The organism is Sphingobium sp. GW821-FHT02B05 (assembly GCF_059421905.1).
On record NZ_JBWKVW010000004.1, the window covers coordinates 111884 to 166452 of the forward strand.

At 64.7% G+C, this 54569-nt stretch carries 60 protein-coding genes and 1 tRNA gene (2 of these 61 running past the window's edge); 28 read left to right on the forward strand and 33 right to left on the reverse strand.

Features of this window, described 5'->3' with window-relative positions; all coding sequences use genetic code 11:
- The 5 genes from sufC to AC07UX_RS14715 all read right to left on the reverse strand — a co-directional run.
- Positions 1–375: the beginning of a Fe-S cluster assembly ATPase SufC gene (gene sufC / locus AC07UX_RS14695; protein ID WP_495192739.1), read on the reverse strand. The gene continues 387 nt to the left of window position 1, outside the view; only the first 375 of its 762 coding nucleotides appear in the window; its start codon is at positions 373–375; its stop codon lies beyond the left edge, outside the window.
- A gap of 3 nt (positions 376–378) precedes the next feature.
- Entirely contained in the window at positions 379–834 is a 456-nt protein-coding gene (locus tag AC07UX_RS14700) for a hypothetical protein (RefSeq protein ID WP_495192740.1), read from the reverse strand.
- Between the two features lie 55 nt (positions 835–889).
- Entirely contained in the window at positions 890–2374 is a 1485-nt protein-coding gene (sufB, locus tag AC07UX_RS14705) for a Fe-S cluster assembly protein SufB (protein WP_495192741.1), read from the reverse strand.
- A complete protein-coding gene (locus AC07UX_RS14710) occupies positions 2371–2781 on the reverse strand; it encodes an RrF2 family transcriptional regulator (protein ID WP_093079437.1) in 411 nt (136 codons plus the stop codon). Before AC07UX_RS14710 ends, sufB begins: the two co-directional genes overlap by 4 nt.
- A gap of 120 nt (positions 2782–2901) precedes the next feature.
- Positions 2902–3843, reverse strand: coding sequence for a helix-turn-helix domain-containing protein (locus AC07UX_RS14715; protein ID WP_495192742.1), 942 nt, complete (start codon positions 3841–3843; stop codon positions 2902–2904).
- A 350-nt stretch (positions 3844–4193) separates the two neighbouring features.
- On the opposite strand from AC07UX_RS14715, the gene AC07UX_RS14720 reads away from it, so the two are divergent.
- Together AC07UX_RS14720 and ggt are read left to right on the forward strand one after the other, a co-directional pair.
- Positions 4194–5246 carry a quinone-dependent dihydroorotate dehydrogenase gene (locus tag AC07UX_RS14720; RefSeq protein WP_495192743.1) on the forward strand — a complete coding sequence of 351 codons (1053 nt, stop codon included), beginning with the start codon at positions 4194–4196 and terminating at the stop codon, positions 5244–5246.
- A 49-nt stretch (positions 5247–5295) separates the two neighbouring features.
- Positions 5296–6999, forward strand: a complete 1704-nt coding sequence (gene ggt, locus AC07UX_RS14725; RefSeq protein ID WP_495192744.1) for a gamma-glutamyltransferase — start codon at positions 5296–5298, stop codon at positions 6997–6999.
- 87 nt (positions 7000–7086) lie between these two features.
- On the opposite strand, the gene AC07UX_RS14730 is transcribed toward ggt, so the two are convergent.
- The 3 genes from AC07UX_RS14730 to AC07UX_RS14740 form a co-directional block, all read right to left on the reverse strand.
- Positions 7087–7584 carry a hypothetical protein gene (locus tag AC07UX_RS14730; protein ID WP_495192745.1) on the reverse strand — a complete coding sequence of 166 codons (498 nt, stop codon included), beginning with the start codon at positions 7582–7584 and terminating at the stop codon, positions 7087–7089.
- A 61-nt stretch (positions 7585–7645) separates the two neighbouring features.
- Positions 7646–8074: a SufE family protein gene (locus AC07UX_RS14735; RefSeq protein WP_495192746.1), complete on the reverse strand. Its 429-nt coding sequence runs from the start codon at positions 8072–8074 to the stop codon at positions 7646–7648.
- Positions 8075–8208: 134 nt separating this feature from the next.
- Positions 8209–8733, reverse strand: coding sequence for a hypothetical protein (locus tag AC07UX_RS14740; protein ID WP_495192747.1), 525 nt, complete (start codon positions 8731–8733; stop codon positions 8209–8211).
- A gap of 125 nt (positions 8734–8858) precedes the next feature.
- Here AC07UX_RS14740 and AC07UX_RS14745 point away from each other — a divergent pair, with 125 nt between their 5' ends.
- Together AC07UX_RS14745 and AC07UX_RS14750 are read left to right on the forward strand one after the other, a co-directional pair.
- Complete coding sequence (locus AC07UX_RS14745) at positions 8859–9749, forward strand: aldose 1-epimerase family protein (RefSeq protein ID WP_495192748.1); 891 nt, start codon at positions 8859–8861, stop codon at positions 9747–9749.
- A gap of 144 nt (positions 9750–9893) precedes the next feature.
- On the forward strand, positions 9894–11471 hold the full coding sequence (locus AC07UX_RS14750) for a peptide chain release factor 3 (RefSeq protein WP_495192749.1): 1578 nt from the start codon (positions 9894–9896) through the stop codon (positions 11469–11471).
- A gap of 93 nt (positions 11472–11564) precedes the next feature.
- Here the strand turns inward: AC07UX_RS14750 and AC07UX_RS14755 are convergent, their stop codons facing one another.
- Both AC07UX_RS14755 and AC07UX_RS14760 read right to left on the reverse strand, forming a co-directional pair.
- Entirely contained in the window at positions 11565–12818 is a 1254-nt protein-coding gene (locus tag AC07UX_RS14755; RefSeq protein WP_495192750.1) for a spinster family MFS transporter, read from the reverse strand.
- A 97-nt stretch (positions 12819–12915) separates the two neighbouring features.
- Positions 12916–15276 (reverse strand): TonB-dependent receptor, encoded by a 2361-nt coding sequence (locus AC07UX_RS14760; RefSeq protein WP_495192751.1) that lies wholly within the window; start codon positions 15274–15276, stop codon positions 12916–12918.
- Positions 15277–15434: 158 nt separating this feature from the next.
- Here AC07UX_RS14760 and AC07UX_RS14765 point away from each other — a divergent pair, with 158 nt between their 5' ends.
- Both AC07UX_RS14765 and AC07UX_RS14770 read left to right on the forward strand, forming a co-directional pair.
- Positions 15435–16049 (forward strand): TetR/AcrR family transcriptional regulator, encoded by a 615-nt coding sequence (locus AC07UX_RS14765; protein ID WP_495192752.1) that lies wholly within the window; start codon positions 15435–15437, stop codon positions 16047–16049.
- 106 nt (positions 16050–16155) lie between these two features.
- Positions 16156–16557, forward strand: a complete 402-nt coding sequence (locus AC07UX_RS14770) for a PilZ domain-containing protein (protein WP_495192753.1) — start codon at positions 16156–16158, stop codon at positions 16555–16557.
- Position 16558: 1 nt separating this feature from the next.
- Here the strand turns inward: AC07UX_RS14770 and metW are convergent, their stop codons facing one another.
- Positions 16559–17152 (reverse strand): methionine biosynthesis protein MetW, encoded by a 594-nt coding sequence (gene metW, locus AC07UX_RS14775; RefSeq protein ID WP_495192754.1) that lies wholly within the window; start codon positions 17150–17152, stop codon positions 16559–16561.
- Positions 17149–18285, reverse strand: coding sequence for a homoserine O-acetyltransferase MetX (gene metX / locus AC07UX_RS14780; protein ID WP_495192755.1), 1137 nt, complete (start codon positions 18283–18285; stop codon positions 17149–17151). Before metX ends, metW begins: the two co-directional genes overlap by 4 nt.
- A 67-nt stretch (positions 18286–18352) precedes the next feature.
- Between metX and AC07UX_RS14785 the strand changes: the two genes are divergently transcribed.
- The 3 genes from AC07UX_RS14785 (at position 18353) to AC07UX_RS14795 (ending at position 21672) form a co-directional block, all read left to right on the forward strand.
- Positions 18353–19312 carry a 2-hydroxyacid dehydrogenase gene (locus AC07UX_RS14785; RefSeq protein WP_495192756.1) on the forward strand — a complete coding sequence of 320 codons (960 nt, stop codon included), beginning with the start codon at positions 18353–18355 and terminating at the stop codon, positions 19310–19312.
- A 352-nt stretch (positions 19313–19664) separates the two neighbouring features.
- Positions 19665–20762: a histidinol-phosphate transaminase gene (gene hisC / locus AC07UX_RS14790; protein WP_495192757.1), complete on the forward strand. Its 1098-nt coding sequence runs from the start codon at positions 19665–19667 to the stop codon at positions 20760–20762.
- 4 nt (positions 20763–20766) lie between these two features.
- Positions 20767–21672 (forward strand): prephenate/arogenate dehydrogenase family protein, encoded by a 906-nt coding sequence (locus AC07UX_RS14795; RefSeq protein WP_495192758.1) that lies wholly within the window; start codon positions 20767–20769, stop codon positions 21670–21672.
- A gap of 27 nt (positions 21673–21699) precedes the next feature.
- Here the strand turns inward: AC07UX_RS14795 and AC07UX_RS14800 are convergent, their stop codons facing one another.
- The 4 genes from AC07UX_RS14800 to ftsE are packed head-to-tail and all read right to left on the reverse strand — an operon-like array spanning position 21700 to position 24553.
- Entirely contained in the window at positions 21700–22383 is a 684-nt protein-coding gene (locus AC07UX_RS14800; RefSeq protein WP_495192759.1) for a lysophospholipid acyltransferase family protein, read from the reverse strand.
- Positions 22384–22395: 12 nt separating this feature from the next.
- Positions 22396–22929, reverse strand: coding sequence for a YdcF family protein (locus tag AC07UX_RS14805; protein WP_150425873.1), 534 nt, complete (start codon positions 22927–22929; stop codon positions 22396–22398).
- The gene (locus tag AC07UX_RS14810; RefSeq protein WP_495192760.1) at positions 22926–23831 is read right to left on the reverse strand and encodes a cell division protein FtsX; all 906 of its coding nucleotides are present in this window, start codon (positions 23829–23831) and stop codon (positions 22926–22928) included. Before AC07UX_RS14810 ends, AC07UX_RS14805 begins: the two co-directional genes overlap by 4 nt.
- Complete coding sequence (ftsE, locus tag AC07UX_RS14815) at positions 23831–24553, reverse strand: cell division ATP-binding protein FtsE (RefSeq protein ID WP_495192761.1); 723 nt, start codon at positions 24551–24553, stop codon at positions 23831–23833. The genes AC07UX_RS14810 and ftsE overlap by 1 nt, the downstream gene beginning before the upstream one ends.
- 170 nt (positions 24554–24723) lie before the next feature.
- Here ftsE and AC07UX_RS14820 point away from each other — a divergent pair, with 170 nt between their 5' ends.
- The gene (locus tag AC07UX_RS14820) at positions 24724–25566 is read left to right on the forward strand and encodes a zinc-ribbon domain-containing protein (RefSeq protein ID WP_495192762.1); all 843 of its coding nucleotides are present in this window, start codon (positions 24724–24726) and stop codon (positions 25564–25566) included.
- A 9-nt stretch (positions 25567–25575) separates the two neighbouring features.
- Here the strand turns inward: AC07UX_RS14820 and AC07UX_RS14825 are convergent, their stop codons facing one another.
- From AC07UX_RS14825 to AC07UX_RS14835, 3 genes are read right to left on the reverse strand one after another with little or no spacing between them, the layout of a single operon-like run.
- Positions 25576–26481 (reverse strand): pirin family protein, encoded by a 906-nt coding sequence (locus AC07UX_RS14825; RefSeq protein WP_495192763.1) that lies wholly within the window; start codon positions 26479–26481, stop codon positions 25576–25578.
- Complete coding sequence (locus AC07UX_RS14830) at positions 26478–27185, reverse strand: glutathione S-transferase (protein WP_495192764.1); 708 nt, start codon at positions 27183–27185, stop codon at positions 26478–26480. The genes AC07UX_RS14825 and AC07UX_RS14830 overlap by 4 nt, the downstream gene beginning before the upstream one ends.
- A 57-nt stretch (positions 27186–27242) precedes the next feature.
- Complete coding sequence (locus AC07UX_RS14835; RefSeq protein WP_495192765.1) at positions 27243–27530, reverse strand: BolA family protein; 288 nt, start codon at positions 27528–27530, stop codon at positions 27243–27245.
- A 45-nt stretch (positions 27531–27575) separates the two neighbouring features.
- Between AC07UX_RS14835 and AC07UX_RS14840 the strand changes: the two genes are divergently transcribed.
- The 8 genes from AC07UX_RS14840 (at position 27576) to AC07UX_RS14875 (ending at position 34360) form a co-directional block, all read left to right on the forward strand.
- Complete coding sequence (locus AC07UX_RS14840) at positions 27576–28196, forward strand: DnaJ domain-containing protein (protein ID WP_495192766.1); 621 nt, start codon at positions 27576–27578, stop codon at positions 28194–28196.
- A 200-nt stretch (positions 28197–28396) separates the two neighbouring features.
- Positions 28397–29689 (forward strand): Hsp70 family protein, encoded by a 1293-nt coding sequence (locus tag AC07UX_RS14845; RefSeq protein WP_495192767.1) that lies wholly within the window; start codon positions 28397–28399, stop codon positions 29687–29689.
- An 88-nt stretch (positions 29690–29777) separates the two neighbouring features.
- Entirely contained in the window at positions 29778–30785 is a 1008-nt protein-coding gene (gene cobS, locus AC07UX_RS14850) for a cobaltochelatase subunit CobS (protein WP_495192768.1), read from the forward strand.
- 4 nt (positions 30786–30789) lie between these two features.
- Positions 30790–31215: a hypothetical protein gene (locus AC07UX_RS14855; RefSeq protein WP_495192769.1), complete on the forward strand. Its 426-nt coding sequence runs from the start codon at positions 30790–30792 to the stop codon at positions 31213–31215.
- Between the two features lie 119 nt (positions 31216–31334).
- Entirely contained in the window at positions 31335–31568 is a 234-nt protein-coding gene (locus AC07UX_RS14860) for a hypothetical protein (protein ID WP_495192770.1), read from the forward strand.
- The gene (locus AC07UX_RS14865; protein WP_495192771.1) at positions 31568–31984 is read left to right on the forward strand and encodes an OsmC family protein; all 417 of its coding nucleotides are present in this window, start codon (positions 31568–31570) and stop codon (positions 31982–31984) included. Before AC07UX_RS14860 ends, AC07UX_RS14865 begins: the two co-directional genes overlap by 1 nt.
- 2 nt (positions 31985–31986) lie before the next feature.
- Positions 31987–33813, forward strand: coding sequence for a cobaltochelatase subunit CobT (gene cobT, locus AC07UX_RS14870; protein WP_495192772.1), 1827 nt, complete (start codon positions 31987–31989; stop codon positions 33811–33813).
- A 76-nt stretch (positions 33814–33889) separates the two neighbouring features.
- Positions 33890–34360 (forward strand): GreA/GreB family elongation factor, encoded by a 471-nt coding sequence (locus AC07UX_RS14875; RefSeq protein WP_495192773.1) that lies wholly within the window; start codon positions 33890–33892, stop codon positions 34358–34360.
- A gap of 72 nt (positions 34361–34432) precedes the next feature.
- Here AC07UX_RS14875 and AC07UX_RS14880 read toward each other — a convergent pair whose 3' ends face one another.
- The 3 genes from AC07UX_RS14880 to AC07UX_RS14890 all read right to left on the reverse strand — a co-directional run bounded on the left by AC07UX_RS14880 (position 34433) and on the right by AC07UX_RS14890 (position 35943).
- Positions 34433–34924 carry a Dps family protein gene (locus AC07UX_RS14880; protein ID WP_495192774.1) on the reverse strand — a complete coding sequence of 164 codons (492 nt, stop codon included), beginning with the start codon at positions 34922–34924 and terminating at the stop codon, positions 34433–34435.
- A 112-nt stretch (positions 34925–35036) separates the two neighbouring features.
- A complete protein-coding gene (locus AC07UX_RS14885; RefSeq protein ID WP_495192775.1) occupies positions 35037–35603 on the reverse strand; it encodes a TMEM165/GDT1 family protein in 567 nt (188 codons plus the stop codon).
- Positions 35604–35616: 13 nt separating this feature from the next.
- Positions 35617–35943, reverse strand: a complete 327-nt coding sequence (locus AC07UX_RS14890; RefSeq protein WP_495192776.1) for a hypothetical protein — start codon at positions 35941–35943, stop codon at positions 35617–35619.
- A 201-nt stretch (positions 35944–36144) separates the two neighbouring features.
- On the opposite strand from AC07UX_RS14890, the gene rpmG reads away from it, so the two are divergent.
- Positions 36145–36312, forward strand: coding sequence for a 50S ribosomal protein L33 (rpmG, locus tag AC07UX_RS14895; protein ID WP_120251096.1), 168 nt, complete (start codon positions 36145–36147; stop codon positions 36310–36312).
- 206 nt (positions 36313–36518) lie between these two features.
- Here the strand turns inward: rpmG and AC07UX_RS14900 are convergent, their stop codons facing one another.
- Together AC07UX_RS14900 and AC07UX_RS14905 are read right to left on the reverse strand one after the other, a co-directional pair.
- A complete protein-coding gene (locus AC07UX_RS14900; RefSeq protein WP_495192777.1) occupies positions 36519–38399 on the reverse strand; it encodes a PhoX family protein in 1881 nt (626 codons plus the stop codon).
- Between the two features lie 144 nt (positions 38400–38543).
- On the reverse strand, positions 38544–38906 hold the full coding sequence (locus tag AC07UX_RS14905) for a response regulator (RefSeq protein WP_495192778.1): 363 nt from the start codon (positions 38904–38906) through the stop codon (positions 38544–38546).
- 67 nt (positions 38907–38973) lie between these two features.
- Between AC07UX_RS14905 and AC07UX_RS14910 the strand changes: the two genes are divergently transcribed.
- From AC07UX_RS14910 to AC07UX_RS14930, 5 genes are read left to right on the forward strand one after another with little or no spacing between them, the layout of a single operon-like run.
- Positions 38974–39261 (forward strand): DUF3572 domain-containing protein, encoded by a 288-nt coding sequence (locus tag AC07UX_RS14910; RefSeq protein ID WP_495192779.1) that lies wholly within the window; start codon positions 38974–38976, stop codon positions 39259–39261.
- Complete coding sequence (locus tag AC07UX_RS14915; protein WP_495192780.1) at positions 39258–39914, forward strand: HAD family hydrolase; 657 nt, start codon at positions 39258–39260, stop codon at positions 39912–39914. Before AC07UX_RS14910 ends, AC07UX_RS14915 begins: the two co-directional genes overlap by 4 nt.
- Positions 39911–40375 (forward strand): RidA family protein, encoded by a 465-nt coding sequence (locus AC07UX_RS14920; protein WP_495192781.1) that lies wholly within the window; start codon positions 39911–39913, stop codon positions 40373–40375. The genes AC07UX_RS14915 and AC07UX_RS14920 overlap by 4 nt, the downstream gene beginning before the upstream one ends.
- Before the next feature lie 4 nt (positions 40376–40379).
- A complete protein-coding gene (locus tag AC07UX_RS14925) occupies positions 40380–41117 on the forward strand; it encodes a glycerophosphodiester phosphodiesterase family protein (RefSeq protein ID WP_495192782.1) in 738 nt (245 codons plus the stop codon).
- Positions 41110–42243: a GNAT family N-acetyltransferase gene (locus AC07UX_RS14930; RefSeq protein ID WP_495192783.1), complete on the forward strand. Its 1134-nt coding sequence runs from the start codon at positions 41110–41112 to the stop codon at positions 42241–42243. Before AC07UX_RS14925 ends, AC07UX_RS14930 begins: the two co-directional genes overlap by 8 nt.
- Here AC07UX_RS14930 and AC07UX_RS14935 read toward each other — a convergent pair whose 3' ends face one another.
- Positions 42244–42540 (reverse strand): hypothetical protein, encoded by a 297-nt coding sequence (locus AC07UX_RS14935; RefSeq protein WP_495192784.1) that lies wholly within the window; start codon positions 42538–42540, stop codon positions 42244–42246.
- A 225-nt stretch (positions 42541–42765) separates the two neighbouring features.
- On the opposite strand from AC07UX_RS14935, the gene AC07UX_RS14940 reads away from it, so the two are divergent.
- The gene (locus AC07UX_RS14940; protein WP_495192785.1) at positions 42766–44037 is read left to right on the forward strand and encodes a multidrug effflux MFS transporter; all 1272 of its coding nucleotides are present in this window, start codon (positions 42766–42768) and stop codon (positions 44035–44037) included.
- Positions 44038–44169: 132 nt separating this feature from the next.
- Here AC07UX_RS14940 and AC07UX_RS14945 read toward each other — a convergent pair whose 3' ends face one another.
- Positions 44170–45732, reverse strand: coding sequence for an amino acid permease (locus tag AC07UX_RS14945; RefSeq protein WP_495192786.1), 1563 nt, complete (start codon positions 45730–45732; stop codon positions 44170–44172).
- Positions 45733–45902: 170 nt separating this feature from the next.
- On the opposite strand from AC07UX_RS14945, the gene pgeF reads away from it, so the two are divergent.
- Positions 45903–46667 (forward strand): peptidoglycan editing factor PgeF, encoded by a 765-nt coding sequence (gene pgeF / locus AC07UX_RS14950; protein ID WP_495192787.1) that lies wholly within the window; start codon positions 45903–45905, stop codon positions 46665–46667.
- Positions 46668–46704: 37 nt separating this feature from the next.
- Here the strand turns inward: pgeF and AC07UX_RS14955 are convergent, their stop codons facing one another.
- Genes AC07UX_RS14955 through AC07UX_RS14980 form a run of 6 tightly spaced genes read right to left on the reverse strand, consistent with a single transcriptional unit; the run spans position 46705 to position 52799 of the window.
- On the reverse strand, positions 46705–47583 hold the full coding sequence (locus AC07UX_RS14955; RefSeq protein WP_495192788.1) for an RDD family protein: 879 nt from the start codon (positions 47581–47583) through the stop codon (positions 46705–46707).
- Positions 47567–48601, reverse strand: a complete 1035-nt coding sequence (locus AC07UX_RS14960; protein WP_495192789.1) for a stage II sporulation protein M — start codon at positions 48599–48601, stop codon at positions 47567–47569. Before AC07UX_RS14960 ends, AC07UX_RS14955 begins: the two co-directional genes overlap by 17 nt.
- Positions 48598–49902, reverse strand: coding sequence for a DUF58 domain-containing protein (locus tag AC07UX_RS14965; protein WP_495192790.1), 1305 nt, complete (start codon positions 49900–49902; stop codon positions 48598–48600). Before AC07UX_RS14965 ends, AC07UX_RS14960 begins: the two co-directional genes overlap by 4 nt.
- Positions 49903–49912: 10 nt before the next feature.
- Positions 49913–50869: an AAA family ATPase gene (locus AC07UX_RS14970; RefSeq protein WP_495192791.1), complete on the reverse strand. Its 957-nt coding sequence runs from the start codon at positions 50867–50869 to the stop codon at positions 49913–49915.
- Entirely contained in the window at positions 50869–52107 is a 1239-nt protein-coding gene (locus AC07UX_RS14975; RefSeq protein ID WP_495192792.1) for a hypothetical protein, read from the reverse strand. Before AC07UX_RS14975 ends, AC07UX_RS14970 begins: the two co-directional genes overlap by 1 nt.
- Positions 52104–52799, reverse strand: a complete 696-nt coding sequence (locus AC07UX_RS14980; RefSeq protein WP_495192793.1) for a DUF4129 domain-containing protein — start codon at positions 52797–52799, stop codon at positions 52104–52106. Before AC07UX_RS14980 ends, AC07UX_RS14975 begins: the two co-directional genes overlap by 4 nt.
- Positions 52800–52921: 122 nt before the next feature.
- On the opposite strand from AC07UX_RS14980, the gene AC07UX_RS14985 reads away from it, so the two are divergent.
- A complete protein-coding gene (locus AC07UX_RS14985) occupies positions 52922–53710 on the forward strand; it encodes a DUF7847 domain-containing protein (RefSeq protein ID WP_495192794.1) in 789 nt (262 codons plus the stop codon).
- A 148-nt stretch (positions 53711–53858) separates the two neighbouring features.
- Here AC07UX_RS14985 and AC07UX_RS14990 read toward each other — a convergent pair.
- A tRNA-Leu gene (locus tag AC07UX_RS14990) sits at positions 53859–53945 on the reverse strand.
- A gap of 189 nt (positions 53946–54134) precedes the next feature.
- Here AC07UX_RS14990 and AC07UX_RS14995 point away from each other — a divergent pair.
- Positions 54135–54569: the 5' portion of an alpha/beta fold hydrolase gene (locus tag AC07UX_RS14995; RefSeq protein WP_495192795.1), read on the forward strand. The gene runs 321 nt beyond the window's last position; 435 of the gene's 756 nt are visible here — the first part of the coding sequence; it begins with the start codon at positions 54135–54137; the stop codon falls past the right edge of the window.

Below are 54569 nucleotides of genomic sequence, written 5' to 3' on the forward strand. Positions count from 1 at the left end.
CTTGGCCAGCTTGATGAACTCCCCGCCGTTCAACTCCTTTTCGCTGCGCGCGCGGCGCTGCGAATTGAGGCTTTCGCGCAGGAATTGCAGGTTGGAGACGCCGGGGATCTCGACCGGATATTGGAAGCCCAGGAACAGTCCGGCAGCGGCGCGCTCATGCGGCTCCAGTTCGAACAGATCCTGCCCCTCGAACGTTGCCGTGCCACCGGTCACTTCATAGTTCGGACGGCCGCCCAGCGTATAGGCCAGCGTGGACTTGCCCGCGCCGTTCGGCCCCATGATCGCGTGGATTTCCCCCGCATTGATCTGGAGCGACAGGCCCTTCAGGATCGCCTTGCCGTCGATTTCGTTGGTCAGATTGTCGATCGTCAGCATCTCTTATCCCTCATGCGCGCGCTGAAGCGTCCGCGCGGTCCAGAACGCCATGTCGCGCACCTCGCCCGGCGCGGGGAACAGCGTGTCGATATGGCGCTTGATCGGCATATAGGGCCACCAGTCGGCGTCCGGTTCCGGCGCACCCTTTTCCAGCAGCGCGACGACGAATTCGCTGACCGGCCCCATGCGGGCAAGGTTGGGCGCCTTCGCCTTGTGGAACGCCTTGTCCTTGCGCAGCTTCTCGGTGAAGGCGACGTCGCCCGCTTCCAGTGCGGCGCGGCTCTCCGCCTCATAGGCGTCGAGGTCGCCGAAATCCTTGGCGGCACGAGCCTGCAACTCGCCCTCTTCCAGCTCATAATCCTCGGTCAGGATGCGGATCGCGGCAGTCCATGACTGGCCATTGCCCACATCCTCCGCGAAATCCGCGAGGGCATCCTGGATATCGTCTTCGTCGCTCAACTTACTTCGTCCTTCAAATTCTCGAATTCTTCATACAGGGCAACGGTCGCAAGGATCAGCCGACCGAACCCTCCAGCGAAATCCCCAGCAGCTTCTGCGCCTCGACGGCAAATTCCATCGGCAGCTGTTGCAGCACTTCCTTGGCGAAACCGTTCACGATCAGCGAGACCGCGCTCTCCTGATCCAGTCCGCGCTGCATGGCATAGAACATCTGATCGTCGGAAATCTTCGACGTCGTCGCCTCATGCTCGATCTGCGCGCTGGGATTGCGCACTTCGATATAGGGCACGGTATGCGCGCCGCACTGGTCGCCCAGCAGCAGGCTGTCGCATTGGGTGAAGTTGCGTACGCCCTCCGCACCCGGCGCCACGCGCACCAGCCCACGATAGGTATTGTTGGACCGCCCGGCGCTGATCCCCTTGGACACGATGGTCGATCGCGTGCCCTTGCCATTGTGGATCATCTTGGTGCCGGTATCGGCCTGTTGCAGATTGTTGGTCAGCGCGACGGAGTAGAATTCGCCGACGCTATTCTCGCCGTTCAGCACGCAGGACGGATATTTCCAGGTGATGGCGCTGCCGGTTTCCACCTGCGTCCAGCTGACCTTACTGTTTCGACCCTGGCATAGCGCCCGCTTGGTCACGAAATTATAGATGCCGCCCTTGCCGTTCTCGTCGCCCGGATACCAGTTCTGGACGGTGCTGTACTTGATCTCCGCATCGTCGAGCGCGACCAGTTCCACCACGGCGGCGTGCAGCTGATTCTCGTCGCGCATCGGCGCGGTGCAACCTTCCAGATAGGACACATAGCTGCCCTCGTCCGCCACGATCAGCGTGCGTTCGAACTGGCCGGTATTCTCCGCATTGATGCGGAAATAGGTGCTCAGCTCCATCGGGCAGCGCACGCCCTTGGGAATGTAAACGAAGGTGCCGTCGGAAAAGACCGCGCAATTGAGCGTGGCAAAATAATTGTCGTGCATCGGCACGATCTTGCCCAGCCACTTTTTGACGAGGTCGGGGAATTCGCGCACCGCTTCGCTGATCGAGCGGAAGATGACGCCCGCTTCCTCCAGCTCCTTGCGGAAGGTGGTGGCGACCGAGACGCTGTCGAATACGGCATCGACCGCAATCTTGCGGCTGCCCTTCACGCCAGCCAGCATCTCCTGCTCGGCGATGGGGATGCCCAGCTTCTGATAGGTCGCCAGGATTTCGGGATCGACCTGATCCAGCGAATCCAGTTCGATCTTCTTCTTCGGTTCCGCGTAATAATAGGAGTCCTGATAGTCGATCGGCGGGACATTGAGCTTCGCCCAGTCCGGCGCATCCATCGTCTGCCACATGGCGAAGGCCTTCAGCCGCCAGTCGAGCAGCCATTGCGGCTCGTTCTTCTTGGCCGAAATGAAGCGGACCGTATCCTCGTTCAGCCCCTTGGGCGCGAAGTCCTGCTCGATGGCGGACGACCAGCCATGTTCGTAGGTCGACGCGCGATCGGCGGCGTCCTGCGCTGCCTGGTTGCGAACGGTGGTTGCTTGTTCAGTCATGCCATTTCTCGTGTCAGACTGGCGATCGTCACCCCCGCGAGCGCTTCGCGGATGGCATTGTTCGCCACGTTCATATGCGGGCGGATGCGGCAATCCTGTTCCAGATTGCAGTCATGCGCCCCTTGTTCGCTGCACGCGGTCATGGCGATCGGCCCTTCGACCGCTTCCACCACATCAGCCAGCGTGATGGTGGCCGGCGGGCGCGACAGCCTTACGCCACCGCCGGTCCCCCGGCTCGATTCGAGCAGGCCGGCGGCCGACAGGCGGCTGACCAGCTTCTGCGCGGTAGGCAGCGGAATGCCGGTTTCGGCGCTCAACGTGGTCGCGTTCATCTTCGCGGCGCCACAATGGCGCGCCGCGGCGGACATCAGCACGACCGCATAGTCAGCGAAGCTCGACAATTTCATGTCGCGTCACGCGCCCTTCGTTAAGTTGCGAACCATTCTCAAATCGGACCGATTCCATCCGATTGGGCGCATGTGGTCGCACAGGGGCGTTTAATCAAGGAAATTTTGCTTGGGGCGCGCCTAGCTCAATCGGTTCAGCACGGCCACATCACCGCCCAGCGATCGGCGCATCAGCGTGAGTTGCGCGACCGCCGACGGCTCGGTCTGCAACTGATGCGGCGTCAGGCCGACGAAATGCTTGATCTCCCGGATGAAGTGCGACTGGTCGTAAAAACCGCCCTCCTCGCACAATTGCTGCCAACTTGTCCCGTCCAGCGCAATTCGCGCCGAACAGCGCAGCGCCCGATATTTGCGCGCCAGCATCTTGGGCGGGGCGCCATAATATTTGTTGGCCAACCGCGCGAGCTGACGCGGCGACAGGTCGGTAGCCTCCACCAATGTCTCGATCTTCGGCGAGCCTTCATCCACCAGCCAGGCATCGATCGCCGCCAGCAATTCCCAGGTCGCTGCCCTCAGCGGCCCGACCAGCTTCCCCAATTCCGCCCAGCACAGCGCCGCCATCGCATCGGCATCGTCGCCCAGCGCGCGCAATCTGTCCAGCAGGCGGCGATGCACCTCTCCCCGTTCGGCCGCCAGATCGCACAGGCGATCGGCCAACAGGCTGGCGTCGCCGCCATGCAGCGCCACCCATCCCGCCGGCAACAACGAAATGCCGACCAGCCGCAGCGGCCGGTCCAGTACGAAGCGCGTCGCCCCCATCGTCGGCCCCAGCAGGCAGACGTCGGGCGTAGCCATCACCGTCCCGTCCTGAAAATGATAATCGCCGCCCCCCTCCAGCATCAGCCGCAATTGCGGCGCATCGGCGCGGGTGGCATCGGCATAATGGTTGGCGGACACGGTGAAGAAGTAGAGCGAGCCGAAATAAGGCCGCAAATGCGGCGGCGGCGCGAAATAGCGCAACCGCACCGGCCCCTGTGCCGCATCGACCGCATAGGATAGCGGCCCCCGCTCATCCGGCAGCGCGACGGCATGCGCCGCATTTTCGCTATGACGCGACCCCATTTCTTCACCCCTGGCGATCACTATGCGCCAACATTGCGGCGGCGCAAGCATCAGAAACGGAAAAGCGTAAAGTTTTTCGACATCTAGCAGCTGAACACAAAAAAATGACCCGGCGATTTTCATCGCCGGGTCAGTAAAAGGTCTCATAGGCCATAGGCCAGAGAGCCTTCGGGTCGCAAGATGGCTGTACGCCCGAATCGCGGCAACTTTATTGGATGAAACGGACATTTTTCCGCTGCAAACGGTCTCATTCATGACGTTTCTTGTCATGAAATAACCAAGGCCACGCTCTGTTGCCATATGGCAACAGGCACTCGACGGATTGGCTGTCCGCTGGCATAGGCCTGTCCATGTCCTATCGCCTGATCCGCCCGCTGCTTTTCGCCCTGGATGCCGAGCGCGCCCATCACCTGTCGATCGCCGCGCTGCGCTTCATGCCAACGCCCGCGCCGCTCGTGCCCGACCCGATGCTGGAATCGGTGGTCGCCGGAATCCGCTTCCCCAATCCGGTCGGCCTGGCGGCGGGCTATGACAAGGACGGGCGGATCGCGCACAAGATGCACGGGCTGGGCTTCGGCTTTGCCGAGCTGGGCACGCTGACCCCGCTGGCGCAGCCCGGCAATCCCCAGCCGCGCCTGTTCCGCCTGGTGGAGGACCGCGCCGTCATCAACCGGTTCGGCTTCAACAATGGTGGCCAGGGCGCGGCGGCGGACCGCATTGCCCGCTACCGCCGGCCGATCGGACAAGGGCCGGTCATCGGGATCAATATCGGCGCCAACAAGGACGCGACGGCCGCCGGGCGCGGCATCGCAGACTATGTCACCGGCGTGCGCGTCATGGCCCCGCTGGCCGATTATCTCACCGTCAACATCTCCTCCCCCAACACGCCGGGCCTGCGCGCATTGCAGGGCCGGGCCGCGCTGGACGACCTGCTATCGGCCGTAATGGCCGCGCGGGGGAGCGATACCACTCCAATCTTCCTGAAGGTCGCCCCCGATCTGGAAGCCGCCGATGTGGACGACATCGCCGCCGCCTGCCTGGACCATCGCATCGACGCCCTGATCGTATCCAACACCACCATCACCCGCCCCGGCCTGCGATCGGCCCATGCCGGCGAAGCGGGCGGCCTGTCGGGTGCGCCGCTCACCGATCTGTCGCTCGAACGGCTGCGGGACTTCCGTCGACTGCTGGGCACCCGCCTGCCGCTGATCGGCGTCGGCGGCATCGCCAATGCGCAGCAGGCCTATGTCCGCATCCGCGCCGGCGCCGCGCTGGTCCAGCTTTACAGCGCTCTGGTCTATGAAGGGCCTTATCTGGCCAAGCGGATCAATACAGGCCTCAAAGCCCTGATGACGCGGGACGGCGTCAGGAATGTCGCGGAGATCGTCGGCATCGACGCCTGAGTTTTCCGAGAGGGTTGCAGCGCACAACGTAACGATTAGGGTGGCGGACATGACATCTCGCCTTCCTGGCCTGCTGGCCCCCTTCGCCCTTCTCGCCCTTGCTCCCGCATCCGCCGCTTTCGCCCGCGAGCCGGTATCGACCAACGCCACCGTCTCTGCCGCCGATCCGCGCGCGGCGCAGGCGGGGCAGGACATATTGCGCAAGGGCGGCAGCGCCACCGATGCCGCGATCGCGATGATGCTGACCCTCAATGTCGTGGAACCGCATAATAGCGGCATCGGCGGCGGCGGCTTCCTGATGCACCATGACGGCAGGACCGGCCTGCTGGAATCGATCGACGGCCGCGAAACCGCACCCGCCGCCGCGCGGCCCGATCGGTTCATGGGACCGGACGGCAAGCCCCTGCCCTTCATTCAGGCGTGGCCCGGCGGCTATTCGGCCGGCGTGCCCGGCAATCTGCGCATGGCGTGGGATGCGCACAGGAAATGGGGCAAGCTGCCCTGGGCAGACCTGTTCGCGCCGGCCATCCATTATGCGCAAGACGGTTTCGACCTTGGCGAACGCACCGCCACCGCCCTGCGCGCCACCCAGAATATCTGGGCCGATTTCCCGGAAATCCAAAAAGCCTTCTGGATCGACGGCGCCCCGCCGCCGGTTGGCACGCACCTTAAAAACCTGCCGCTCGCCGCCCTGTTCAAACGGATCGCGGCGGAAGGGCCGGACGCCTTCTACACCGGCGAAAATGCCCGCCTGATCAGCCAGGCCGTGACCAACGCGCCCCGAAATCCGGTGCCGATGACGGAGGCCGACCTCGCCGGCTATCAGGCCAAGCCGCGCAAGCCGGTCTGCGGCCACTACCGCGCCTATACCGTGTGCGGCATGGGTCCTGTGTCGGCAGGCGGCGTCACCGTGCTGGAAATCCTCGGCATGGTGGAGCGCTTCCCGCTGGCGCAATGGGGCAAGGATGATCCGCGCAGCTGGCATGTGATCGGCGAAGCGATGCAGCTGGCCTATGCCGATCGCGACACATGGCTGGGCGATCCCGATTTCGTGTCTGTCCCGGTCAGCGGCATGATCGACCCCGCCTATCTGAAACAGCGCTCCTCGCTCATCCGCCTGAACAAGGCGCTGGGCGCCTATAAGCCCGGCACACCCCCCGGCGCGCAGCCGCACACGGCGTCGCTGCCCCAGCCCGAAAGCGGCACCAGCCATTTCGTCGCGGTGGACCGCAATGGCGACATCGCCGCCTGGACCTCCACGATCGAAAGCTTCTTCGGCAGCCAGCTGATCGCCAATGGCGTGATCCTGAACAATGAACTGACCGATTTCAGCTTCACGCCGGAAAGGGACGGCAAGCCGGTCGCCAATCGGGTGGAGGCGGGCAAGCGCCCCCTCTCCTCCATGTCGCCCACCATCGTCTATGACGACAAGGGCACACCCGTCTTCACCGTCGGCGCGGCCGGGGGCAAGACCATCATCATGCAGGTGGCCAAGGCGCTGATCGCCCATTTCGACTGGGGCCTGTCGGCGCAGGAGTCGATCGCCCACGGCCTGCTCTTCTTCGACGGCAACGGGCTGGTGGTGGAACAGGGCACGTCGCTGGAAGCGATGAAGGCGCCGCTGGAAAAATTGGGCCATCGCGTCAGCGTCAACAGGATGGGCCTCAAGGCCAACGCGGCCGAGCGCCTGCCCGACGGCCACTGGCAGGGTGCCGCCGACCCGCGCAGCCCCGGCGTGTCCTTGCAGGAGTGACGGGAGCCGTTCCCCGGCGCAGGCCGGGGTCCAGATCGGAAGTCGGCACTGGACCCCGGCCTGCGCCGGGGAACAGAAACCGGCCGATCACCCCTTCAGGTCCAGCCCGGCGACGTTGAACTCGAACGGCGCGGTCTGCGCCTTGCCGTCGACGATCAGGTTGACCTTCAGGCTTTTGGCCTCCTTGATCGTGGCATAGGCGCCCTGCGACGGCGCGATCGCGATACCATCGTCATTGGTCGCCATCCGCCCCTGCCACTCATGTTTCTTGCCATCATCGGTGGTGGCCGTGACCCGGCAGTCCGACAGGTCGCAGGTGAAGGGCGCGCCGACCAGCTTGACCGTCACGTCCGCGCCGCCCTCCTTCAAAGGCTGGACCAGAAGAACCGAAAATGTGTCGGGGGCCGTCATCGTCTGCACGCTGTTGGCGCTGCCGATATAGGCGACCTTGGGCCGGCCGCCGCCCTCGGCGCCCTCATATTTCCACACCTGGCCGATCTGCTCGCGCTGGGTCGGTTCCTTGGGCTTGTTGTCGCCGCAGGCCGCCAGCGTGGCGACGGCCGCAATCATCCAAATGGCGCGCATCGCGTCATGTCCTTCCGCATTTAGTTACGGAAGGACAATGTCTGAACCGGCCGGGAGTTTCCTATGCGATGTAACGGCCGGCGGTCTCGCGGATCAGGGCGATCATATTGGGGATGCCCTGGGTTCGGTTGGAGCTGAGCTGGTTCTTCAAATCGAATGGCGCCAGCGCGGCTTCGATATCGGCCGCCGCTATCGCCCCCGGCGCGCGATCCTGCACCGTCAGCAGCACCAGCGCGATGATCCCCTTGGTGATCGCGGCATTGCTGTCCGCCAGAAAATGCAGGCGCCCGTCTTCCAGCACGGTGGGATAGACCCACACCGCCGCCGAACAGCCCCGCACCAGGGTCGCGTCGGTCTTGAGCGCGTCAGGCATATCCTCCAGCCCGCGCCCCAGGTCGATCAGCAGCCGATAGCGATCGTCCGCATCCAGAAATTCATATTCTTCCTGAAGATCGGCCAGAACGGGCATCGGTGTGGGCAGGTCGGTCATGGCCGCCCATATAGAGGCAAATGGCGCGGGCGAAAGCCGCTTTCACACCATCCGTTCGCGTCGCGCCTGTCGGGAAGCGGATAGCACAAGGCTCCCGCCCCGCGCGACGGCCCAAGGCGAACGGATATAGTCCCTTAACTCACGACCTTGCATCCCTTGGCCGCCGCCATGCCGCGCAGATAGCCGCGCCGCGCGATGCCCGCCGTCACCGCCGCCTGCAAGCGCCGCTCGGCCGGGGCCGCACCGCTGATTTCGCGCACCAGGCCGCGGAAGGGGATCAGCGAATTGACCACCGTCTTGCCCACCGCCGTGGCAATCTTGCCCGTGCGATTCTCGTTCGCCGTGACGCCAACGGTGAAATCGTCGCCCAGCACGGCGTTGAGTTCACCGAGCGAGGCCTTCAATCCCGAACAGCTGCGCGAAGGCGGCGCGGCATAGGGATTTTCAACCGCCTTCAGCAGGATCGGGGGAATCTCCTCCTTGTCCAGCCCCACGTCGCGGGCCGGCTGGGTGGCGATCTTGCCTGCCTTGTCCAGATTGCCCTCTTTCTTCCTCGCCTCTTCCTGATTGGCCCTGTCCGCGGACTGGTCCTGTTTCTGGGCGAGCGCGGCGCCGGGCATGAGTAGCGCCAGAGCGGTTGCGATTGCGATAGATTTCATTGTGTTCCTCCGCTGCGCAGAACCAGCGATCGATGCCATCGGTTCCCTTCCGAAACGAACAGCGAAGGAGACAGGCGATCGCGGCCCGGCTATGCGACGTCAAACCCCATGCAGGAGGCCCTTCCTTGCCAGAAACCACGCCGCGCTTCACCATCGCCTCATCCGCCTTGTCCGCCACCATCGACGCGCTGGGCGCGGAGCTCTGGTCACTGACCGATAGCGAAGGCCGCGCGCTGATGACCGATGCCGATCCGCGCTGGTGGACGGGCCATGCCCCCCTGCTTTTCCCGTTCGTCGGCCGCTCGCGCGGCGATGTCTATCGCCTCGACGGGCAGGAACATCCCATGCCCCAGCATGGCTTTGCGCGCCGCCGCCCCTTCGTACCGGTCGCGCAGGACGAGACCAGCCTCACACTGCGGCTGGAGGCGGACGAGGAAAGCCGCGCCACCTACCCCTTCGACTTCCGCCTCGACATGCGGTTCACCATCGAAGGCGCGACCTTGCACATGACCGCCACCGTCACCAACCGGGGGGAAGCCGACATGCCGTTCAGCTTCGGCTATCATCCCGCCTTCGCCTGGCCGCTCCCCTATGGCGGCACGGTGGAGGATCATCGCATCCGCTTCGAAAAGCCCGAACCCGCGCCCATTCGCACGGTCGGCGCCGAACCCGGCCTCATCGCCCGCGATGCCGTGCCCTCCCCGGTGGAAGGCGACACGCTTGCCCCCAGCCATGCGATGTTCGAAGGCGACGCGCTGATCTGGGACGATCTGGCCAGCCGATCGCTGACCTGGGGCGTGCCCGGCCAGCCGCACCTCAAGATCGACTTCCCCGATACGCCCTGGCTTGGCCTCTGGCAAAAGCCCGGCGCCCATTATCTGTGCGTCGAACCCTGGGCCGGCATGGCCGATCTGGTCGGCTTTACCGGCGATGTATGGGACAAGCAGGGGATCATCCGGCTGGCGCCGGGCGACGCCCGCAGCTTCCGCATGGACGTCAGCCTGATTGCCGTGTAACGGGCGCACCCAAGGTTCCGTTCGGGCTGATCGAAGTCGAAGCCCTCCACTGAGCGCAGCGAAGTGCCTCGCCTTCGCTCGGCATGGCCCTTCGACTTCGCTCAGGGCGAACGGCTTTTGTTACTCGCGACCCAGAAAATCATCATGACCATCCCATCCCGCCGCACCTTCGCGATCATTTCCCACCCGGACGCCGGCAAGACCACGCTGACCGAAAAACTGCTGCTGGAAGGCGGCGCCATCCATCTGGCCGGTGAGGTCAAGGCGCGCGGCGCCAACCGCCGCGCCCGCTCCGACTGGATGAAGATCGAGCAGCAGCGTGGCATTTCCGTCACATCCTCGGTCATGACGTTCGAGCGGACGCGCGATGGTGAGACGATCACCTTCAACCTGCTCGACACGCCGGGCCATGAGGATTTCAGCGAAGACACCTATCGCACCCTGACCGCCGTCGATTCCGCCGTCATGGTGATCGACGCGGCCAAGGGCATCGAACCGCAGACCCGCAAGCTGTTCGAGGTGTGCCGCCTGCGCAACCTGCCGATCATCACCTTCGTCAACAAGGTCGATCGCGAAGGGCGCGAAACCTTCGGCCTGCTCGACGAAGTCGCCGATCAGTTGCAACTCGACGTCTGCCCGATGAGCTGGCCCGCGGGCATGGGCGGCGAATTTGAAGGCATTTACGACTTCGCCACCAACCGGCTGATGCAGCCCAACGGCCCCAGCCGCGAATTTGACGGCACGCGCCAGCAGTTTGACGGCCTCGACGATCCCAGGCTTGCCGACCATCTGTCCGATCGCGCGCTCGACAGGCTGCGCGAGGAGGCCGAACTGGCACAGGGCGGCTATGCCCAATTCGACCTCGACCGTTATCGCGCGGGCGACCTGACCCCAGTCTATTTCGGGTCGGCATTGAAGCTGTTCGGCGTCACCGAACTGATCGACGCCCTGTCCGCCCATGCGCCCTCGCCCCGCTCGCAGCCGGCCGAACCCGCCGCCGTCGAACCCGACCAGAGCGAAGTCACCGGCTTCATCTTCAAGGTGCAGGCCAATATGGACCCCATGCACCGCGACCGCATCGCCTTCATGCGCCTCGTGTCCGGCAAGTTCCGGCGCGGCATGAAGCTGACGCCGTCCGGCAGTGGCAAGGCGCTGGCCGTCCACTCGCCCATCCTCTTCTTCGCGCAGGACCGCGAACTGGCGGATGAGGCTTTCCCCGGCGACATCATCGGCATCCCCAACCATGGCGCGCTGCGCGTGGGCGATACGCTGTCCGAAAAGCCCGGCCTGCGCTTCACCGGCCTGCCCAATTTCGCGCCGGAAATATTGCGCCGCGTCCAGCTGAAAGATCCGACCAAGACGAAGCAGTTGCGCAAGGCGCTGGACGACCTCAGCGAAGAGGGTGTGATCCAGGTCTTCTATCCCGAAATCGGCAGCAACTGGATCGTCGGCGTCGTCGGCCAGCTTCAGCTCGAAGTGCTGATCAGCCGGCTGGAGGCGGAATATAAGGTTGCGGCGGGCCTTGAACCCTCGCCCTTCGACACCGCCCGCTGGATCAGCGGCGACGATGCGGCGGTGAAGGATCTGGTCAGCTACAATGGTGCCAACATGGCCAAGGACCGCGATGGCAATCTCGTCTTCATGGCGCGCAGCGCCTGGGACATCGGCTATCAGCAGGAGCGCCATCCCAAGGTGAAGTTCAGCGCCACCAAGGAACGGTAAATTCGAACTCCGTTCGTTTCGAGCGTGTCGAGAAACAAGTAGCGCCGCGCTGGCCGCTTCTCGACTTCGCTCGAAGCGAACGGAAGTTGATAGCTACGCCACAACCCAATCCTTGCGCAGCGCCCTGCCCGCCAGTGCCATGAACAGCCCGGCAAGCAGATAGAAGCCCAGCGCCGCGACGATCGCATAGCGTAACGCCTCGACCCCATAAGTCGGCGTCAACGCATCGGACAGCGCACCGACGCTCCAGCTGCCCAGACCCAGTCCGACAAGATTGTTGATCAGCAGGAAGGTCGCCGCCGCGCTCGCCCGCATGTTGGGCGGCACCAGATGCTGCACGGCGGTCAATACAGGCCCCAGCCAGACATAGACCAGCGCCTGCGGGATCAGGAACAGGGCAAAGGCGAAAGTCACGCTGCTCGACAGCACGCCGATCACGAACAGCGGCATGCCGATCACATAGCTGATCGCTGGCACCCAGGCGAACCAGGCCTTGTCCCTGCCCCCCATCGCATCGCCCAGGAACCCGCCCAGCAGCACGCCCGCCACCCCGCCGATCAGCAGCAGCCCGCCCAGAAACTGCCCTGCGCCCAATATGTCGAGGCCAAAGCTGCGCATCAGCAGGCTGGGCAGCCAGAAGGCCACCCCATAGCCGCACATCGAACTGCACGCTGCGCCGATGGCCAGCATCCAGAAACTGCGCTTGGCGGCCAGGATGCCGAACACTGCCGACACCGGCACCGCCGCGCCGCTGTGCACCGGCCGCGCCGGCTCCCGCACCATCAGCCGGAAAATCGGCGCGATGACTATGCCCAGCAGGCCGACCGCAATGAAGGCCGTGCGCCATTCCACCGTCTGCGCGATATAGCCGCCCAGCAGCACGCCGCCGGCCGACCCCAGGGGGATGCCGAGCGAATAGATGGACAGCGCCCGCGCCCGCTGATGCGCCGGGAAATAGTCGGCAATCACGGCATAGGATGGCGCGACGCCGCCAGCCTCCCCCACGCCCACGCCGATACGGAACAGGAACATCTGGGTAAAGCTTGTCGCGACGCCGCATAGCGCGGTAAAGCCGCTCCAGATCGCCAGGCTGACGGTGATGACCCAGGTGCGGCTGGTCCTGTCCGCCAGCAACGCCAGCGGGATTGCCAGCGTCGAATAGAGCAGCGCAAAGGCGATGCCGCCCAGCGCCCCCAGTTGCGTATCGTTCAGCGCCAGCTCCGCCTTGATCGGCCCGGCAAGAATGCCCAGGATCTGGCGGTCGAGGAAGTTGAACGTATAGACCAGCAACAGCATCGCCAGAACGAGCTTTGAATAGGCGGGGGAGGACGCGGATCGTTCAGTCATAAGGCTTTCACCCATCTCCGTTCAGTTCGAGCTTGTCGAGAACCGTTGTGCGCGGGTTCTCGACAAGCTCGAACCGAACGGATGGGGGTGCGCAAAATCAGAACTTCAGCGTGCCCGTCACGAACACCTGCCGCGGATTGCCGTAGAAGGCGGTCAGCGTGCCCTCACGCCCCAGCGATGGGGTCGGGAAACCGGCCGCATTGTTGATGATGGCGCCTGTCACCGGATTGGCCGCGACGAAGGTATAGCCCGACGTCTTATATGCCTTGTCCAGGATGTTCTTGCCATGGACGCCCAGCGACCAGCGATCGTCGGGCGCGGTATAGACGATGCTGGCGTCCCACAGCGCATAGCCGCCCTGGTCGATATAGGGGTTGGGGATTTCGAACTGATAGGTCTTGGACCGCCACGACACCGTCGTCCCTGCATAGAGGCTGCCGTCGCCCACCGGCCTGTTGTAGCTCAGCGTCCCGCTCGCCGTCCATTTGGGCGTATTCTGCACCCGGCGATATTGCGCCACGTCGGTCGGCACGCCGCCGATATTGGTGATATATTCGCGATATTCCGCGTCGATATAGCCGATCGCGGTGGCCAGGTTCAGCCGGTCCCCGCTCGACAACAGGTCGCGACCCAGCCGCGCGTTGCTTTCGAACTCCAGCCCCTTGAATCGCGCCTTGCCCGCATTGGACACGATCCCGCAGAAGGAGGGCGTCGCCACGCCGCCGACATTGACGGTACAGGCGACCGACCCCGGTATCTGCACATCCTTGTAATCGGCATAGAAGCCCGCGACCGCGACATAGAGGGCGCCGTCCATGAAACTGCCCTTGTAGCCGACCTCATAACTGTCCACCTCTTCGGGGCGGAAGCTGAGGAAGGTGGCGATTTCGCTATCCTGCCGGATGCCGTCGCCATTCAGGTCCGGTGCATTGGTGCCCACCCCGCGCGGGTCGAAGCCGCCGCCCTTGAAGCCCTTGGAGTAGCTGGCATAGATATTGTGATCCTGCGTCGGCTTGTAGCTGACGGAGAAGCGCGGCGTAAATTTCTTGTATTTCGCAACGCCCCGGAAATCGGTGCTGGGCGCGCCGAAGGGCAGGCCCGCGCCGCCGAAGACCGGAGACCCGCCACCCAGATAATTTTGCCGCAAAATATCCGCGCGCCGCTCGTCCCACGTATAGCGGCCGCCGGCCGACACGCTGAACTGAGGGCTGAAATCATAGGTGAAGTCGCCGAAGATCGCGTAGGTTTCGGTATCGACGTCGGCCTGGGTGAACGCCGTCAGGCCTGCCAGCGTGGTGAAGATGCGCGTGTCGAACTGCGTATCGGCGCTGGCATCCAGATAATAGAAGCCGATCATGCCCTTCAACGGCCCGGCATCGACCTGCAATTGCACTTCCTGGCTCAGCTGCTCGTTGCGGTAAAAGGCCGGCACATCGACATCGACGGCGGGCAGCGCATCGAAGTCGATCGGCGACGCGCTGTCATCCTTGCGCCAGGCGCTGATCGACTTCAGCGTGAAGACGTCGTTCAATTCGGCCGACACATTCATCGACAGGCCATAGGATTTGACCTGCTGACGGGGGTCGATCAGGCCGCCGCGCGTGTCGAACACATCGTCCAGCACCGGCGCGCCCGACGCCTGTCCCGGGATCAGCCGATGGCCGCCGCGCGGACTGCTCTTGTCCTTGCTATAATCGCCGGTGATGCGCACCAGCACCGGCTCGCCATAGCCACCCATCTCGAACGTGGCGCGCCCGGCCCAGATATCCTTGTTGTAATTTTCCTGCCCCGTGGTGAGGTTCTTCCCGAACCCGCCGCGCGACAGCCGGGCAAAGGCGCCGCCCACGCGGATGAGGTCGCCGATCGGTGCCGACGCCGTGACGATCCCGTCCGCCTGGTCATAGCTGCCATAGGTGCCCTTCACCTTCAGCGCGAAGTCCTGCGGCAGCAGTTTCGTCACATATTTCACCGCGCCGCCGATCGTGTTGCGGCCGTAAAGCGTGCCCTGCGGCCCGCGCAGCACCTCGATCCGCTCCACATCATAAATGTCGAGCAGCGCGCCCTGCGGCCGGTTGAGATAGACATCGTCCAGATAGATGCCCACGCCCTGCTCGAAACCCGACACTGGATCCTGCTGGCCCACGCCGCGAATGAAGGCGGTCAGCGTCGAATTGGTGCCGCGCGACGCCTCCAGCGTGGTGTTGGGGGTGACGTTGGCCAGGTCGGTGATGTCGATCGCTCCGCCCCGCTCCAAAGCCTCGCCGGAAAAGGCACTGACCGCGATCGGCACGCTGACCAATGTTTCCTCGCGCCGGCGGGCGGTGACGACGATCGCAGCGCCATCTTCGTCGGCGGCGGCCTGCGGCGTGGCATTCTGCGCCAGGGCAGGCAGCGCGATCATGCCGCCCCACGCGGCCGAAGCGAGGGCAATCGCACGGATGGTCTGATGGGCCTTCATCGGGTCGGTCCTCTCCTGAAAATGGCGCGCCCGATCTGCCGGGTCGCTTTGCCTTGCTCATTCGATAATGAAAGTTGAACCATCTTTCAACTTGAAATAAGAGGCAGGAGATGGGAGCGCGCCGGTGCGGCAAAAAACACACATCATCAGGAGTGGAAATGACCGAGCAAGGCGCCGCTAAGGACGACAAGACGCCCCGCACCGCGCGCGGGGAACGCACCCGCCGCGCCCTGTTGTCGGCTGCGGCGGCGGAATTTGGCGAGAAGGGATTTCACGACGGCTCGATCAGCGGCATCACCCGCCGTGCCGGCTGCGCGCTCGGCAGTTTCTACACCTATTTCGATACCAAGGACGACATCTTCCGCGCCTTGGTGAACGACATGTCGGGGCAGGTGCGCGACTATGTGTCCCCCCGCATCGCGCAGGCCCGCGACGGCATCGACGCGGAACGGGTCGGCTTGCTCAGCTTCCTGGAATTCGCCCGCGCCCACAAGGAAATCTACCGCATCATCGACGAAGCGGAGTTCGTCGATGCCGCTGCCTATCGCGCTCATTATGAAAATACCGCCAGCCGCATGGCCGCGCGCCTGTCCACTGCCGCCGCGCGCGGCGACGTGCGCCCCGATGTGGAGGAGGTGCATGCCTGGGCGATCATGGGCATGAACGTGTTTCTGGGCCTGCGCTATGGCGTATGGGATGACAGCCGCCCGGCCGAAGAGGTTGCCGCCATCGCCAACGCCCTGATCGAACGGGGAATCGGCGCACGAGGGTGACGCAAGCACCGTCCGTCGCACGCTTGGCCCGGATCGGCGATGCCCCTGCAACCAGCCGCCCGGTTCAGGACTCCTTTCCATGATCAACCATCATGCGAGAAGGATCATGGACCTCCCACCCCGCCCCAAGCGCTCCAACGTGTTCGTGGACGCCCATATCAATCTGGGCGAACCGCTATCGGCCAAGCAGGTCGTGCGCATCCGTGACATTTCCGAAGGCGGCGCCCGCATCCAGGGCAAGTCGCCCGGCGTCGGCGTCCGCATCGTCGTCACGCGCGGCGAAACGGAAATGCCCGGCCGGGTCGTGTGGACCGCGGACCGTCATTTCGGCGTAGCCTTCGACGAACCGGTCGATGTCGATGCGGTCCTGAAAGCCGTCGTCCCCAAATCACCCGATCGCCCGGTCTATGCCGCCGCGCTGACGTCAGGCCTTACCCATTTCCGTCGCGAAGCCGCACGCAGCCGGACAGCATCGTTCGGACAGCGCACGACAGGCGCAGGTCGCTAGATTATTTCCGCAACAGAAACACCGCATGTTCTGCGAAAAGATTCGCGTTGGCGTGGGTGGTTTCCTTGTCGCCCTTCAGGAACCACTGGCCATCGATGGTCCAGCCGCGCTCCTTCACCAGCGCGCGGAAATCGTCGACCGTCACATGATGGATGTTGAGCGTGTCATACCATGTGTCGGGCAACAGCCGCGTCACCGGCATCCGCCCGCCCCACAGCAGCGAAATCCGCCCGCGCCAATGGGCGAAATTCGGGAAGGACACAAAGGCCTGCCGCCCGATGCGCAGCAATTCCTCCACCACCAGATCGGGCCGGCGCGTCGTCTGCAACGTCTGGCTCAAGATCGCATAGTCGAAACTGGCGTCGGGATAATAGCCAAGGTCGGTGTCGGCATCCCCCTGCACCACCGACAGGCCACGACCCACGGCGGCGGCCACGTTCGACCCGTCAATCTCCAGCCCGCGCGCGTCCACCTGGCTTGCATCGCGCATCGCCGCCATCAATGCGCCGTCGCCGCAGCCCACGTCCAGCACGCGCGCACCCTGCCGCACCGTGCGTGCGATCAGCGCCAGATCGGGGCGCAGCGTCTCGCTCATGCCCGCCCCCCTTTCAGGAATCCATCCACCACCCGGTTGAGTTCGGGACATTCCAGCAGGAAGGCGTCATGGCCGAACGGGCTGGACAGTTCGACGAAACTGGCCTGCGCGCCCGATGCGTTGAGCGCATGGACGATGATCCGCGATTCGGTGGTGGGATAGAGCCAGTCCGTATCGAAGCTGACGAGGCAGAAGCGCGCCTTGGTCGCGGTGAATGCCTTGGCCAGCGACCCGCCATGATCGTCGGCAATATCATAATAGTCCATCGCGCGGGTGATGTAGAGATAGGAGTTCGCGTCGAACCGCTCGACGAAACTCAGCCCCTGATGGCGCAAATAGGATTCGACCTGGAAATCGGCATCGAAGCCGAAGGTCTTGGCGTCGCGGCCCTGCAGGCGCCGCCCGAATTTCTCGGTCAGTCCCGCTTCGGACAGATAGGTGATGTGCGCGGCCATCCGCGCGACGGCGAGGCCGGCGCTCGGCACCTGCCCGTCGGCATAATAATCGCCGCCCCGCCAGTTCGGATCGGCCATGATCGCCTGCCGCCCCACTTCATGGAAGGCGATATTCTGCGCGCTGTGCCGCGCCGTGGAGGCGATGACGACGCAGCTTTCCACCCGATCGGGGAAGAGCGTCGGCCAGGTCAGCGCCTGCATCCCGCCCATCGACCCGCCGATGACGGCGGACAGCCGATCGACGCCCAGATGGTCCAGCAAGGCCGCCTGCGCGCGCACCATGTCGGCGATGGTCAGCACCGGAAAGCGCATCGCGTGCGGCTCACCTGTCGCAGGATCGATGCTGGCCGGGCCTGACGATCCCATGCAGCTGCCGATGACGTTGGAACAGATGATGAAGTGGCGCGCCGGGTCGACCGGCTTGCCTTCGCCCACCAACCGCCACCACCAGCCGGGCTTGCCGGTGACGGGATGGTCGGACGCGACATATTGGTCGCCGGTCAGCGCATGGCAGATCAGGATGACGTTGGACTTGTCCGCATTCATCTGTCCATAGGTTTCATAGGCGATATCGACCGGGCCGAGCAGCGCGCCGCTCGACAGGTGCAAGGGATCGGTCAGACGGGCCTGCCGACGCAGGCCGAACCGACTATCTTGACTGATGGGGACGCTGGCCATGATGCAGGCGGGGCTAGGACCGCCATCCCCCTCTGTCAATCTGGCGCATCGGTGACACAGTCCCTAGATGGTCGGCATGACCCAGACCCAACGCCCCCCGATCGTCGCCTATGGCCCCTTGAACCCCTATATGGATGCCGAACTGGCCCGCCGCTTCACGGTCCATGTCGTGGCCGCCGATGCCGATCCCGCCGCCCTGCCCGCGCCCGTGCGCGAAGCCCGCGCGCTCGTCAGCTTCGGGTCGGTCGGTGCATCGGCCGCGATCATGGACGCGCTGCCAAATCTTGAAATGATCGGGCTCTTTTCGGTCGGCTATGACAAGGTCGATGTGGCGCATGCCCGCGCGAAGGGCATCCGCCTCACCAACACGCCAGACGTCCTGAACGACGATGTCGCCGACCTCGCCGTCGGCCTGCTCTATGCCACCGTGCGCAACATGATCGCCAACGACCGCATGCTGCGCGCGGGCGACTGGGCGCAGGGCACCAGGCCCGCTCTGTCCGGCCGGGTAACGGGCCGGCGCATCGGCATATTGGGCCTCGGCCGCATCGGCCGCGCCATCGCGACACGGCTGGAGCCGGTGGCCGGCGAAATCCTCTATCACAACCGGCGCGAAGCAACCGACGCGCCCTATCGCTACGTCGCCGACCCGATCGCCCTTGCCCGGCAAAGCGACGTCATCATCGTCGCCACATCGGGCGGCCCGGAGGCGGCAAAGCTGGTCGATGCCGCCATGCTGGACGCGCTCGGCCCGGACGGGGTGATCGTCAACATCAGCCGGGGCACCGTGATCGACGAAGACGCGCTGATCGCCGCGCTGGCGGACAAGCGCATCGCCGGCGCCGGGCTGGACGTCTTCGCCCATGAACCCGATGTCCCGCAGGCGCTGATCGCCATGGATCAAGTCGTGCTGCAACCCCATCAGGGCAGCGCCACCACCCATACGCGCAAGGCGATGGCCGACCTCGTCCTCGCCAATCTGGACGCATGGTTTGCGGGCAAGCCGTTGCTGACCCCGGTGGTGTGAGGGGCTTGCTTCTCCCTTTCCTACTAGGATTTCCTCTGATCTATCCTGTCGGATGGACAGTCTTCCGCCCGCTTCGCCCGCCTCTTTGTCGCCTGCCTGTCGCAAGGCAGGCGTGCCGCCGTCGCTTCGCGTCGTCCGGCGGCCGCGTCCGTGGCGCGTCCCTGTCGCTTCCGCGTTGCGCAGGTGGCGCGCCTGTGGCGCGTCGGCGTGGCTTCGCGAGAGCCTTGCGAACGCTTCGGCCCCTTTTTACCCCTGCAACGGTGTGAACTTCGCCCGTCGCGTCGCTGTCGCGCACCGGTCGCCGCTTCCACCCACTTTGCCTTTCGCCACGAAGCCGCTAAAGCCCGCACCCATGACAAAACCTGCTCCCAAAGACTGGATTCTCGGCATTCACGCCTATGTGCCGGGCAAATCGGCGGCCGACGATGGCCGTCCCCTCATCAAATTGAGCGCCAACGAAAATCCGCTCGGCACCAGCAAGGCCGTCCGCGAAGCCTTCGTCGCCGCGACGGCCGACATGGCCACCTATCCCGATCCTGCCGCGGAAAAGCTGCGCGCGGCGATCGGCGCTGTCCATGGCCTCGATCCCGACCGGATCATCTATGGCACCGGGTCGGACGAACTGCTGCATATCGCCGCCTCCGCCTATGCCGGGCCGGGCGATGAAATCCTCTACGTCCGCTACGGCTTTGCCGTCTATGACATCGCCGCCCGCCGCGTGGGTGCGACGCCGGTGGTCGCCCCGGACAAGGATTATGCGACCGACGTCGATGCGCTGCTCGCCGCCGTCACGGACAGGACCAAGGTCGTCTTCCTCGCCAATCCCAACAACCCGACCGGCACGATGACCAGCCGGGAGGAGATTGCCCGCCTGCATGCCGGGCTGCGCCCCGACATCCTCTTCGTCCTGGATCAGGCCTATGCCGAATATCTGGACGAAGGCGAGGATGATGGCGGGCTGGAGCTGGCGAAGACCGCGTCCAATATCCTCGTCACCCGCACCTTCTCGAAAATCTATGGCCTGGCCGCCGAACGGATCGGCTGGGGCTATGGCTCGCCAGAGGTGATCGACATCCTCCATCGCATCCGCGCGCCGTTCAACGTGACGACGGCGGGTCAGGCGGCGGCGATCGCCGCGATCGGCGACAGCGAATGGGTCGCGTTCAGCCGCACCCACAATGCCCGCTGGCGCGACTGGTTGGCAAGCGAAGTCGCCGCGCTGTCCAATTACGGCCTGCGCGTGGTGCCCAGCAAGACCAACTTCCTGCTGATCCTGTTCGATGGCAAGCTGACCGCAGAAGCCGCGATGAAGGGGTTGTGGGACGAAGGCTATGCAACCCGCTGGCTGCCGGGGCAGGGCCTGCCCAACGGCCTGCGCATCACCATCGGGACCAAGGCGCAGAACCGCGCCGTCGCGGCCAAGCTGCGCGCCATGGCGGAGGCCGCCTGAACCCATGCTGCCTTTCGCGCGCGTCACCATCATCGGCCTGGGGCTGATCGGCTCCTCGCTCGCCCGTGCGATCCGGGCGGACATGCCCACCGTGCGCGTGACCGGCTATGATGCCGATCCCGCCGTGCGCGAAACCGCCCGGCGGATCGACCTGACCGACGATGTCACCGACACGGCGGGCGCGTCCGTCACCGACGCCGATCTGGTGATCCTGTGCGTGCCGGTGCGGGCGATGGGCGCGGCGGCGGCGGAGATTGCGGACGACCTGCCGGCCGACGCCATCGTCAGCGATGTCGGTTCCTGCAAGGCGGACGTTCTGGCACAGCTCAACGCCGCGCTGCCGGGGCGGACCATCATCCCGGCGCATCCCGTGGCAGGGACCGAAAATAGCGGGCCGGAATCCGGCTTCGCGACCCTGTTCAAGGGCCGCTGGTCGATCGTCACCCCGCCCGCCGACGCCGATCCGGCCGCCGTCGAGCGCGTCGCCGAACTATGGCGGCGCGTGGGCGCGGACGTGGACGTGATGGACCCGGCGCATCATGATCTGGTGCTGGCGGTGACCAGCCATCTGCCGCACCTTATCGCCTACACCATCGTCGGCACGGCCAGCGACATGGAAAATGTGACGCAGTCGGAAGTGATCAAATATTCCGCCGGCGGTTTCCGCGACTTCACCCGCATCGCCGCGTCCGACCCGACCATGTGGCGCGATGTGTTCCTGGCCAACAAGGACGCGGTGCTGGAAATGCTCCAGCGCTTTTCTGAGGATCTGTCGGCGTTGCAGCGCGCGATCCGATGGAATGACGGCGACGCCCTGTTCAACCTGTTTACCCGCACCCGCGCGATCCGCCGGTCGATCATCGAACAGGGTCAGGACGACGCCAAGCCGGACTTCGGCCGGTCGCACTAAGGCCTTTCCTATTATGCCGCGCCCGGTTTAGTTGAGCGCGTTGATCGCCGCATGAACCCGTGCCTCGGCTTCCCTGCGGTCGAGGCCGACCGGAACAATCTCTCCCACCTTGTAGGTGATGGTGCCGGAACGCTTGAGGAATTTGCCGCGCGGCGACACCCGCCCGCTGTCGAGGGCGATCGGCACGACCGGGAGGCCGAGCAGGCTGTACAGGCCGGCAAACCCTGCCTTGAGCGGCGGCGATTCGCCATGCGGGACGCGCGTGCCTTCGGGGAAGAGGCAGATGGCGCGGCCCTGCGCGATCCGGTCCTTCGCCGCCGCGCGCAGCGCGCGCAGCGCGCTTGCCCCGGCCGCGCGTTCGATGGGGATGAGGCCATAGCGGCGGGCGATCCCGCCCCATAACGGGATGTCGAACAATTCCCGCTTGGCGCCGATTGCCGGCCGGTCGAACAGGCACAGCATGTCGATCGTCTCGAACATCGACTCATGCTTCGCGATATAGAGATAGGGGCCGATCGGCAGGTCGCCCTCTACCACGATCCGCTGCCCCAGCAGCCGTTGGACGCACCAGCGGTGAAACCGGCTCCAGTTGGTCGCGGTGTTCTGGACCATCAACGGCGTAGCCCAGCCAAAGGCCATCGCCCACAGCACGAAGATCAGGCTGCCGGGATAAAATGTCAGCGCGAAAAGAAGCGAACGGATGACGATCACATGCAGGTCCGATCAGATACCGATGAGCGCGGCGATACGCCGCAACAGATATTTATTATATTCCCGCGCCAATATGGTCAGGCTGGGGCGGCTGGGCACCGCGTCATAGACGATCGTCACCTTGCCGTCGGGCATCGACTGGCGCAGTTCCAGCGCGGCGCGGCGCATATGCCAGTCGGTCGTGATCAGGCGCACGGTCTTGTAATCGCGCCGTTCCAGCCAGCGCGCCGTTTCCAGCCCGTTGGAGCGCGTGTCGATCGCCTCGCGGCCCAGCGTGATGCAGCAGCTGAACAGGCTTTCGGGCGTCTTATATTGCACCGCCAGTTCGACCGGACGAACGGAGCGATCCACGCCGGAAATCAGCATCCGCTTGGCCGAACCATCCTGCAACAGGGCGATGCCCCGGTCGATACGCCCCGCCCCGCCGGTCAGCACGACGATCGCATCGGTCTGCCGCCCGTCCAGCGGCTGGGGCAGGAAGATGGCGAACCAGGCAAAGCCCAGCATCCAGGCCAGCAGCGTGATGGCGACGAAGCGGACGATCACAGCGCCCGACCCAAAGCCCGCAACACCGTCCAGCGCGCCGCCAGCGTTGCCAGCACCACGCCAAAGATCGGCAAGGCCACAAGGATCAGCCAGCCGCGCATATCCAGTTCGACCGCACCGATCAGGTCCGATCCGGTGGCGGCCAGTCGCAGGCCGATCAGCAGGATGACGAACGCGGCGAAGGAAAAGCCGAGCGCGCTGCCCATCAGCGCATCCAGACCGATGCGGCGCTGGAACAGCCGGGCGATCTGCACATCGGTCGATCCCATCAGGTGCAGCACGTCGATCGTGCCCCGATGGCTGTCATGCGCGCCTCGCGCGGCCAGCACCACGACCGCGCCGGTGGCGAGGATCATCAACAGCACGACCCCCGCCGACAGCCAGCCCAGTGCGCTCAGCAGTCCGGCCAGCGGCAGCAGGAAGGCGGCATGGGGCTCGATCCGCAGCTTGGGCGACAGATTGGCGAGCAGCCGCCTCACACCGGCGATCTTGGCCTCTGCGTCGCCCGGCGTCAGCATGACGTCGATCAGCGCGGGGACCGGCAGGTCGCCGCTGGTCGCCGCATCGCCCAGCCAGGGGCGCAACTGGTCGGCCAGCGCCGCCGGATCGACCGGCTCGGCCGCGCGCACGCTGCCGGAGGATCGCAAGGCGGTCAGGGTCCGTGCCGCCAACCGGGCGCGGACCTGCGCATCGGCCTCCACCACCTGCACGCTGGCGCGGCCGGCAAGGTCGGCGCTCATAGACCGGACGGCAGCGCCCAGACCCAGTCCGGCGGCGGCGGCCAGCACCGTCAGGAACATCATGATCGCGATGATCCACGGCATGGGTCCGGCCAGACGACCGCCGGGCAGCAGGCGATGGCGGGCGGCGGCAGACGCCTTGCGATCCGCATGGCTGGTCATCAGGCGTTGCCCTGCGACTTCGACCGGGTTTGGGGCGGGTAGCGTAGCGTGCCGGTCGGGTCGGCCAGCCGCCCCTTGTCCAGCCGCATCATCTGCGCGCCGGACACCTGCGCAATGAGGGGAAGGTCGTGGGTGGCGACGACGATGGTGGTGCCCAGCCTGTTGAGCGCCTCGAACAACGTCATCAGGCGGCGGGCCATGTCAGCGTCGACGTTGCCGGTCGGTTCGTCGGCGACCAATATTTCCGGACGGCCGATCACGGCGCGGGCGATGGCGACGCGCTGCTGTTCACCGCCCGACAAGGTGGCGGGGCGCGCCTGGCCACGATCGCCCAGGCCCACCCAGTTGAGCATCTCCGCGACCGGGGCGTCGATCTCGCCTTCCCCCATGCCCGACACGCGCAGCGGCAGCGCGATATTATCATAGGCGGACAGATGCGGAACGAGCCGGAAATCCTGAAACACGACGCCGATGCGGCGGCGAAAGCCCGGAAGGCGCTTGCGGGGCAAAGTTACTACATCTTCGCCGAACAGGCGGATGACGCCGCGGCTTGGGCGCTGGGCCAGGTAAAGCAGTTTCAGCAGCGACGTCTTGCCTGCGCCCGATGCGCCGGTCAGGAAATAGAAGCCGCCGCTGGACAGCGAAAAGCTGACGTCGGACAGGGTTTCGCTGTCCAGACCATAGCGCAGGCCGACATTTTCGAACTGGACGATGGCCGACATGGCTGAATGTTATCGCGCCGTCGCGCTCCCTGCTTCCCGAAGTACCAGCCATGGCACAGCGAGCGCCCCGCCGTAAAGCCCGCCCCGCATTCTGCCGCGAGTCGCGGCAGAATGACTCGGATCGTCGTTGACGTCTTGCGCGCGAGTCCCTGCCGTGCCTATGAAGCGAAATGATCCTGGTGTGCCCCAATTGCGCGACGCGCTATGTCGTTCCCGACACTGCCGTCGGTACGAACGGACGCCAGGTCCGCTGCGCCGCCTGCAAGCATAGCTGGTTCCAGGCACCGCCCGCCCTGCCCGAACGGGAAACGCCCGTCACCGCCGCCCCGGTCGAGGCGCCGATGGCCCCGCCCGAACCTGTTGCGCCGCCCCCGCCGCGCCCCACAGCGCCGCCGCCTCCGCCCGTCGTCGCGCCCGAACCGGTTGCCGCCGGTCCTGTCGTGGAGGATGACGCCGCCATTGCCGCCGAACCGCCGGTCGCAGCGCCGGTCGTCGCGCCTGCCGATCATCGGTTCGACGATATTTACGCGGGCGCGCCGGTCGATCCGGTCAAGGAAAGCCGCTTCGTACCCACGCCGCCCACCAAGGCCCGGCGCAATCCGCTCAAACTCTGGACCTATGCGGCGATCGGTTTCTGCCTGATCGTCGCGGCGGCGGGCGGCGCCTTTACCTATTTCGGCCCGCCCGCCTGGATGGTGTCGATGGGGCTGGTCGCCGAAGAGGGCGATCCCGACCTGCTCTTCTACCTCTCCAAGCCAGCGGAACGCCGCAAACTGCCGACGGGCGAGGAATATTTCGCGTTCGGCGCCCGGATCGTGAATAGCGGGACGCAGGCGCTGCCAGTGCCGCCGGTCCTGGTACAGCTGCGCGACCGGCAGAACCGGCTGGTCTTCAGCTGGACCACCAAGGCGGACAAGACGCGGCTGAAGCCCGGCGAGGAAGCGTCGATCAACGAAAGCCGGATCGACATTCCCAAAAATGCCGAAAATCTCTCGCTGACCTTCGTTCAGTAACCGAACCGATCAGGGATAGCTGACCGTCTTCGGGCGGCCCTGCGGAATGGGAATAAACTCCTGATCGTCGCCGGGTATGAGCGGAAAGCGCATCGCCTCCCAATCATCCCGCGCCTGCATCAGCCGGTCCTTGGTCGAAGACACGAAATTCCACCAGACGTGGCGCGGACTGCTGAACGCCTCCCCACCGCACAGCACGACGCGCCCGCCATCGACGCTCATCAGCGTAGCAGATATGCCGGGACGCAGGACGTAGAGGGTCTGGGGCGCCAGCATCAATCCATCGAGCGCCGCATCGCCACCCGACACATAGATGGCGCGTTCGTCTGCGGACGGATCGATGGCGATGCGCCCGCCCGGCGACAGCTGAATATCGGCGTAGATAGTCTGGGCATAGGTGGTCACCGGTGACGTTTCGCCCCAGAGCGATCCCATTATCACGCGCGCGCGGACATGGCCGTCGTCGATCACCGGCATGCCGCCTTCACCCACATGTTCGAAGGCCGGGTCCATTTCCTCATAGCGGTCCGGCAAGGCAAGCCAGGTCTGGATAGCCGAGAGTTTCGATATCTTCGCGCGGTCATCGTCCGGCGAGCGTTCGGAATGGACGATGCCCTTGCCCGCCGTCATCAGATTGACCGCCCCGGCCTCGATCAGCTGCTCCGTGCCGAGCGAGTCGCGGTGAAGGAAGGCGCCCTCATACATATAGGTGACGGTGGCGAGGTTGATGTGGGGGTGCGGGCGCACGTCGACCCCCTGCCCCGCGCCGATCTTGGCAGGCCCGGCCTGATCGAAGAAGATGAAAGGGCCGACCATGGTGCGTCCCTTGACAGGGAGCGACCGATGCACCCGGAAATCGCCCAGATCATGGCTGGTAGGCGTGATGGTCTGAAGGATGAGATCGTCCGGGTTCATGGGGCGTCCAATTCGGGATAATGGCGGAAAATATCCTCTTCGTTGAAGGGAAGCCGCCGGTCGCTGGCCAGATAATCCTGCAATTCGGTCAGGTTCGCAACCCTGTCATGCAAAGCCATGACCGATGGATAGCCCGCCGCCAGCGTCGCCATGCGCAGGGGGAAGGCGTAACGCAGACCCGCCACCAGATGGAATAGCGAAAGATCGGCATGGCTCCAGCGCGTACCCGCCAGCCATTGCCGCTGGTCGGTGGTCAGGGCGCGTTCGAAATAGCCGAGATATTTGGGGATGCGCTGTTCCCGGAAGCCCTGGGCGCGGCGCAGGGATTCCGGTTTCTGATCCTCATAATAAAGATCGACGCCGACCGGATGATGGACGTCATGCGTCTCAGCCACCAGATCCATGATGGTCAGTTGCAGCTGGGCCAGCCAGTAGCGGTTCTTCATGCCCGAAGGACCGCATTCATGCCGTTCGGACAGATAGAAGAGGATGTTGGCGGTCTGCGAGATGGTGGTTCCATCGATCGCCAGATAGGGCGGCGCGAAGGCAGGCGCTGTGGCATGACCCGCCATATCGGCCATCAGCGCATCGCCCCCCTCCTCCCGCGCGCAGTCGCGATAGGCAATGCCGCAGGCTTCCAGCGTCAAACGAACAAATTCGCCACGGCCGGGGATGGTGGGCCAATACCAGAAATCATAAGCCATGGACGGGCGCTCCTTGCTCGACGAAGCAAGATGAACGCCCGGCCCATGCCTAAAGTCTCATGCTTCGCCCGGTGCGCGCGCCTTGATGGCGAGGGCGTGGACCTTTTCCGCGAGAAGGTCGGCGAGGGCGGCGTTGACGAGGCGCTGGCGCGCGACGCGGGTCTGGCCGGTGAAGCGATCCGAGATGATGTCGACCGTAAAATGGCTTTCGCCCGATCCGTCATGGCCGGCATGGCCGCGATGCTTTTCGCTGTCGTCCATGACGGCGAGATGGACAGGCGACAGGGCGGCGCGCAGCCGCGCCTCGATTTCTGTGGCAACGGGGCCTTTGAGGTCTGTGGTCATATTTCCTATATAGGCCGCTTTGCCAGCCAGATCATCAGGACAATCTTGAGCAGCGACCCTTTCTCGACACGCCGTTTCAACCGCTTCCATGGCCGGGTGGAGGGGAATCGCCCCTGCGCCGCGCCCGGATGCCCGGAGCCGGGCGAGTTCCGCGCGCCCCCCGCGGAGGGCAGCGCCCGGCCGGGTGATGAGGGGCCGCGCTGGCGCTGGTTCTGCCTGGACCATGTGAAGGCCTTCAATCAGGGGTATAATTTCTTCACCGGCATGTCGCCCGAAGAGATTGCCGACGCCCAGCGCCCCTATGCGGGGTGGGAGCGGGAAACGCGGGCCTTTTCGTCGAACGCGCATAGCCCGCCGCCAAAATGGGCGGACTTTTCCGATCCGCTCGATGCGATCGGCGCGAAGTTCAGGGAGCGGATGGCCAAGGCGAAGGCGGACGCGCAGGTGCGACAGGACGGGAAATTCCTGTCGGCCGAGGATCGCAAGGCGATGTCTGTCATGGGGCTGCCGGTCGATGCCGACCGCAAGGCACTGCGAACACGCTACACCGAACTGCTGCGCCGCTATCATCCCGACCATAATGGCGGAGACCGCAGCCATGAAGGCGCATTACAGAGCGTGATCGAGGCCTATGGTCATTTAAAGAAGGCATCGGTTTTCGCCTAACTTCGCACTTTTCCCGCATGTTTTGACATTATCGTGCGGGAATAGGAAATTTTACTGCGAGGATGATGGCGGAGCGGACGGGGAGAAAGAGCCGGTCGCCTTTCTACCATAAGGGCAGGATGTAGGACAGCGCAGCCCCCTTGCCCCCGTCCGGCAGGGCTGTCATAGCGCCCGGCCTTTCAGAATCCCGGAGAATTTTCATGCAGCAGATGCCGCGCGCGCTGGGCCTCGATTTCGGCACGACCAACAGCGTGGCTGCGCTGGCGACAGGCGGGGAGTCGCAGCTGGTGGAATTTGCCGGACAGCAGGCGACCGGCGCGGTGTTCCGATCCGCCCTGTGCTTCTGGCATGACGAGGCGGTGAAGGGCGGCATGGCCCATGAGGCGGGGCCGTGGGCCATCGCCGAATATATGGAATATCCAGAAGACAGCCGTTTCCTGCAATCGTTCAAGTCGGTGGCGGCCAGCCCGATCTTCGAAAGCGCCAATGTCTTCGAGAAGCGATACCGGTTCGAGGAACTGGGGCAGATGTTCCTGGGGCGGATGATCGGCCATGCCGGCGGTATGCTCGACAAGCGCCCGGAACGCATCGTCGTCGGCCGCCCTGTCGAATATGCCGGGTCGCGGCCGGACGAGGCTCTGGCGCGCAAACGCTATGACGCGATGTTCGCGGGCTTCGGGACCGAGGTTCATTATGTCTATGAACCGCTGGGCGCGGCGTTCAGCTATGCCAGCCGGATCGACCATGCCGCCACCATCCTGGTCGCGGATTTCGGTGGGGGTACGAGCGATTTTTCGCTGGTGCGGATCGAAGCGCCCGGCGCGGCGCGGCGGGCGACGCCGCTGGGGTCTGCGGGCATCGGCCTGGCCGGAGACCGTTTCGATTATCGCATCCTCGACAATCTGGTGCTGCCGATGCTGGGCAAGGGCGGCAGCTATCAGAGCTTCGGCAAGGAGCTGGAGATACCGCGCAGCTATTTCGCCGATTTTGCCGACTGGTCGCGCCTTGCGCTGATGCGCAATCGCCGCACGATGGAGGAACTGGCCCGGTTGCAGAAGACGGCAAAGGAACCCGAAGCGATCGGGCGGATGATGACCGTGATCGAAAAGGAACTGGGCTATCCGCTTTATGATGCGGTCGGCGCGCTGAAACGGGCGCTGTCGGAACAGGAAAGCGCGACCTTCCGCTTTTCGGGCGGTGGGCTGGAGATCGAGCAGGCGGTGTCGCGCGCCGATTTCGAAGGCTGGATCGCGCCCGACATCGCCCGGATAGAGGCGACGGTGGACAAGGCGCTGGCCAGGGCCGATGTGACGCCTGATACTATCGACCGGGTGTTCCTGACCGGTGGATCGTCGCTGATTCCGGCGATCCGCGACATTTTCCGGGCGCGTTTCGGGCAGGACAGGCTGGCGACCGGGGGCGAGTTGACCTCCATCGCCCATGGACTGGCGCTGATCGGCGAGGAAGCCAATTTGGCGGAATGGGCAGCTTGATCGTCGCATTGCGAAGGGCCACTCTATCGACAGGCCCTTTGTTGATCGGTTAGGGGCTTGGAAGACTCGCAGAAAGATGACTTGCCCGATGACTGATATTTCCAACGTCCAGCCTGACACCCGCGCCGAAACGCTGCTGGAAGCGCCCGACCGCGAAGTGGATGCGCGGGAGATTTTCGGCATCGACGTCGATATGAAGATTCCGGCCTTTTCGGAGGCCGACGAGCGCGTGCCCGACCTTGACCCCGCCTATGTGTTCGACCCGGACACCACTTTGGCGATCCTGGCGGGCTTTGCCTATAATCGCCGTGTCATGGTGCAGGGCTATCATGGCACCGGCAAGTCGAGCCATATCGAGCAGATCGCCGCGCGCCTGAAATGGCCGTGCATCCGCATCAACCTGGACGCGCATATCAGCCGCATCGACCTGGTCGGGCGCGATGCGATCGTGTTGCAGGACGGCCAGCAGGTGACGCAGTTCAAGGAAGGCCTGCTGCCATGGGCATTGCAGCGGCCCGTCGCTTTGGTGTTCGACGAATATGATGCCGGCCGTCCGGACGTGATGTTCGTGATCCAGCGCGTGCTGGAGACGGACGGCAAGATGACGCTGCTGGACCAGAATCGCGTGATCCGGCCGAACCCGCATTTCCGCCTGTTTGCGACCGCCAATACCGTGGGTCTGGGCGACACGACGGGACTGTATCACGGCACGCAGCAGATCAACCAGGGCCAGATGGACCGGTGGAATCTGGTGGTGGCGCTCAATTACCTGCCCGCCGCGACCGAGGCGCAGGTGGTGTTGGCGAAGTCTGGCGAATATGATCATGAAGGCGGCCGCAAGGAAGTCGAGAATATGATCAAGGTCGCCGAACTGACGCGGCAGGGCTTCATCAACGGCGATATTTCGACCGTCATGTCGCCCCGTACCGTAATCAGCTGGGCGCAAAATGCGCTGATCTTCAAGAATGTCGGCTTCGCCTTCCGCCTGTCCTTCCTCAACAAATGTGATGAGGCGGAACGCGCATTGGTCGCCGAATATTATCAGCGCGTGTTCGGCAAGGATCTGCCGGAAAGCGTGGCGAGCCGGGCGCACTGACCGTATGGCGGAAGGCCTGTCCCGTCAGCTATTGCAGACGTTGAGCATTGGAAAGATCAACGATGCCGTCTTGCTGCTGAATGCGGAAAGATGGGACAACGCCTATTATCTGGCCGGCTATGCGGTTGAACTGGCCCTCAAGGCGTGCATAGCAAGTCGCTTTGCGGCGGACGCTATACCTGATAAAAAATTCGTTCTAGCTATCCATAGCCATAATCTGAAGGAGTTGGTCGGACTGGCGGGGTTGAAAACGGAATTGCAGGCACGCGAAGCCACGAATAGTCACTTCGCAGCCAGTTGGGGTATTACGGCCCGATGGGTTCCCGATGCGCGTTACGAAGAAACCGACGCTGTCACCGCCCAATTATTAATCTTGGCGATCCGCGATCCGGATGATGGAGTTTTGCCGTGGATACAGAATTATTGGTGAAGGAAGGCCAAGCCCTCGTCCAACATTTGGATCAGGGCCGGGTAAAACCTCGCAGCGCAATCTGGGTGTATGATTCAGAGAGAGAAGACTGGCGCCTGTGGCTTGTCCCTCCGTCCAACATGACCGATCGTTTCGAACTGTATCGACTGGTGGCTGAGACGTTGTCGGCGCATCGTGCAGACATGCCTACACTCGATATCGGATCAATCGATTTCAAGACCGAGGATCATCCGGCGATCAAGGGACTGGGGCGTATCGTACATCTGGAAGGGATCGGCGCAGCCCCGGTGCGTCAGAATATGCTGAACGGCTATTATTTGTCGGATGGCGTCGTACTGAGGATGGCTGTTTGATGATCGTCGTCGAACGGATCGACCCTAATGGCGGCACCGCCCATCGGATCAGCATCCGTGGGCATGAGATCGTGGCCGATATGTCGGCGCCGGATGGGCATGATGCCGGGCCGGACCCGCATGACCTCTATGATACGGCGCTGGGCGCGTGCAAGGCGATGACCATGCTCTGGTATGCGCAGCGCAACGACATTCCGGTCGAGGCCATCCATGTCGGCGTGGTTCGCGACGCGAGCCAGGAGCGCAAGGGCATATACAAGCTGACCACGCGCATCGCGGTGACCGGAGACATGAGCGACGAGCAGCATGAGAAGCTGATCGCCGTCGCGGCCAAATGCCCGGTCCACAAGCTGATGAGCGAGGTCGAAACGCAGATCGAGACGATCGCCGTGCCCCGCCTGCGCGAACCGGAGTAAGCATGACGGAGCGGTCCCCCATCGACGCCTTCAAGGATGTGCTGTCCGGCGTTGCGCGCGCGATCACGCGCGACGCGGAGGTCGAGGTCGGCTTTACCGCCGATACGCCCCATGTCGTGGGCAAGGCGATCAAGGTGCCGACGCCGGGCCGTGCCATGCCCGCCGATCAGGTGGCGCTGGCACGCGGCTTTGCCGATGCGTCCGCGCTGAAGCTGCGCCACCACAACCCCAGGATCCATGCCCTTTCGGCGCCGGGCGAGGCGGTGGCGCGCGCCGTGTTCGACGCGGTCGAGCAGGCGCGGGTCGAGGCGATCGGCGCACGGTCGATGGAGGGTGTGCGCGCCAACCTCAATCATGCGCTGGACCTGCGGCTGAAATCCGACGCGATCCGCCGGGCACGCTCGGCCGACGAGGTGCCGTTGTCCACCGCGCTGGCATTGAAGGTGCGCGAGCGGCTGACCGGGCAGGCCATTCCCAAGGACGTGGCGGCGGGCGTCGCCATGGTCGACCAGTGGATCGAGGACAAGGCCGGATCGGATCTCGACGCGCTGACCATGGCGATCGACGACCAGCGTGCGTTCCAGAAGCTGACGACGGCGATGCTGGAGCATCTGCAACTGATCGACGCCGATGTGCCGCCCGATACCGAAGAACCCGAATCGCAGGATGAGGGCGAGGATCAGGAGGACCAGCAGGAAGAAGGCGAGAGCGGCCAGGAGGAATCCGGCGATAGCGACATGAACGCCGAGGCGCGCGCCGAGGATCAGGGCGGCGACACCGAAGAGGGCGAAACCGACTATAGCGAGGATTTCGACGCCGACAGCGACGAAGGCGCGGACGATATGGGCGAAGAAGGCATGATGCCGGTCCGCCCGAACCGGCCGATGTCCGACCTGCCGCCCGGTTTCGATTACAAAGCCTATACGGTGAAATTCGACGAGGTGGTCGCGCCCGAAGAGCTGTGCGACGAGGATGAGCTGGCGCGGCTGCGCGGCTTTCTGGACCAGCAGCTGGTCAGCTTGCAGGGGGCGGTCACGAAGCTGGCCAACCGGTTGCAGCGCCGGTTGATGGCGCAGCAGTCGCGGTCGTGGGATTTCGACCAGGAAGAAGGGATGCTGGACGCGGCACGGCTGGCGCGGATCGTCATCGACCCGACCCATTCGCTGTCCTACAAGATCGAGCGCGATACCGAGTTTCGCGATACGGTCGTCACGCTGCTGATCGACAATAGCGGCTCCATGCGCGGGCGGCCGATCAGCATCGCAGCGATCAGCGCCGACATCATGGCACGCACGTTGGAGCGGTGCGGGGTCAAGACCGAGATTTTGGGCTTTACCACGCGCGCCTGGAAGGGCGGGCAAAGCCGCGAGGAATGGCTGGCCGCCGGGCGTCCGCCGATGCCGGGGCGTTTGAACGACCTGCGCCATATCGTTTACAAGAAGGCGGACGATCCATGGCGGCGCGCGCGCAAGAATCTGGGCCTGATGATGCGCGAAGGGCTGCTGAAGGAAAATATCGACGGCGAGGCGCTGCTCTGGGCGCATAGCCGGCTGATCGCGCGGCCCGAGGAGCGGCGCATCCTGATGGTGATTTCCGACGGCGCGCCGGTGGACGATTCAACCCTGTCGGTAAATAGCGGCACCTATCTGGAGCGGCATTTGCGGCAGGTGATCGACTGGATCGAAAACAAGTCGCCGGTGCAGCTGGTCGCGATCGGCATCGGCCATGATGTGACGCGATATTATCGCCGCGCGGTGACGATCATGGACGCCGAGCAGCTGGGCGGTACGATGGTAGAGCAGCTGGCGGGCTTGTTCGACGAGGATTGATCCCGACATAGGGACAGGCTCAGCCGTGCCGGATGCCGTCCGCGTCCGAACCAACTATTTGCAGGAGAGTGATGACGTGAGTGTCGCCTTTCGTCGCGAGAGCGACGATGAGCATATGGAGCCCAAGTTCGAGCTCCCGATCCCGCCCGGTCCCAATTGGGTGACGGCACGGGGATTGCGGCTGACGCGGGAAAAGGTCGAGGGGCTGGAAGCCGTCGATACCGCCGGGATGGAAGACGAAGCGGCCAAGAAGCATAAGCGGGTGCTGCGCTATTGGCGCACGCGGCTGGCGACGGCGGAGTTGCGGCCGGTCGCGGAACCGCAAGCGGTCGCTTTTGGCACGCGCGTTACGTATCGGCTGAACCGGCAGGAGAAGGTGGTGGCGCTCGTCGGCGACGATGAGGCCGATCCGCATGAAGGCCGGGTCAGCTTTTCGTCACCGCTCGCCCGCGCGATGATGGATGCCGAGGTCGGCGAGGCGGTGGATTTTGCCGGAAAGGTCGAGGCGATCGAAATCATGGCGATTGCGGTCGTGGATGAGGACTGAGGCACCCCCTGATCCATAAGAAAAAGCCCGCCGGTTTGCGCCGGCGGGCTCTTCATTTGGTTGAAACAGGAATCAGGCGCCGCGGGCGGCTTCGAACAGGAACCAGGCGCGTTGTTCGGCCTGATCGGTCCAGTCGTCGACAATGCCTTCGGTCGCGTTGTCGCCTGCTTCGGTCGCTGCCGCCTTCACCACGCGGAAGGTTTCGACCAGCGCCAGATTGTCGTCGCGCAATTCCTTCAACATGTCGGCGGGCGCCACGAATTCGGCGTCATTGTCCTTGACCGTCTGGTGACGGGCGATGTCGCCGATCGAGCGCAGGGTGACGTTGCCGGTCTTGCGCACGCGCTCGGCGATCAGATCGGTCACGCCCAGGATTTCGGTCGCCTGCTCGTCGAACATCAGATGATAGTCGCGGAAATGCGGGCCGGAGACGTGCCAGTGGAAATTCTTGGTCTTGAGATATAGCGCATAGGCATCCGCCAGGGCGCCGTTCAGCGCGTCGGCCACGGACTTGGTGGCATTGCTCTTGAGGTCGGTCGGGGTCTTGAGATCGGGGGCGGTCATGCACTGTCCTCCTGGTCGGCAAAATTGATTTCGGACATATAATGATCGCCAGGCAAGTTGGTGCCATTTTTTTGCGGTGCAAAATCCCGATCAACCTGATCCAGCCTATCGATCAGAGCAGGCCGATCGCCGACAGACCCATCAGCGCGCCCGTGATGAGCATCAATGCGCCGCCACTCCAGCGAATTGCGCGCAGCGGCAGTGTGGCCAGCAGGCGATCGCGAGCCAGCACCACGGGCACCAGCGCGGCGATGACGCCGATCGCGCCCCCTATGCCGGCCAGCCATGGGTCGGCGGTACGTGTGGCGATACCGAGTATCAGGAATTGCGGACCATCGCCGAAACCCAGGATAAAGAGGCCGATGACGGTGGTAAGGACCGCGCCAAGCCGCCAGCCGCCAAGCGCATCGGGCTGGCCGGCCGGCCAGAACAGGCCGGCACCCAGAAACAGGACGGAGAGCGCCATGAACAGCAGTCGGGCATCCGGTCCCAGCATCGGGCCGATCCAGGCACCGGCGAGCGCGGACAGCGCGGCGTTGGCGATCGCCGCCAGGACGATCCCCGCAATGATCGCGCCGTTGCGGTCGTAACGGGTGGCAAGCGCAAGCACGAGCAACTGGCTCTTGTCACCCATTTCGCCAAGCAGGCATCCCAGCAGGGCAATGAGCAATGCGTCCATCAGATCGTGCGAATCAGGCGTGCAACGGCAATGTGGCGACGCAAGCGGTGCGCGGGATCATCGCTACGATGGTGGCCTGCGGCATGTCGTCGCTGATCGCTGCACGCATCAGGTCCAGATAGGAGAGCACGATGGGACCAAGGCCGTGCAGCGACAGTGCCGATTCGAGCGTGCCGGCCAGCCCTTCGATCGTGTCGAGACGAAAGGCGCGGGCGATATGGCGGATCTGGGACAGTTCATCCTGCATGCGCGGCGCGGAGACATGGCCGCGCTGGCTCGCCAGGCCGTCAACCCGGCGCATCAGGTCGTTTAAAATGGCCAGTTTCGGATCATGTCGCATGGGAAAGTCCCCCGTCTGTCGCCCCATGAGAGATCATGCGCCCGATTGATTAAAGCCATGTAAAGCGTGGGTCGGGGACCACCGATTGCCGCCGCAGCCTTGACATGGAGCCGAATCTGCCCCAAGGGCCACCGCTGAAACGGGGCGGTCCGCTGTGGGCCGCTTTTCTTTTTACGCATTTCAAGACCAGGGAATAGGGCCATGGCCAAGCCGGCAACCGTCAAGATCCGTCTCGTCAGCACGGCTGACACTGGTTTCTTCTACGTCACCAAGAAGAATCCGCGCACCAAGACCGAGAAGTTCACCTTCAACAAATATGACCCGGTCGTGCGCAAGCATGTCGAATTCAAGGAAGCCAAGATCAAGTAAGCCGCTTGCGGGCCTGCCGCCCGCGCGCTTGATCCGTCGCTTCTGACGAACAGGAAAAGGCCCGCCTCCTTGGAGAGCGGGCCTTTTCCTGTTGCCGCAGATGCGATTTTTGGCACCAGAAAAGGGAGAGCCTGTGTAGGCCCTCCCCTTCCCTGACCTCTACCTCTCTGGCCCCTCCCGCAAGCAGGAGGGGCGTTTGACTTCGCTTAGTTGCCGACCGGCTGGCCGTCCGTACGACGGACCACGATGGTCGAGGAACGAGGCTGCTGGCCCGACACCGGCCAGTTGCCGGTCGGATGCTGGATGTTGATGAAGAAGTTCTTCAGGTCCGGCGTATAGGCGATGCCGGTGATTTCGCAGCCGGCAGGGCCGACCAGAAAACGCTTCGACTGTTTGGTGGCCTGATCGATATAATACATCGAGTTATTGCCGAACGCCTGGGTCATGTTGGACGCGGCGCCGTTCAGCGTGCCGGCGTTGCCGGTCAGGTTATGGTCGGTCTGCACCCAGAGGCGGCCCTGCGGGTCGATGCGAATGCCGTCGGGGCTGGAGAAATAATCCCCGTTGATATTGCCCTTCAGATTCGCTTCGGCCAGCGACGGATTACCCGCCTGAAGGAAGATTTCCCAGGTGAAGCGGGTCGCCAGCGGCGAATCGCCCGTTTCGCGGAATTTGAGGATATGGCCGTGCAGATTGGTGACGCGCGGGTTGGCGGCATCGGTCACGCGGCGGCTGCCATTGTTGGTCAGCGTCACGAAGATCGACTGCTTGTTCGGCGCGACCGTAATCCATTCCGGACGGTCCATGACCGTTCCGCCCGCGACGCGCGCGGCTGACTGGCAATTGATCAGCACATCGGACTGGGTGTTGAAATTGACCGTCGTCGGCGCAGGCGGGGTCGTCGACTGGCTGACGTTGCCCGGATCGGCGGCGCCGGCGACCAGGCCGTTCTGCCCCTGGACCATCGCGCGCCATTCGCCCGTGCCGTCTGCATTGAACCGGGCGACATAGAGCGTGCCATAGTCAAGCAGGTCGGTGTTGGCGGCACGATTGGTCGGGTTGAAAGCGCGGTCGGGCACGAATTTGTAGATACAGCCCGGCGTGGAATCGTCGCCCATATAGAAAGCGACGCGGTTGTTGGCGTCGGTCATAAAGGCGACGTTTTCGTGGCTGAACCGGCCCATGGCGGTCCGCTTCGTCGCGGGCGCCAGTTCCTGATAGGGGTCGATTTCGACGACCCAGCCATAGCTGTTGTTGGGCTGCGTCGGATCGAGATAGTTGTTCGTCGTTTCTTCGCAGGTCAGATAGGTACCCCAGGGGGTACGACCGCTGGAACAATTGTTCAGCATGCCGCGAATGGTCGATTGCAATGCGCCTGCGGCGGGGCCGCCCACCCGATAATCGGTGTTGCCGCTGTAGCGCTTGTTGAAGCGCGATCCGGCCTTCACTGCAAATTTGCCATCCGTGCCCTTGGCCACTTCGACCACGGCGATGCCGACGGCCGACAGGGCGATCTGCTTCTGTTCGGCGGTCGCGGTGGCCGCGTTGTAGGTGCCGTTGGAGAAGAGGATATTATAGTCGGGCAGTTCGAAGTTGATGGCGAGCAGGCCACCGCTGTTGGCATCGGTGCCCGACAGTTCGAAATATTCCATGCCGTCATGGTTGCCGCCGGCCCAGGCCGCCGTCTGGCTGACGCTGGTGGGGAAAGTCCCGTTGACGAAAGCGGTGCCCGGTTCGACCAGATCGCCGGCCTTCAGCACGACATCGACGGTGTAGCCCGACGGCACGGTGACCGTGTCGTTGCCGTTGATCGCTACGGACGCGAAGTTGACGCCGTAGCTGGGCGTGGGGGTCGGAGTCGGCGTGGGCGTCGGGGTCGGCGTGGGGCTGCTGTTATCGTCATCGTCGTCGCAGGCAGCCAGCGTACCGAGCATCGGCAGGATCGAGAGGCCCAGAAGGCCGTTCTTCAGCACGCTGCGGCGGCCGGGATTGGCGGCGACGATCGCTTCCAGGCTGTTTTCGCCCAGTGCGATTTCGGGCTGCGCGTCGCGATAGGGCGCGCGCGCCTCGTCGGTCAGATGAGACATTGTGGTTCTACCCCTGTGATCAGGCTATCGGCAGGGCGCCGCGCCATGGCGGAGGCAGTTGACAGAAGGACATGACGCCATCCCTTCCGAATGAAGGCGCCATGATGAAACGGCCGTGACAGGACGGTGACAATGCCTGCGCCGTTACAGGAGCGCGTTCACCTGCTCCACGAAGCGCAGCACGGAAATGGGCTTGGACACATAGGCCTGCGCGCCGGCCGCGCGAATCCGGTCTTCGTCCCCCTGTCCCGCATAGGCGGTGACGGCCATGATCGGCACGGCGCACAGGCGATCGTCCGCCTTTAACGAAATGATGAGATTCAGCCCGCTGACATGGGGCAGGTGGATGTCGGTGATGACGAGGTCGGGCAGGAAGCCCTGCGCCTGGGCCAGCACGTCACGCCCATCGCGCAGCGGCAACACTTCATGCCCGTGCGCGCGCAACAGGTCGCAAAAAAGTTTGAGATTGAGTTCGTTGTCCTCGACAACGAGCACGCGCTTTGCCACCAGTCACCCGCGGTCCGAAAATGCCTTTTGGAGCGCCCGAACAGCTGCTCCACCCCGAAAGCCGATCATGCGACCCGACACACAGAATGGCAAGCAGGATAGCAATCCCGACCCTGCGACCTTGGCGCTGATGGCGTTGGGATGGACGCTGAGCGACGGCGCGCGGGCCGACCGGTTGCTGTCGCTCACGGGGCTGGACGTCGATACGTTGCGCGCCGGGATCGGCGACCCCAGCATTTTGAGCGCAGTGCTGGCGTTTCTGGCCGACCATGAGCCGGACCTGATCGCCTGTGCCGAAGCGATCGACACGAAGCCCGCCGCCCTGATCGCGGCGCAGGAGAGATTGAGCCGATGACCCGCCCCCTGATCATCACCGATTGCGACGAGGTGCTGCTGCATATGGTTGTGCCGTTTCGCCAGTGGCTGGACGAGACGCATGATGTGCATTTCGACATGCAGGAGCGCGGCTTTGCCGAGGCGTTGCGCCACAAGGATAGCGGCGTGGTGGTGGAGCGCGAGCTGGTGTGGGAACTGCTCCTGGGCTTTTTCGAGACGGAGATGCACCGGCAGACGCCGATCGCGGGCGCGATCGAGGCATTGCACCGATTGTCCGCCATTGCCGATATCGTTGTGCTGACCAACATTACCGAGCGGCACCAGCAGCCGCGCGCCGACCAGCTGGCGACCCATGGCCTGCACCTGCCGGTCCATTGGAACCAGGGCGGCAAGGGACGACAACTGGCGAAGATCGTTGCGGATTGGCAGCCCAGCGTCGTCCTGTTCGTCGACGACCTGGCCGAACATCATCATTCGGTGGCGAACCATGCCCCCGACGTATGGCGGCTCCATCTGGTAGGCGAACCGGAAATGGCGGAATATGTCGAGGATGCGGCCCATGCGCATGCACGGATCGACAAGTGGGCGGCCGCCGAACACTGGATCATCGACAAGCTGGCGCAAGGGCCGGCCCCGATCGACATGCATAACAATCAAGGAGTCCTTTCATGAGCATCGAAGCCCGCCTGACCGAACTGGGCATCACCCTGCCGCAGGCCGCCGCGCCCGTCGCCGCCTATGTCGCGGCGGTCGAGGCCAATGGCCTGCTGCATATCAGCGGCCAGATTGCCCTTGCGCCCGACGGCCTGATGACCGGCCGTCTGGGCGAAGACCGCGACCTGGATTATGGCGTCGCCGCCGCGCGGGTCTGCGGCCTCAACATCATCGCCCAGATCAAGGCGGCGCTGGGGTCGTTGGACCGGGTCGAGCGGATCGTGAAGCTGGGCGCCTTCATCAGCAGCGCGCCGTCCTTCACCGACCAGCCCAAGGTCGCCAATGGCGCGTCGGAACTGATGGTCGAAATATTTGGCGAGGCGGGCAAGCATGCGCGCAGCGCGGTCGGCGTGCCGGTGCTGCCGCTGGGCGCGGTGGTCGAAATCGACGCGGTCGTGCTGGTCAGGCCGCAGGCCTGACCATTTGCCACCGTCAAAGCGGACGCCTGACTGGCTGAGCGCCCGGCCCTTCGCCCATCGCGGATTGCATGGGCCAAAGGACGGGCACATGCCGAGCGAAAACGGAATGGCGGCGTTCGACGCCGCCATCGCCGGAGGTTTCGGCATCGAATGCGATGTCCGGGCGAGCCGGGACGGCACCGCCTTCGTCTTTCACGACGCCGCGCTGATGCGGATGACCGGTCGCGACGCGGCGGTCGCGGCGATGGACGCCGCCACTTTGGACCAGATCCTCCTGCCCGACGGCGGCACGATCCCGCGCCTGTCGGCGCTACTGGCGCGATGCGCCGGGCACACGCCGTTGCTGGTGGAGATCAAGGCGGAAGGGCGACGGGTCGAGACCATTTGCGCGGCGGTGGCGCGCGATCTGGCAGCCTGGCCCGATGCGCCGGTGGCAGTCATGTCCTTCAACCCATGGGCGACACGCTGGTTTTCGCGACAGCGAGTTGGACAGGTTATTGGCCTTGTTCTGACGCAGCAAAATAAGGGCCGGCTGCGCGGGCCGATGGAACGCACCCTTGCACTTTGGCTGTCGAAACCCGACTTTCTGGCCTGTGATATTCGCGATCTGCCATCCCGCCTGTCCCGCCATGCCCAAGCCGGGGGAACGCCCGTGCTGACATGGACCGTGCGCAGCGAGGGCGAACGCGCGACCGCCGCCGCCCATGCCGACCAGATCATCTTCGAGCGGCCCCGTGACTGACGTGGTGGCGCGCATCGCGTCAGGGGTCGCGGATTTCGACAAGGCGCAATGGGATGCCTGTGCCGGACAAGGCAACCCATTCATAAGTTGGGATTTTCTTGTCGCGTTGGAGCGATCCGGCAGCGTAGGCGAAGGGAGCGGCTGGCAACCCTTGCCGATCGTGATCGACGGGCCGGACGGACAGATTGCGGCCGCCGCGCCGGCCTATGGCAAGAGCCACAGCCAGGGCGAATATGTGTTCGACCATGGCTGGGCCGAAGCGTGGGAACACGCGGGCGGGCAATATTATCCCAAGATCCAGATCGCCGCGCCCTTTTCCCCCGTGCCCGGTCCCCGGCTGCTGCTGCGCGACAAGGCCATGGCGCCGGCATTGATCGCCGGGATCGAGATGCTGGTGGAGCGCAACGCATTGTCGTCCGCCCACGCGACCTTCATCGCGCCGGACGAGGTGCCGCTGTTCGAGGCGGCGGGCTGGCTGATCCGGGAGGACAGCCAATATCATTGGACCAACCGGGGCTATGGCAGCTTCGCCGATTTCCTGGCCGACCTGTCGAGCGAGAAGCGCAAGAATATCCGCAAGGAGCGTGCCCGCGCGGTCGAGGGGCTGGAGATCGTCCACCTGACCGGCGATGACCTGACCGAGGCCCATTGGGATATTTTCTGGGATTTCTATCAGGATACCGGCGCGCGCAAATGGGGGCAGCCCTATCTGACCCGCGCTTTCTTCTCCATTTTGGGGGAGGCGATGGCGGACAGGGTTTTGCTGATCCTGGCGCTGCGCGATGGACAACCGATCGCGGGCGCGCTCAACCTGATCGGCGGCGACACGCTCTATGGCCGTTATTGGGGTTGTTCGCAGGATGTGCCCAACCTGCATTTCGAGCTTTGCTATTATCAGGCGATCGACGCGGCGATCGCACGCGGCCTCGGCAAGGTGGAGGCGGGCGCGCAGGGCGGTCACAAGCTGGCCCGCGGTTATGCGCCCGAGCCGACCTTTTCCGCGCATTTCCTGCCCAATGCAGGGTTCCGCCGGGCGGTTGCCGATTTTCTGGTGGCCGAACGGGAAGGCGTGCAGCGCGACCGGCTGTGGCTGGCCGAACGGACGCCGTTCAGGAAAGGCGGCTGATCAGGCGGCGCGCAGCTGGCCGGCAGCGATGATGGCGCGGGCCTGCCGCTGGGCTTCGGCGATCTGACGTGCCGTCATTTCTTCGGCGATTTCGGCACGCATCGACTGGCCTTGCTCGCTGCCACGCAGCGCTGCCAGGTTGAACCATTTATGCGCTTCGATCAGGTCAATCGGCAGGTCGCCAGTGCCGCAGCTATAGGCGACGCCCAGGTCGAAACACTCGTCCGCCGAACCATAGGTCGCCCGCGACTGGCGGGCCTGCATTAGAAATTCTGCGCTCTTGATACTGTTAGCCATGATGTTGCCCCCGTCGTTCAAACTAGCTCAATGGATTGCGACCCCTTTTCCACGAGCAGCAGGTTTGACCGGGAAGCGATAAAAAATGGTTAACGGGATTTTTGCCATGAAGGCCGGGCATTAGACTTTCCGCTAAGGCGCAAAGTGGATCGCGCTGCGCACTTCCGATGGCAGGTTGGCGCATTGGGACTGGAATCGGCGGCCCGTTGCCCGCATAGCCGCCCCATGAGTCCCTCCCCCCCCGTTTCGCCAGCCCCCGCCACCAAGGACATCCAGTTTCGCGAGTTCGTGCTGCTGTGCGCCTGCCTGATGGCGATGAACGCCATGTCGATCGACCCGATGCTGCCGGCCCTGCCCGACATCGGCCGTGACCTGGCAATCCCGCATCCCAATGATCGGCAGCTGATCATCAGCGTCTATTTTCTGGGGTTGGGTTTCGGATCGCTGCTGTTCGGCGTGCTGTCCGACCGGTTCGGCCGCAAGCTGGTATTGGGCAGCGCCATGGCTTTGTTCATCGTTTCGTCCGTCGCCTGCGCCAGTGCGCAAAGCTTTGTCATGATGCTGGCGGGGCGGGGCTGCGCCGGCTTCTTCGCGGGGGCAAGCCGGGTCATCACCGTGGGCATCGTGCGCGACCGGTTCCAGGGCGATGCGATGGCACGGGTGATGTCGCTGATCTTCGCGGTCTTCATGCTGATCCCGGTGATGGCGCCCAGTTTCGGATCGGCGGTCCTGCTGGTCGCGCCATGGCGCTGGATCTTCTGGGCGCTGGTCATATTGGCCAGCCTGATCCTGATATGGATGGTCGTGCGGCTGCCCGAAACACTGAAGCCGGAAAATCGCATGCGGATCACCCCGGCCGCCCTGTTCCAGACGGTCGCCCTGGTCATCCGCACGCGCAGTTCGATCGGTTATATGCTGGCCAGCGGCGTGGTGATGGGCGGCCTGATCGGCTTCATCCTGTCGGTCCAGCAGATTTTCTTCGACGTGTTCGACGCGCAGAAGATATTCCCGCTGGGCTTTGCCATGATCGCCGGCTGCATGGGCGTCGGCAGCCTGATCAACAGCCGGCTGGTGTCGCGCTTCGGCGCACGGCGCATGAGCCAGAGCGCGCTGATCGCCTTCATCTTGATCGCAGCGGTGCATCTGACGGTCATTCTGGCCGGCGCGGAGACGCTGGCGACCTTCATGGCGTTGCAGGCGATGACGATGATGACCGTGGCCTTCACCGCATCCAATTTCAGCGCCATTTCGATGGAGCCTTTCCACAAGGGTGCGGGCGTTGCCTCGTCCTTCCAGGCGTTCCTTACGACGGCGCTGTCCAGCGCGCTGGGCAGCATCGTGGGTCGCGCCTTCGACGGCACCACCCTGCCCTTCACCATCGGATTGCTCGTGTTCGGGATCGGATCGTTTCTGATCGTCCTGTGGGCAGAGCGGGGCAAGCTGTTCACCCGGCCGCATCATGGCGCGATGCGGGAGGCGGAAGTGGATTTCCACTGATCGGTGGCGCCTTGTCCAAGGGGCTTTGACAGGCTGCGCCCGAATGGGCGGGGAGATGATCTCAATCCTGTCCGGACATAGAAAAAGGGGCGGTTTCCCGCCCCTTTTTTGTGTGCGGAAAAGCTTACCGGATCAGGCGTCCTTGCCGCCCGGCGTGTGCGTGCCGGGAAGCGGCGGCACTGGCTGCGGCGGAATGTCGCTGTCCGCTTCCGCCACATCCACCACGCCGCGTCCGACATGGCTGCGGCTGCGGCTATAGGCGAAATAGACGATCAGACCGACGGCCGCCCAGCCGACGAACATCAGCTTGGTTTCAACGCCCAGGCTCCAGAAGAGATAGACGCAGCCGGCGATGGCAATCGGCGCGGTCACCATGATCGCGGGGGTACGGAACGGGCGGGGGCGGTTGGGATCGGTCTTGCGCAGCTGCATCACCGCGATCGAAACGGCGGCAAAGGCGAAGAGCGTGCCGGAGTTGGAGATGTCCGCCAGGATACCGACCGGGAAGAAGGCGGCGAACAATGCCACGAAGATGCCGGTCAGGATGGTGATGACATGCGGCGTCTTGTAGGTCGGATGGACCTTCGAGAAGACGGCCGGAAGCAGGCCGTCGCGGCTCATGACAAAGAAGATGCGGGTCTGGCCGAACATCATCATCAGGATGACCGAGGGCAGCGCAAGGCCAGCGGCAAGGCCGAGCAGGTTGCCGATCTGCGGCCAGCCGATTTCACGCAGGGTCCAGGCCAGCGCTTCCTTCGAACAGGTGACGGCTTCGGTACCGGCGGCGGCGAGCGCGGCGCATTGTTGCGACAGGGCGGTCGATCCGGGGGCCAGCACTTCGCCGGCCGGGCCAGCGACCGGCTGCGCACCGACGGTGCCGATGACGCCCGCGGCGACCAGCATGTAGAAGATGGTGCAGATGCCGAGCGAACCAATCAGGCCGATCGGCATGTTGCGCTGAGGATTTTTGGTTTCTTCAGCGGCGGTCGAGACGGCGTCGAAGCCGACATAGGCGAAGAAGATCGACGCGGCGGCAGCCGAGATGCCCGAAAAACCGAGCGGCGCGAAGGGGGTGAATTTGTCCATGTTGATGACCGGCAGGGCCAGCACGATGAACAGGGTGAGCGCCGATACCTTGATGAGCACCAGCACGGCATTGACGCTGGCGCTTTCCTTCGTGCCGATGACCAGCAGCCAGGTGACGAGGCTGGCGATCAGCATCGCGGGCAGGTTCACCATGCCGCCATCGAACGGCCCGCGGGTCAGCAGGTCGGGGATATCGAGGTGGAATGTATGTTCGATGAGGCCGACCACATAGCCGGACCAGCCCACCGACACGGCGCCCGCGGCGACCGCATATTCCAGGATCAGCGCCCAGCCGACCATCCAGGCGATGAGTTCGCCCATCACGGCATAGCTATAGGTGTAGGCGGAACCGGACACGGGTACCATCGCCGCCATTTCGGCGTAACAAAGCGCCGCTACCGCGCAGACGAAACCCGCGATGACGAAGGAGAGCATCATGCCGGGGCCGGCCTTTTGCGCGGCCTCCGCCGTCAATACGAAAATGCCGGTACCGATGACGGCGCCGATGCCCAGCATGGTCAGCTGGAACGCGCCCAGCGACCGATGTAGCGATTTCTTCTCGGCCGTCGCCAATATGGCGTCGAGAGGCTTTACGCGCCCGAAAATCATGAATGATGCCCTTTTGTCTTCGTTGTTTTGCCGGGCGGCCTTGCACCCGCTCCATTGGCTATGACGCGAGACTATCGCCTAATCCGCCACGCGCAAGTATGTTGCGTTCGCGCGACATTCCGATGCAGTAGCGGCGCGGACTGACATGGACCTGACCCAGGGAGTAGAGGATGATCGAACTGTTGCGCGCGCCGGGGCTGGAAAGCGTGCCCCATGGCTTTGCCGGACGGCGCGGCGGCGTGTCGAGCGGCATCCATGCCGGGCTGAATGTCGGCCTGGGATCGGCGGACGAGCGCGATGCGGTGCTGCGCAACCGCGATCTGGCCCGCGACGCGCTGTTGCCCAACGCGACTTTGGTGACGGTGCATCAGGTACATTCGCCCGACGTGGTGACGGTGACGTGCGGGATCGCCGAGGGGGATCGCCCGGCCGCAGATGCCATGGTCACGGACCGGCCGGGGCTGGTGCTGGGCATATTGACCGCCGATTGCGTACCGGTTCTGTTTGCAGATGCCGGCGCCGGCATTGTGGGCGCGGCCCATGCGGGGTGGAAGGGCGCGATCGGCGGCGTCACCGACCGGACGATCGACGCGATGGTCGCGCTGGGCGCCGACCCCGCGCGAATCGCCTGCGCGATCGGGCCGTGCATCGGCCGTCTATCCTATGAGGTGGGGGATGATTTTGCCGCCCGCTTTACCGGGGCGGACGGCGCCAACGAACGATTCTTCACGCCGGGCGGGCGGCCGGGCCATTGCCAGTTCGACATCGCCGCCTATGTCGCGGCGCGGCTGGCAGGCGCGGGGATCGGGCGGATCGCGATGCTGGACGAGGATACCTATAGCCAGCCCGACCGCTTCTACAGCTATCGCCGGTCCTGCCACGCCCAGGAAAGCGATTATGGGCGGCAGATTTCGATGATCGCCCTGCCGGGATAATCAAGCATCCGTTCGGTCGGGCGAAACGGGGCTGGGTTCAGCGCCGGGCGACGCTGGCATGCTTGTCTTCGCGGCGGCGACCGACCAGCATCCCGCGCTCCAACCGGGCGCACAAAGCCGCATAATAGTCGGAGAGGAAGCCATGGTCGTCGCCATCGTCGGGCAGGCCCGCCTTGCGCCGGATGGTCGCGGCGACGGTGACGATGGCATCGTCCTGTCCATTGCGCAGGACATTTTCCAGCGTCTGCAATTCGTAGATTCCATAGAGGTCGAGCGCGGCGTCGGTAAAGACGCGGCGCGGTTGCTGCGCGCGGGTGGCGACCAGATCCTCGCCCAGCTTGGCGCGGACGGTATTCACGACCCAGGTGCCCGCCAGCAAATCCCCCACCCGCAGCCGGTCCTGGTTGAACAGCGGGAAGAAGAGGAAGATGCCGGTCCAGCATAAAGCGAACAGGGTGAGGAAGCCGTCGGCCGCGCCATCCGCCGCCTGCATGCCGAGGAACGAGAGCGGCAGGAAAATCTCTATTTCGCGCAAGGCGTTGCGGGCGATGACCGCGCCGCCGGTCAGCCGCCCCCCGTCGCGCGCGACGACCCGCAGGCCGAGCAGCCGCTTGCCCGGCGTAGCGCCGCGCCCGCCCATTTCGAACAGGATGAACCAGCCGTTGCGCAGCATGAAGGCGCCGATCAGCCAGAGGATCATGAAGATTTCGGCGCGCGCCTTGGCGATGCCGAGCAGGCCGATCGCGACGGTGGTGAGGATCAGGCTGATGAACAGGATGAGGATGTCGAGGAGGAAGGCCGACGCGCGCGTCCCCACGCTCGCCAGTTCCAGGCGCAGATCGACCCCTTCGGGCGTGACGAAGCTGCGCCGCAGCGAGGCCGGTGCCTTCCTCTCGCGCTTACGCCGCCAACCCATCGCGATCCTCCTGCCGGCGGGGTAGGTAATAATAAGCGAGCCAGCCGGCGAGCGCGGCAAGGCCGATGCCGTAGCGCATCGCATCCTGCTGGATCGTCTGGCGCCCGATCCCTTCGAGCAAGCCGGCGACCAGCAGCATCAGCACCACGCCGGCCATGGCGATGGCGGCGCTGCGCCCGGCGATGACGGCGGCCTCCGTGCGTTCGTAGCGGCCGGGGAAGGCGACGGCGGTGCCGATCTTCATGCCCGCCGCGCCGGCCAGGATGATGGCGAACATTTCGGTCGAACCATGGATGGTGAGCCAGCCGAGAAAGTTGAGGCCCAGCCCCTTGCTGGCGAAGAGGCACAGCATCGCACCCAAGGTGAGGCCATTATAGAGCAGCAGCAGCACGGTGGGGACGGTGAAGGCAAACCCCAGGGCGAAAGCGAAGATCGCCACCTGGCTGTTATGGGTGAAGAGATAGGCGGCGAAGGTGGCAAGGCCCCCGCCCTCCTGCGTGCCATAGATGGTGGCGCGTAGCGTCTGCGCGCTGGCAGCAGGATCGCGTCCCCCGGCCATCGCGTCGGGGATGATGCTGTAATACCAGCTGGCGTCGGTCGCCACGAGCCACCAGCCGGCGATGACGCCCGCCAGCGTGAGGGCGAGGCATGTCAGCGTTTCGCGCCAAAGGCCCTGCACGGCCAGCGGCCAGTCGGTACGCAAGAAGCGGCCGAGCTGGCGCATGGCGGTATCAGGTACGCCGTAAAGCTGAAAATAGGCGCGGGTGCAGAGCTGTTCCAGATAGGTGATGAGCGCCCGGTCGAGCGAGGTTTCGCATGCCACCGACAGGGAGGAGAGCGCCGAGCGATACAGCAGTGGCAGCGCGAGGATGTCATCCTCCGACAGGGCGCGAACGGAGCGTTTTTCCATGCGGGTGACAAGCTGGTCGAGCCGGTCCCATTCCGCTTCGTGGGCGGCGCGGAAGCGACTGGCATTGACGAGCGGGGCCGCCGTGCGGCCTTCGACGAGCGCACTCACAGCAGGTTCCTCCGTTTGAGGTCGATATAGCCCTGGACCAGCCGGTCGGCGACGCGGTCATGCTCCGCCTCGATCACATGGGCGCCCAGATGACGCAGCCGGGTCAGCACGGTCAGCCGGTCCCGGAGCAGCGCCGCAGCGGTGACGGCGCGGGTGACGTCGTCGGCATTGGCGGGGCGGCGATCCAGGATGGATTCCAGTTCCTCGTCGCGCAGCACCACGACCAGCAGCAGATGCGTCTCCACCAGCCGGCTGGCCGCGCGGACCAGAAATTCGGCGGCGGTGAGGTCGGTAAATTCGGTGAACAGCACGATCATGGAGCGGCGAGTCAGCCGGGTCGCAAGCGTGGTGAGGGCATGGGTATAATTGCTTTCATCGCCGCTATAGTCGATCTGCGCGGCAAGCCGCTGAAGATCGCCGAAGGCGGCCGCGCCCGAAACGAGGCCGCTGGCGATGCGCGGGCGCGAATCAAAGGCATGAAGCGCGACCCGGTCGCCCAGCTTGAGCGCGACCCAAGCGGTGAGCAGCATGGCGGACACGACCCGATCGAGCCGCGGGAGGCCGGCGACCGGTTCGCTCATCTGCCGGCCGGCGTCGATCGCGAAGACGATCTGGTTGTTGCGTTCGGAGCGAAACTCCTTGGCGTGTAGCTTGCTATGTCGGGCGGACTGTTTCCAGTCGATCGCGCGCCGGTCCATGCCGGATCGGAACTCGACCAGCGCATCGAAATCGGCGCCGTCGCCGCGATCGACCTGCGCCATCAGGCCGGCAAGCGCGTGGCGCTGAAAAATCTGCGCGCCGCGATCATGCACCGGGCGGATGTCGGGCAGGATCGCCATGGTCGCGCCGAGCGGCAGGATGCGCTGTTTCCAGACGAGGCCGAGCGGCCCCTTCCAGCGGAGCCAGCCGCGTGTGACCCGCGCGGTGCCACGGCGGGTGGTATGCAGAGGAATCGCGGCGGCGGCCTGCCCGTCCGTCAGGTCGATCCAGAGGCCATCCTCATCCTGTGCCAGCAGGGGGCCGATATCGAGCAGCAATTGCGCGCGCGGCGTGCCGGGGATGGTGATCGTCGCCTTGCCCTGCACGCTCGCGCCGACGCTGACGGTTTGGGGGAGCGCCAGTTGCAATCGCGCCTGTGCCGGCCACGCCCCGCGCAGCGCATCGGCCAAACAGGCCAGCAGCACCGCGACCGGCCATGCCAGCGCAGCATACCAGCGGCCCGGCAGCATCAGCGCGACCAGCAACGTGACGGGCACGCCGGCCGCCGCGCAGAAGATCGCGGTGCGGGTGGGGTAGATCATCGGGCGGCGCTCAGCGCGGCGCCTCTATCGTGTCGATGATGCCGGTCACGACATCCTCGATCCGGCGACCGTCGATTTCGGCGGCGGGCGAGAGGATCAGGCGGTGGCGCAGCAAGGCTGGCGCGAGGGCCTTTACGTCGTCGGGGATGACGAAGTCGCGGCCGTCGAGCGCGGCGCGGGCGCGCGCGGCGCCGGCGAGCATCGCGCCGGCGCGGGGCGATGCGCCGCTTTCCAGATCGGCGACGTCGCGCGTGCCGCGAATGAGGGCGAGGATATAGTCGATCACTGCATCGACCAGTCGGACCTGGTTCACGACGCCGATGGCTTGCGCAATGCGGGCGGCGTCGGCCACGGGAGTGACGCCCCATGTTTCCGGCGTCATCGCATGGGTGCGCGCGCCATGGGTGGCGACGATCCGCCGTTCCTCCGTTGCGCTGGGATAATCGACGCTCTGCTTGAAGAGGAAGCGGTCGAGCTGCGCTTCGGGCAGAGGATAGACGCCCTGCTGCTCGATCGGATTCTGGGTCGCGACGACCATGAACCGATCGCTCAGGGCCAGACTTTCGCCGTCGATGGTGACGGTGCGTTCCTGCATCGCCTCCAGCAGGGCGGCCTGCGTCTTGGGCGGGGTGCGGTTGATTTCGTCGGCCAGCAGCAATTCGGTGAAGATGGGGCCGCGCGTCAGGGTGAACTGGCTGGTCTGAAAATTGAACAGGTTGGCGCCGATGATGTCGCCGGGCATCAGGTCCGGCGTGAACTGGATGCGGCCGAAATCAAGGCCGAGGGCGCGGGCGAAGCTGTGCGCGATCAGCGTCTTGGCGGTGCCCGGCGGCCCTTCCAGCAGGATATGGCCACCGGAAAAGAGCGCGACGAGCATCAGGTCGATGCTCGCCTCCTGCCCTACGACCGCGCGGGCCACCTCTTGCCGGATCGCCTGACCAAGCGCCTGTACGTCGGTCACATTCATCAGCTCTTGTCCTTCTGCCAATCATGGAGCGCCTGTGCGGCATCGCGCAGGCCATGCCGGTCGCGCGCCGCATCCGCCGCCTGCGCGAGGTCGGTGAAGCGCTGCGCGCCCTTCAAACTGTCGAGATATTGGTCGAGCGCCTGATCGCGCAGCCGTGCGGGCGCACCGAAGGCACGGGCCGCGCGTTCGCGGATGACGGCGGCATAGCGGCCGCCGAGGCGCGATTCGCGGCCGGCCTTGCGGATCAACAAGGCGCTGTTGTCGACCAGCGCGGTCTTGCCGAAGGCGACGGCGCGAGTCCGGGCGCGCGGCGGCCCGAAGCGGCCGAAGGCATGAAAGCCGGCGAGCAAAAGAGTCGCGGCGATCGCCAGCGTCATCGCCAGGAAAGGCGGTTCGAACAGCAATTTCAGCGGGCTGCGCGAATGGCCGAGGCCGTTCATCGACACGTCGAAGGCGATGCCGTCCGCATCCGTGCTGTTCAGCCAGTCGAGCAGCGCCAGCGCGGACCGGGCCTGACCCACATCCTTCATACCCCGATTGTCGAGCAGGTCGGGATCGGCCAGCACATAGAGCGGCCCTTCCCCCACCTGCGTGAGCAGGATGCCGCCGCGCCCGTCGGTCAGCAGCGGATGGAGGTCGCGCCATCGGTCCTGCTGCTGGTCGTTGTCCGGATCGATGCCGGTGATGACCTGTACCGGGCGCGGGGTCCAGAAGCGGCCGGGGACGCCATGAGACGTCAGCACGCCGCCGCCGCTCTTGGCGTGCCGCATGGTGAAGCGGACGCCGGGGGCAAGAACGCCGACCGGCTCCGACAATGGAAGCAGTCCCTGATAGCGCGCCCAGCCGGGATGGTCTTCATCGGGCACGGTGCGCCATTTGGGCAGGACGAACAGGGTCGGCCGGGTGGCGCGCTGGATGAGCGCCTGGCTGATGTCGGTCGCGCCGGTTTCGGGCGTGACGATCAGCAGATCCTCGGTCTCGAAATCATGGGCGTTGCGCACGATGCGAGGGTTGCGGCCGGTCGCTTCGGCCAGTTTCACGAGCGCGGCATAGCCGGTGACGGCGTTGGACAGGGCATGGGCACCGCCATTGCGGCCCGACCGCAGGTCCGGGGCATAGGCGCCCAGCACCAGCATGCCGACGAAACCGGCGATGCCGATCGCCAGCAGCAGCGCGACGGTGCGGCCCCGAAACAGGCCGGCATCGGTGGTCTGGCGGGGGGTGGCGATATCGTTCACGCCGCCCAGTTCCGCGTCCGGGCGAAATCGGCATAGGCAAGGCGGCACCGATCCCATTCCAGCATGTCGATCGGGCGACCGCCGAACAGGCTGCATTCGACCGCCTGCGCGATTTCGGTGAAGAGGCGGCGCGGGGCGGACGGGATGCCGTCCGCGCGGGCAAGGTCGCGGCTGGTGAGCGCAGGGCGGACGATGTGCGGCCGGCGGCGGGCCATATCCTCGACACTGCGGAGCAAGAGGTGATGCACCGCTTCGGCATAGCGGCCCTGCCCGGCCAGCGCGTCGGCCTCCTCCAGCCAGGCACGGGCCGGGGCAGCATCGGGCGTCCAGTCCTCCTCCCCGGCATCGACCGGCATGGCAGTGCGGCGACGGCGCCATTGTGGCAGGCGCCACTCGCCATGGCGGACGCGGTCCACCACGATCCATAAGATGAGCAGCGCCAGCGCGGCGATGATGGCCCACAGGACAATGCGGGCATAGGGCGCGTCGGGCATGAGACTGCCGATCCAGCGCAGGAAGCGGCCGACGGGTGCCAGCACCGCTTCCAGCCATTCGCCCAATGCCTTGAGCCAGGCGGGCGGCGGCTGGCGGCCGGGCGCGGGCATCATGTCGAACTGGATATCGCCACCCGACCGCAGCGCGCGATGCGCCGCAGCCAGTGTGTCGTCGGGTAGAGAATCTGGTCCGGCCACTGCTGCCACCCCCATCGGCCTGCGACCCTAGCGACTGATGACGGCGGTGCAAGTCATTCAAAGGATGACAAAGTCCGACATATGGCACAGCATGGCGACGGGTGTATCGATAGGGGCACGACATGGCGTCGCGGGGGATGGCAGATGAAGGGCGATCCTTTTCGGTCGGGGCGGTGTTGGGCCGGGCATTCGGCACGCTGGGCGACAATCCTGTCGCGACGTTCGGGATCGCCTTCCTGTTCGGGGCGGTGCCGCAGGCGCTCTTCAGCTATCTTGTCGGCGTAGCCCAAGGCCCCTTTGCGTCAGACGATATGGCGACCATGCTTTTCGTATCGATCGGATCGATGGCCGTTTATCTGATGCTGCCCTTGCTGGTGCAGGGCGCTTTGGTCCAAGCGACATCGGCCTATGCCGATGGTGACCAGTCGACATGGCGCCGGAATCTGCGCATCGGCTTGTCCGCCGTGCTACCGATGCTTGGCCTTACGATCCTGCTCATGCTGGGCATCATGGCCGGTTTCACGCTGCTGCTGGTGCCCGGCGTGATGCTGTATGTGATATGGTCGGCCGCGGTGCCGGCACTGGTGATCGAAAGGAAAGGCATCTTCGCGGCCTTTTCACGCAGCCGTTTCCTCACGAAAGGCGCGCGCTGGCGGATTTTCGGACTTCAGATATTGCTGCTGGCCATCATATGGGCATTGCTGGCGCTGCTGGGCCTCTTCATCTTGACGAGCGGCGTATCGACGCGCGGTAGCGGCGTCGTCCTTTCGTTCGCCCATCAAGCGCTGTCGGCGCTGACCAACACCCTCGTCATCGCAATCTGGAGCACGACGCAGGCCAGCCTCTATATTTCGCTGCGCAACTGGAAAGATGGTCCACAGTCGCAGGATCTGGCCGATATCTTCTCCTAACGGAGCAGCGTGTAGAAGCGGGGATTCCACAGCGCCCTGGTGCCCGCGCAGTCCTGCGCCAACCCGGATGTTCCGCGACCGGCTGCGGACGACAAAAAAAGCGGCTGTCGCCAGCCGCTTTTTTGTGTTCTTGGTCCCGCCAAAAACGTGGTGCCCAGAAGAGGACTCGAACCTCCACGACCTTGCGATCGCCAGCACCTGAAGCTGGTGCGTCTACCAATTCCGCCATCTGGGCACGGGGTAGGAGGGCGCCTCTAACGGGTGCCCCCAAAGCTGTCAACGCATTGTCCGCATTATTTTAATCAGCGACGAAAAAACTTCATTCGCTCCCCTCTCAATGCCGCAGCGAGCAGGTCTTGCGCTGTTCTCGGCGTCTTGGGAAGGGTAAGGCAGGATATTGCCGCCATGTATAAGGATGCCGATCGTGACCGATGCCCCCGCCCCTGCGCCTGCGCTGTTCGCCCGGCCCGACGGGTTGCGCCTGGCCTATCGGCATCGGGCCGGGACCGGACCGACCATGGTCTTCCTGCCCGGCTATATGTCCGACATGGAGGGGAGCAAGGCGATCGCGCTGGATGCGTGGGCGGCCAGCGAGGGCCGCGCGATGCTACGGCTGGACTATGCCGGCTGCGGCGCCAGCGACGGACGGTTTGCGGACGGCACGCTGGCCGGTTGGCGTGACGATGTGCTGCTGCTGCTCGACAATCTCGTCGAAGGGCCGGTCTTGCTGATCGGGTCATCCATGGGCGGCTGGCTGGCGCTGCTGGTGGCGCTGGCGCGGCCGGACCGGGTCGAGGGGCTGGTCGGGATCGCGGCCGCGCCCGACTTTACCCAATGGGGCTTTACCGACGCGGACAAG

Bases quoted from the DNA above. Each gene is read 5' to 3' on its own strand.
- sufB (WP_495192741.1), bottom strand. From the start codon at position 2,374: ATGACTGAACAAGCAACCACCGTTCGCAACCAGGCAGCGCAGGACGCC.
- AC07UX_RS14710 (WP_093079437.1), bottom strand. From the start codon at position 2,781: ATGAAATTGTCGAGCTTCGCTGACTATGCGGTCGTGCTGATGTCCGCC.
- AC07UX_RS14715 (WP_495192742.1), bottom strand. From the start codon at position 3,843: ATGGGGTCGCGTCATAGCGAAAATGCGGCGCATGCCGTCGCGCTGCCG.
- AC07UX_RS14720 (WP_495192743.1), top strand. From the start codon at position 4,194: ATGTCCTATCGCCTGATCCGCCCGCTGCTTTTCGCCCTGGATGCCGAG.
- ggt (WP_495192744.1), top strand. From the start codon at position 5,296: ATGACATCTCGCCTTCCTGGCCTGCTGGCCCCCTTCGCCCTTCTCGCC.
- AC07UX_RS14730 (WP_495192745.1), bottom strand. From the start codon at position 7,584: ATGCGCGCCATTTGGATGATTGCGGCCGTCGCCACGCTGGCGGCCTGC.
- AC07UX_RS14735 (WP_495192746.1), bottom strand. From the start codon at position 8,074: ATGACCGACCTGCCCACACCGATGCCCGTTCTGGCCGATCTTCAGGAA.
- AC07UX_RS14740 (WP_495192747.1), bottom strand. From the start codon at position 8,733: ATGAAATCTATCGCAATCGCAACCGCTCTGGCGCTACTCATGCCCGGC.
- AC07UX_RS14750 (WP_495192749.1), top strand. From the start codon at position 9,894: ATGACCATCCCATCCCGCCGCACCTTCGCGATCATTTCCCACCCGGAC.
- AC07UX_RS14755 (WP_495192750.1), bottom strand. From the start codon at position 12,818: ATGACTGAACGATCCGCGTCCTCCCCCGCCTATTCAAAGCTCGTTCTG.
- AC07UX_RS14760 (WP_495192751.1), bottom strand. From the start codon at position 15,276: ATGAAGGCCCATCAGACCATCCGTGCGATTGCCCTCGCTTCGGCCGCG.
- AC07UX_RS14765 (WP_495192752.1), top strand. From the start codon at position 15,435: ATGACCGAGCAAGGCGCCGCTAAGGACGACAAGACGCCCCGCACCGCG.
- AC07UX_RS14770 (WP_495192753.1), top strand. From the start codon at position 16,156: ATGGACCTCCCACCCCGCCCCAAGCGCTCCAACGTGTTCGTGGACGCC.
- metW (WP_495192754.1), bottom strand. From the start codon at position 17,152: ATGAGCGAGACGCTGCGCCCCGATCTGGCGCTGATCGCACGCACGGTG.
- metX (WP_495192755.1), bottom strand. From the start codon at position 18,285: ATGGCCAGCGTCCCCATCAGTCAAGATAGTCGGTTCGGCCTGCGTCGG.
- AC07UX_RS14785 (WP_495192756.1), top strand. From the start codon at position 18,353: ATGGTCGGCATGACCCAGACCCAACGCCCCCCGATCGTCGCCTATGGC.
- hisC (WP_495192757.1), top strand. From the start codon at position 19,665: ATGACAAAACCTGCTCCCAAAGACTGGATTCTCGGCATTCACGCCTAT.
- AC07UX_RS14795 (WP_495192758.1), top strand. From the start codon at position 20,767: ATGCTGCCTTTCGCGCGCGTCACCATCATCGGCCTGGGGCTGATCGGC.
- AC07UX_RS14810 (WP_495192760.1), bottom strand. From the start codon at position 23,831: ATGACCAGCCATGCGGATCGCAAGGCGTCTGCCGCCGCCCGCCATCGC.
- ftsE (WP_495192761.1), bottom strand. From the start codon at position 24,553: ATGTCGGCCATCGTCCAGTTCGAAAATGTCGGCCTGCGCTATGGTCTG.
- AC07UX_RS14820 (WP_495192762.1), top strand. From the start codon at position 24,724: ATGATCCTGGTGTGCCCCAATTGCGCGACGCGCTATGTCGTTCCCGAC.
- AC07UX_RS14825 (WP_495192763.1), bottom strand. From the start codon at position 26,481: ATGAACCCGGACGATCTCATCCTTCAGACCATCACGCCTACCAGCCAT.
- AC07UX_RS14830 (WP_495192764.1), bottom strand. From the start codon at position 27,185: ATGGCTTATGATTTCTGGTATTGGCCCACCATCCCCGGCCGTGGCGAA.
- AC07UX_RS14835 (WP_495192765.1), bottom strand. From the start codon at position 27,530: ATGACCACAGACCTCAAAGGCCCCGTTGCCACAGAAATCGAGGCGCGG.
- AC07UX_RS14845 (WP_495192767.1), top strand. From the start codon at position 28,397: ATGCAGCAGATGCCGCGCGCGCTGGGCCTCGATTTCGGCACGACCAAC.
- cobS (WP_495192768.1), top strand. From the start codon at position 29,778: ATGACTGATATTTCCAACGTCCAGCCTGACACCCGCGCCGAAACGCTG.
- AC07UX_RS14855 (WP_495192769.1), top strand. From the start codon at position 30,790: ATGGCGGAAGGCCTGTCCCGTCAGCTATTGCAGACGTTGAGCATTGGA.
- AC07UX_RS14860 (WP_495192770.1), top strand. From the start codon at position 31,335: ATGACCGATCGTTTCGAACTGTATCGACTGGTGGCTGAGACGTTGTCG.
- AC07UX_RS14865 (WP_495192771.1), top strand. From the start codon at position 31,568: ATGATCGTCGTCGAACGGATCGACCCTAATGGCGGCACCGCCCATCGG.
- cobT (WP_495192772.1), top strand. From the start codon at position 31,987: ATGACGGAGCGGTCCCCCATCGACGCCTTCAAGGATGTGCTGTCCGGC.
- AC07UX_RS14880 (WP_495192774.1), bottom strand. From the start codon at position 34,924: ATGACCGCCCCCGATCTCAAGACCCCGACCGACCTCAAGAGCAATGCC.
- AC07UX_RS14885 (WP_495192775.1), bottom strand. From the start codon at position 35,603: ATGGACGCATTGCTCATTGCCCTGCTGGGATGCCTGCTTGGCGAAATG.
- AC07UX_RS14890 (WP_495192776.1), bottom strand. From the start codon at position 35,943: ATGCGACATGATCCGAAACTGGCCATTTTAAACGACCTGATGCGCCGG.
- rpmG (WP_120251096.1), top strand. From the start codon at position 36,145: ATGGCCAAGCCGGCAACCGTCAAGATCCGTCTCGTCAGCACGGCTGAC.
- AC07UX_RS14900 (WP_495192777.1), bottom strand. From the start codon at position 38,399: ATGTCTCATCTGACCGACGAGGCGCGCGCGCCCTATCGCGACGCGCAG.
- AC07UX_RS14910 (WP_495192779.1), top strand. From the start codon at position 38,974: ATGCGACCCGACACACAGAATGGCAAGCAGGATAGCAATCCCGACCCT.
- AC07UX_RS14915 (WP_495192780.1), top strand. From the start codon at position 39,258: ATGACCCGCCCCCTGATCATCACCGATTGCGACGAGGTGCTGCTGCAT.
- AC07UX_RS14920 (WP_495192781.1), top strand. From the start codon at position 39,911: ATGAGCATCGAAGCCCGCCTGACCGAACTGGGCATCACCCTGCCGCAG.
- AC07UX_RS14935 (WP_495192784.1), bottom strand. From the start codon at position 42,540: ATGGCTAACAGTATCAAGAGCGCAGAATTTCTAATGCAGGCCCGCCAG.
- AC07UX_RS14940 (WP_495192785.1), top strand. From the start codon at position 42,766: ATGAGTCCCTCCCCCCCCGTTTCGCCAGCCCCCGCCACCAAGGACATC.
- AC07UX_RS14945 (WP_495192786.1), bottom strand. From the start codon at position 45,732: ATGATTTTCGGGCGCGTAAAGCCTCTCGACGCCATATTGGCGACGGCC.
- pgeF (WP_495192787.1), top strand. From the start codon at position 45,903: ATGATCGAACTGTTGCGCGCGCCGGGGCTGGAAAGCGTGCCCCATGGC.
- AC07UX_RS14955 (WP_495192788.1), bottom strand. From the start codon at position 47,583: ATGGGTTGGCGGCGTAAGCGCGAGAGGAAGGCACCGGCCTCGCTGCGG.
- AC07UX_RS14965 (WP_495192790.1), bottom strand. From the start codon at position 49,902: ATGATCTACCCCACCCGCACCGCGATCTTCTGCGCGGCGGCCGGCGTG.
- AC07UX_RS14970 (WP_495192791.1), bottom strand. From the start codon at position 50,869: ATGAATGTGACCGACGTACAGGCGCTTGGTCAGGCGATCCGGCAAGAG.
- AC07UX_RS14985 (WP_495192794.1), top strand. From the start codon at position 52,922: ATGGCGTCGCGGGGGATGGCAGATGAAGGGCGATCCTTTTCGGTCGGG.